The 57,671-nt window shown below is 44.1% G+C and carries 46 protein-coding genes (1 of these 46 running past the window's edge); 40 read left to right on the forward strand and 6 right to left on the reverse strand.

What is annotated here, in order from left to right; translation table 11 throughout:
* The first annotated feature begins 94 nt into the window (after window positions 1–94).
* The 5 genes from ACWNM1_RS07005 (at window position 95) to holA (ending at window position 4,689) form a co-directional block, all read left to right on the forward strand.
* Entirely contained in the window at window positions 95–736 is a 642-nt protein-coding gene (locus ACWNM1_RS07005) for a bifunctional 2-keto-4-hydroxyglutarate aldolase/2-keto-3-deoxy-6-phosphogluconate aldolase (protein ID WP_042130419.1), read from the forward strand.
* Window positions 737–974: 238 nt separating this feature from the next.
* On the forward strand, window positions 975–1,211 hold the full coding sequence (locus ACWNM1_RS07010; RefSeq protein WP_449600459.1) for a hypothetical protein: 237 nt from the start codon (window positions 975–977) through the stop codon (window positions 1,209–1,211).
* A gap of 384 nt (window positions 1,212–1,595) precedes the next feature.
* A complete protein-coding gene (locus ACWNM1_RS07015) occupies window positions 1,596–2,144 on the forward strand; it encodes an RNA polymerase sigma factor (RefSeq protein WP_036677530.1) in 549 nt (182 codons plus the stop codon).
* Entirely contained in the window at window positions 2,141–3,391 is a 1,251-nt protein-coding gene (locus ACWNM1_RS07020) for a zf-HC2 domain-containing protein (protein WP_449600460.1), read from the forward strand. Before ACWNM1_RS07015 ends, ACWNM1_RS07020 begins: the two co-directional genes overlap by 4 nt.
* 278 nt (window positions 3,392–3,669) lie before the next feature.
* On the forward strand, window positions 3,670–4,689 hold the full coding sequence (gene holA, locus ACWNM1_RS07025; protein ID WP_042191027.1) for a DNA polymerase III subunit delta: 1,020 nt from the start codon (window positions 3,670–3,672) through the stop codon (window positions 4,687–4,689).
* A gap of 247 nt (window positions 4,690–4,936) precedes the next feature.
* Here the strand turns inward: holA and rpsT are convergent, their stop codons facing one another.
* Entirely contained in the window at window positions 4,937–5,209 is a 273-nt protein-coding gene (gene rpsT, locus ACWNM1_RS07030; RefSeq protein WP_042130412.1) for a 30S ribosomal protein S20, read from the reverse strand.
* A gap of 373 nt (window positions 5,210–5,582) precedes the next feature.
* Between rpsT and gpr the strand changes: the two genes are divergently transcribed.
* From gpr to dnaJ, 16 genes are all read left to right on the forward strand, one after another.
* Window positions 5,583–6,584, forward strand: coding sequence for a GPR endopeptidase (gene gpr, locus ACWNM1_RS07035; RefSeq protein ID WP_042191024.1), 1,002 nt, complete (start codon window positions 5,583–5,585; stop codon window positions 6,582–6,584).
* Between the two features lie 156 nt (window positions 6,585–6,740).
* Complete coding sequence (locus ACWNM1_RS07040) at window positions 6,741–8,114, forward strand: stage II sporulation protein P (protein ID WP_449600461.1); 1,374 nt, start codon at window positions 6,741–6,743, stop codon at window positions 8,112–8,114.
* A gap of 63 nt (window positions 8,115–8,177) precedes the next feature.
* The gene (locus tag ACWNM1_RS07045; protein WP_449600462.1) at window positions 8,178–8,663 is read left to right on the forward strand and encodes a hypothetical protein; all 486 of its coding nucleotides are present in this window, start codon (window positions 8,178–8,180) and stop codon (window positions 8,661–8,663) included.
* A gap of 134 nt (window positions 8,664–8,797) precedes the next feature.
* Window positions 8,798–10,612, forward strand: coding sequence for a translation elongation factor 4 (gene lepA, locus ACWNM1_RS07050; RefSeq protein ID WP_036677511.1), 1,815 nt, complete (start codon window positions 8,798–8,800; stop codon window positions 10,610–10,612).
* 108 nt (window positions 10,613–10,720) lie between these two features.
* Complete coding sequence (locus tag ACWNM1_RS07055) at window positions 10,721–12,526, forward strand: cache domain-containing sensor histidine kinase (RefSeq protein ID WP_449600463.1); 1,806 nt, start codon at window positions 10,721–10,723, stop codon at window positions 12,524–12,526.
* Window positions 12,511–13,278, forward strand: a complete 768-nt coding sequence (locus ACWNM1_RS07060; RefSeq protein WP_449600464.1) for a response regulator transcription factor — start codon at window positions 12,511–12,513, stop codon at window positions 13,276–13,278. Before ACWNM1_RS07055 ends, ACWNM1_RS07060 begins: the two co-directional genes overlap by 16 nt.
* A gap of 95 nt (window positions 13,279–13,373) precedes the next feature.
* On the forward strand, window positions 13,374–14,678 hold the full coding sequence (locus ACWNM1_RS07065) for an ABC transporter substrate-binding protein (protein ID WP_449600465.1): 1,305 nt from the start codon (window positions 13,374–13,376) through the stop codon (window positions 14,676–14,678).
* A gap of 92 nt (window positions 14,679–14,770) precedes the next feature.
* Window positions 14,771–15,655 (forward strand): carbohydrate ABC transporter permease, encoded by an 885-nt coding sequence (locus ACWNM1_RS07070; protein WP_231573337.1) that lies wholly within the window; start codon window positions 14,771–14,773, stop codon window positions 15,653–15,655.
* 63 nt (window positions 15,656–15,718) lie between these two features.
* The gene (locus ACWNM1_RS07075) at window positions 15,719–16,546 is read left to right on the forward strand and encodes a carbohydrate ABC transporter permease (RefSeq protein WP_076284811.1); all 828 of its coding nucleotides are present in this window, start codon (window positions 15,719–15,721) and stop codon (window positions 16,544–16,546) included.
* 19 nt (window positions 16,547–16,565) lie between these two features.
* Complete coding sequence (locus ACWNM1_RS07080; RefSeq protein ID WP_449600466.1) at window positions 16,566–18,815, forward strand: FAD-dependent oxidoreductase; 2,250 nt, start codon at window positions 16,566–16,568, stop codon at window positions 18,813–18,815.
* 100 nt (window positions 18,816–18,915) lie between these two features.
* Window positions 18,916–20,088: a radical SAM family heme chaperone HemW gene (gene hemW / locus ACWNM1_RS07085; RefSeq protein ID WP_449600467.1), complete on the forward strand. Its 1,173-nt coding sequence runs from the start codon at window positions 18,916–18,918 to the stop codon at window positions 20,086–20,088.
* Between the two features lie 93 nt (window positions 20,089–20,181).
* The gene (locus ACWNM1_RS07090; RefSeq protein WP_449600513.1) at window positions 20,182–20,673 is read left to right on the forward strand and encodes an N-acetyltransferase; all 492 of its coding nucleotides are present in this window, start codon (window positions 20,182–20,184) and stop codon (window positions 20,671–20,673) included.
* Between the two features lie 105 nt (window positions 20,674–20,778).
* Window positions 20,779–21,810, forward strand: a complete 1,032-nt coding sequence (gene hrcA / locus ACWNM1_RS07095; RefSeq protein WP_042191003.1) for a heat-inducible transcriptional repressor HrcA — start codon at window positions 20,779–20,781, stop codon at window positions 21,808–21,810.
* A gap of 62 nt (window positions 21,811–21,872) precedes the next feature.
* Window positions 21,873–22,454, forward strand: a complete 582-nt coding sequence (gene grpE / locus ACWNM1_RS07100; RefSeq protein WP_449600468.1) for a nucleotide exchange factor GrpE — start codon at window positions 21,873–21,875, stop codon at window positions 22,452–22,454.
* A gap of 116 nt (window positions 22,455–22,570) precedes the next feature.
* Window positions 22,571–24,418, forward strand: a complete 1,848-nt coding sequence (dnaK, locus tag ACWNM1_RS07105; RefSeq protein WP_042130388.1) for a molecular chaperone DnaK — start codon at window positions 22,571–22,573, stop codon at window positions 24,416–24,418.
* 257 nt (window positions 24,419–24,675) lie between these two features.
* Entirely contained in the window at window positions 24,676–25,797 is a 1,122-nt protein-coding gene (gene dnaJ, locus ACWNM1_RS07110) for a molecular chaperone DnaJ (RefSeq protein WP_042130386.1), read from the forward strand.
* 84 nt (window positions 25,798–25,881) lie between these two features.
* On the opposite strand, the gene ACWNM1_RS07115 is transcribed toward dnaJ, so the two are convergent.
* Window positions 25,882–30,363: a S8 family serine peptidase gene (locus ACWNM1_RS07115; RefSeq protein ID WP_449600469.1), complete on the reverse strand. Its 4,482-nt coding sequence runs from the start codon at window positions 30,361–30,363 to the stop codon at window positions 25,882–25,884.
* Between the two features lie 284 nt (window positions 30,364–30,647).
* Between ACWNM1_RS07115 and ACWNM1_RS07120 the strand changes: the two genes are divergently transcribed.
* The 11 genes from ACWNM1_RS07120 (at window position 30,648) to mtaB (ending at window position 40,533) form a co-directional block, all read left to right on the forward strand.
* The gene (locus ACWNM1_RS07120; RefSeq protein ID WP_042190997.1) at window positions 30,648–31,007 is read left to right on the forward strand and encodes a hypothetical protein; all 360 of its coding nucleotides are present in this window, start codon (window positions 30,648–30,650) and stop codon (window positions 31,005–31,007) included.
* Window positions 31,008–31,046: 39 nt separating this feature from the next.
* Window positions 31,047–31,226: a YfhD family protein gene (locus tag ACWNM1_RS07125; RefSeq protein WP_449600470.1), complete on the forward strand. Its 180-nt coding sequence runs from the start codon at window positions 31,047–31,049 to the stop codon at window positions 31,224–31,226.
* A 94-nt stretch (window positions 31,227–31,320) separates the two neighbouring features.
* Window positions 31,321–31,695, forward strand: a complete 375-nt coding sequence (locus tag ACWNM1_RS07130) for a hypothetical protein (protein ID WP_449600471.1) — start codon at window positions 31,321–31,323, stop codon at window positions 31,693–31,695.
* A 560-nt stretch (window positions 31,696–32,255) separates the two neighbouring features.
* Complete coding sequence (locus ACWNM1_RS07135; protein ID WP_449600472.1) at window positions 32,256–33,167, forward strand: methyl-accepting chemotaxis protein; 912 nt, start codon at window positions 32,256–32,258, stop codon at window positions 33,165–33,167.
* 197 nt (window positions 33,168–33,364) lie between these two features.
* Window positions 33,365–33,925 carry an RNA polymerase sigma factor gene (locus ACWNM1_RS07140; RefSeq protein WP_076299677.1) on the forward strand — a complete coding sequence of 187 codons (561 nt, stop codon included), beginning with the start codon at window positions 33,365–33,367 and terminating at the stop codon, window positions 33,923–33,925.
* The gene (locus tag ACWNM1_RS07145; protein ID WP_449600473.1) at window positions 33,885–35,561 is read left to right on the forward strand and encodes a DUF4179 domain-containing protein; all 1,677 of its coding nucleotides are present in this window, start codon (window positions 33,885–33,887) and stop codon (window positions 35,559–35,561) included. Before ACWNM1_RS07140 ends, ACWNM1_RS07145 begins: the two co-directional genes overlap by 41 nt.
* Window positions 35,562–35,697: 136 nt before the next feature.
* The gene (locus ACWNM1_RS07150; protein ID WP_449600514.1) at window positions 35,698–36,282 is read left to right on the forward strand and encodes a DNA-3-methyladenine glycosylase I; all 585 of its coding nucleotides are present in this window, start codon (window positions 35,698–35,700) and stop codon (window positions 36,280–36,282) included.
* A gap of 119 nt (window positions 36,283–36,401) precedes the next feature.
* Window positions 36,402–37,457, forward strand: a complete 1,056-nt coding sequence (gene prmA, locus ACWNM1_RS07155; RefSeq protein WP_449600474.1) for a 50S ribosomal protein L11 methyltransferase — start codon at window positions 36,402–36,404, stop codon at window positions 37,455–37,457.
* Between the two features lie 2 nt (window positions 37,458–37,459).
* Window positions 37,460–38,143 carry a site-2 protease family protein gene (locus tag ACWNM1_RS07160; RefSeq protein ID WP_042190984.1) on the forward strand — a complete coding sequence of 228 codons (684 nt, stop codon included), beginning with the start codon at window positions 37,460–37,462 and terminating at the stop codon, window positions 38,141–38,143.
* Between the two features lie 278 nt (window positions 38,144–38,421).
* Window positions 38,422–39,186, forward strand: a complete 765-nt coding sequence (locus ACWNM1_RS07165; protein WP_449600475.1) for an RsmE family RNA methyltransferase — start codon at window positions 38,422–38,424, stop codon at window positions 39,184–39,186.
* A 3-nt stretch (window positions 39,187–39,189) separates the two neighbouring features.
* On the forward strand, window positions 39,190–40,533 hold the full coding sequence (gene mtaB / locus ACWNM1_RS07170; RefSeq protein ID WP_449600476.1) for a tRNA (N(6)-L-threonylcarbamoyladenosine(37)-C(2))-methylthiotransferase MtaB: 1,344 nt from the start codon (window positions 39,190–39,192) through the stop codon (window positions 40,531–40,533).
* Between the two features lie 723 nt (window positions 40,534–41,256).
* On the opposite strand, the gene ACWNM1_RS07175 is transcribed toward mtaB, so the two are convergent.
* Together ACWNM1_RS07175 and ACWNM1_RS07180 are read right to left on the reverse strand one after the other, a co-directional pair.
* Entirely contained in the window at window positions 41,257–41,583 is a 327-nt protein-coding gene (locus tag ACWNM1_RS07175; protein ID WP_449600477.1) for an AzlD domain-containing protein, read from the reverse strand.
* The gene (locus tag ACWNM1_RS07180; RefSeq protein ID WP_449600478.1) at window positions 41,574–42,308 is read right to left on the reverse strand and encodes an AzlC family ABC transporter permease; all 735 of its coding nucleotides are present in this window, start codon (window positions 42,306–42,308) and stop codon (window positions 41,574–41,576) included. Before ACWNM1_RS07180 ends, ACWNM1_RS07175 begins: the two co-directional genes overlap by 10 nt.
* A 211-nt stretch (window positions 42,309–42,519) precedes the next feature.
* On the opposite strand from ACWNM1_RS07180, the gene ACWNM1_RS07185 reads away from it, so the two are divergent.
* From ACWNM1_RS07185 to ACWNM1_RS07200, 4 genes are all read left to right on the forward strand, one after another.
* Window positions 42,520–44,748: a hypothetical protein gene (locus tag ACWNM1_RS07185; protein WP_449600479.1), complete on the forward strand. Its 2,229-nt coding sequence runs from the start codon at window positions 42,520–42,522 to the stop codon at window positions 44,746–44,748.
* A gap of 158 nt (window positions 44,749–44,906) precedes the next feature.
* A complete protein-coding gene (locus tag ACWNM1_RS07190) occupies window positions 44,907–45,467 on the forward strand; it encodes an ECF-type riboflavin transporter substrate-binding protein (RefSeq protein ID WP_449600480.1) in 561 nt (186 codons plus the stop codon).
* A gap of 110 nt (window positions 45,468–45,577) precedes the next feature.
* Window positions 45,578–47,284, forward strand: coding sequence for an ABC transporter ATP-binding protein (locus ACWNM1_RS07195; RefSeq protein WP_449600481.1), 1,707 nt, complete (start codon window positions 45,578–45,580; stop codon window positions 47,282–47,284).
* Entirely contained in the window at window positions 47,281–48,111 is an 831-nt protein-coding gene (locus ACWNM1_RS07200; protein ID WP_449600482.1) for an energy-coupling factor transporter transmembrane component T family protein, read from the forward strand. Before ACWNM1_RS07195 ends, ACWNM1_RS07200 begins: the two co-directional genes overlap by 4 nt.
* Before the next feature lie 52 nt (window positions 48,112–48,163).
* Here the strand turns inward: ACWNM1_RS07200 and ACWNM1_RS07205 are convergent, their stop codons facing one another.
* Window positions 48,164–49,150, reverse strand: coding sequence for a Na/Pi cotransporter family protein (locus ACWNM1_RS07205; RefSeq protein ID WP_339243204.1), 987 nt, complete (start codon window positions 49,148–49,150; stop codon window positions 48,164–48,166).
* Window positions 49,151–49,249: 99 nt separating this feature from the next.
* On the opposite strand from ACWNM1_RS07205, the gene ACWNM1_RS07210 reads away from it, so the two are divergent.
* Window positions 49,250–50,674 (forward strand): class I SAM-dependent rRNA methyltransferase, encoded by a 1,425-nt coding sequence (locus tag ACWNM1_RS07210; protein WP_449600483.1) that lies wholly within the window; start codon window positions 49,250–49,252, stop codon window positions 50,672–50,674.
* 471 nt (window positions 50,675–51,145) lie between these two features.
* Here the strand turns inward: ACWNM1_RS07210 and ACWNM1_RS07215 are convergent, their stop codons facing one another.
* Complete coding sequence (locus ACWNM1_RS07215) at window positions 51,146–51,820, reverse strand: DUF4097 family beta strand repeat-containing protein (protein ID WP_449600484.1); 675 nt, start codon at window positions 51,818–51,820, stop codon at window positions 51,146–51,148.
* A 395-nt stretch (window positions 51,821–52,215) separates the two neighbouring features.
* On the opposite strand from ACWNM1_RS07215, the gene ACWNM1_RS07220 reads away from it, so the two are divergent.
* From ACWNM1_RS07220 to addA, 3 genes are all read left to right on the forward strand, one after another.
* Complete coding sequence (locus ACWNM1_RS07220) at window positions 52,216–53,010, forward strand: MerR family transcriptional regulator (protein ID WP_449600485.1); 795 nt, start codon at window positions 52,216–52,218, stop codon at window positions 53,008–53,010.
* Window positions 53,011–53,631: 621 nt separating this feature from the next.
* Window positions 53,632–57,144, forward strand: coding sequence for a helicase-exonuclease AddAB subunit AddB (gene addB / locus ACWNM1_RS07225; RefSeq protein WP_449600486.1), 3,513 nt, complete (start codon window positions 53,632–53,634; stop codon window positions 57,142–57,144).
* A gap of 2 nt (window positions 57,145–57,146) precedes the next feature.
* Window positions 57,147–57,671: the 5' end (the start) of a helicase-exonuclease AddAB subunit AddA gene (addA, locus tag ACWNM1_RS07230; RefSeq protein ID WP_449600515.1), read on the forward strand. The gene runs 3,600 nt beyond the window's last position; 525 of the gene's 4,125 nt are visible here — the first part of the coding sequence; it begins with the start codon at window positions 57,147–57,149; its stop codon lies beyond the right edge, outside the window.

Genomic DNA, 57,671 nt, shown 5'->3' on the forward strand with positions numbered 1-57,671 from the left:
ATATCGTTTTGATTAGTAAATTTAATAAAAAAGTTTATCTAAATTAGTATTTCATATTCATCTATGATCGTACCAAGAGAAAGGGAGTCTACTGATGAAGAAAATGAAAGTATTGCAGAATGTGGCGTCCGTTGGGGTTGTAGCCGTTATTCGTGCTGATAGTGCTGAGGAAGCTTTTAAAATGTCCGTTGCTTGTATCGAAGGCGGTTTGAATAATATTGAGGTAACTTTTACTACTCCGGATGCGGATGTGGCGATTAAACGATTGGTAGCGGAGTACGGAGATCGCGCAGTGATTGGAGCAGGAACTGTACTTGATCCATTAACGGCGAGAATAGCCATTCTTGCAGGCTCGGAATTTGTGGTCAGTCCCTCTTTTGAAGCAGAGACAGCAAAGATGTGTAATCTTTATGGTATACCGTACATGCCTGGCTGCATGACATTAAATGAAATGAAGGAAGCATTGAAGTTTGGTGTGGATGTGCTTAAGTTGTTCCCTGGCAGTGCGTTTGGTCCGGATTATGTGAAAGCGGTTAAAGGCCCTATGCCGCATGTTAACATTATGCCAACAGGTGGCGTGGATCTGAATAATATGGAAAAATGGATTGCCAACGGTTGTATAGCAGTAGGAATCGGGGGTAATTTGACTGCACCTGCGAAGGATGGTCGATACGATCAAATTACCGATCTTGCGGCACAGTATGTGGCGAAATTTAAAGAGGTAAAAGGTATTTAATTCTGTATGTTTCATAATTTCGAATAGATAGATTTATTGAAGGTTGTATAGCTGACGCATGTCAGCCGTACAACCTTTTTTATATACATATTTTCCGACATTCAGATTTTCTTACATTATATGTATTCATAAAGTATAGAATGAGGACAAAGGCAATAAACTATAAAGTAGAAGAGTTATGATGTTTGTCTGACGTCTACGAATTGGAATGGTTTATTATCGGACCGGGAGTGAGTATATGCCTGCTTATCATGATAGAAAGCTGTATCTTGCAGCTGATGAAGAGGATGCGGAATACGTAGAAATTGCGTCTGCATTCCATGGTTGTAAGGTGACGGAAGGCCAGATCTATAGATTAGAGAGGAATTACAATAACCCTCATATTTTTGAGAATGGAGAGGCGTATGTTGTGGATGATGAAACTAGGGACAACTACGCAGTGTTCATGCTCTGCAAGATTGTGTTATATAAATAGAGTTATGTGCTCGATTCTAAGGTTATTTCTTGTTTACTGACGGCTTCTTTTCCGACAGGAGGATAAGCTGTTTCTTTTGGAAATGGGAGATATTTCTTACCTAAACGCTTGCCGGCCTTATTGGGATGCCGAAGGCGTTTATACTTGTGTCATTTTTGTTATAAAGTTATTCAAAAGAGTATTTGAATGATTGAAGTTTCCCCTGTATGCTTAGTAGGAATTATTGGCTGCGAAAAACTATGAAATGTGCGATAGGACTTTATAAAAGATGGCTTAACATGACGTTCTAAGAAAAGTTTGGTATTCTAAAAATATTAATTACAGGGTTGCAACAAATTCGCAGTCTTGCGCGTCAGTAAGATTGCATAGAGAGGGGGAACCTTCGTGGTGGAGCAGGGACTCATCAGAGCCGCTCAAGCGGGCGATCGCGACGCTCTAATCACCCTATTGCGAGAAATTGAAGGGCATGTATATAAAACCGCCTTCTACATTTTGCATAATGAACAAGATGCGCTGGATGCATCTCAGGAGGCCTTGATCCGGGTTTATACCAAAATCGGTTCATATGAGGAAAAGGCCCAGTTCAAAACGTGGGTTCAGCGAATCGTTACCAATATTTGCATTGATAAATTCAGAAGAACTAAACCTACAGTTTCTATTGATGAGCATGAAATGGTGTTTCAGGATAAACACAATGTGGAACGTGAGGTTCTATCCTCTTATTTAGCTGAGGATATACGTGAAGCGATTGATCAATTGCCCGAGCATCATCGGACAGTCATCGTCCTGCGCTATTTACAAGATTTTTCTTACAACGAGATTGCAGACTGCCTGGATTTGCCTTTGAATACAGTGAAATCATATCTGTTTAGGGCCAGACAGCAGCTGCAGAATAGACTTCAGGAGTACCAGAAAGGTGGTGTATCGGGATGAAATGCGCGGAGGTGATGGAATGGATGCACCGCTATATAGACCAAGACTTGAGCCAAGATGAGATTGTTGAGATGTTCCGTCATATCGATAATTGTCCTTCCTGCGCGGAAGTCTTTGAGCGGCTGACACTTCTCTCCAAAGAATTGGAGCAGTTGCCAGACGTGAAACCCCCGTTTAGTCTGGTTGACTCTATTTTACCTCAGCTTGCAGAATTGGATCGAAGCAGTCGTGAACAAAGCGCTGTGAGAACCGAGGAACCAGTTGTAGTTCCATTTTCACGAGAAAGCTCCCGCGGTAAACCTTCCAAGGGAACCTCTATAGCAGCACGGACAGGCATTGGAGCTATCGCAGCTGCCGTAATATTAGGGATCGCTATTTTTAATATGCCGGATAAAATGCCTGGGGCAGAGGTAGAACAAATGATGCAGGATAGTAGTAAAGCGACCAGCGATAGTGCTAATAATATGGCTATTGAATCGCAAACCTCTACTTCTGCTGAATCATATGAGGCTGCGCCTGCTAATAGCGGAACGGATTCGGGGGCTCTACCAGCTGCTCCTGATGTGAATGAAGATAACGCTGCATTAGATAGAGCGATGGGGCCGGTAGACCCTGCTTCGATGCCGACTTCTCCAACAGAAACTAATGCTGGATCTGGAGGACGGTCGATACCAGAACCAACAAATAATGTGAAGCCCAATCCTACGGAGAAGATTATGACGCCGAAGCCGGATACGGTAACGAAAGTTCAAACTCCGGATACTAGTGCTGGCGGCAATAATCAGTCCAAAGCTGATAAGAAGGATCAATCTGCTTCTATAGATAAAGGGATCGCAGCTGATTCAGCGCCATCTACGGAGGAATCATTAAAGACTTCTGATGACTTCGGAATGGGCGTTATGGGTTTTAACATTTCTAATGATTCTAAAGATTCTAATGTACAGACTTGGACTTCCCCTGATGGGCATTATGCCGTTGAGTTTGCTGGATTACAGCTTGTTATTTATAAGAATTCACCCGAAGGTTCAGTGGAAGATAGGATAGCAGTGACTTCTTATCCATTAGAAGGAAATTGGATTTCTGGAGAATGGTCGGCGGATAGCTCGCAGTTCACGTATGTGACGGAGAAGGATGGTGTGAATACCACTAAGGTGTACACTGTACAGGAAGCAGCAGCTTCTTCAACGCCGGTTACTTCACCTGGGGCGACACCATCGAAGACTCCATCTTCCACGTCAACAAATTAAATTGAGGCTGGAACATTTTTCGAAGTTTCAGAATATACTATAGCAACCGGACAGGAACTAGAAAGTATAGGATTTGAAGAACATCGGTATGACCGTCGGATGGGAAGTTTCTAGGGCTTCTCACTCCGGCGTTTATATAGATGCGCCGCTTAAACGGAGGGGCTTTGGCCATGGCTGCCAGAGTTTCTCCGTTTTTGCATGTGCATTTATGTCGTTTTTTTTGCTACAATAGGAATCTGGGCAAATTGGGCTAGATGAATGGAAAAGGAAGTGGCGGAATGGATGCCAAAACGGCGATAAAAGAAATCAAACAAGGGAAAATCTCACCGCTGTACCTTTTGTACGGCAGTGAAAAATTTCGAATGAATGAATTCGCGGCATTGCTGGAAGACCAGCTGATTGCCAAAGAGGATCGCGATTTTGCGGTTATTCCCTTTGATCTCTCTGAGACGCCGGTGCAGGCTGTGGTAGAAGAAGCTGAGACTGTACCTTTTATGGTAGAACGTAAATTATTGCTGGTGCGGGACGCATCGTTATTTACAGCGGGAAAAGAAAATGCCAAACTTGAGCATCGTATAGATATTTTAAGTGATTATTTGCAGCATCCTGTAGATTTCAGTGTGATCGTCTTTATGGTGAATAGTGACAAGCTGGACGAGCGTAAGAAAATTGTGAAGACTGTTAAAACGGCGGGTACAGTATTAGCTTTCAACCCGCTAGGGGCAGAAGAACTGCTGCGCTGGGTAGAGAAAGGGATTCGTGAGCGAGGGTGTACGATGGCACCTGGCACCGCAGAGATTCTTATCACTAATGCCGGGACAGGTTTGCAGGGCTTATCCGCGGAAATGGACAAGCTATGTTTGTTCGCTGGTAAGGGCGGAACCGTAGACGCAGAAGCAGTAGAAAGTCTGGTACATCGAGGAACGGAACAAAATGTGTTTACGCTTGTAGAGGACATCGCTAATCTTCGTCTAGATAAGGCGCTTGATACGCTGTATGAGCTGTTGAAGCAGCGGGAAGAACCCATTAAGATTGCTGCGCTGGTTGCGCGGCAGTTCCGAATTATTTTGCAGGTGAAGGATTTATCAGCACATAGTTATTCGCAAGGTCAGATTGCCTCTCAGATTGGACTTCATCCTTATGCAGTAAAGCTTGCAGGGGAGCAGGCCCACAAGTTCTCAAGTGAACGTCTGCGGCAAATTTTAAGTGCACTAGCTGATCTGGATTATAAGATGAAGACAGGAGCTATAGATAAAGTGCTTGGTCTGGAGTTGTTTATGTTGCGGCTAGGTACTTGAACTAAGCAGTGGAAAAAGTATATGGAGATGATCCATCTATGAAAAATACCTAATCGGAATGAAAGTAACTTATATAAAAGAGAAAAGTTGATCATTTAAGAAAACTACCTTTCTAAGGTGGTTTTTTTCATTCAACTAACGTCTAAAGGAAACTATTACTTATATTTTTAGTATAGTAGGCACAAAAAAACCCAACCGTATGAAACATAGCGGTCAGGTTCTTCAATTGCTCATTATGAATGTCGTCCTAGGCTTGAGCCTTAAGAGCGTTCAATTTCTTCGCCAAGCGGGATTTTTTGCGGGCAGCCGCATTTTTATGAACCAGACCTTTAGTTACGGCCTTGTCCAGCTTTTTGGAAGCAGCTTGGAAAGCAGCTTGAGCAGTTTCAACTTCCGTACCTGTCAGTGCTACATCAGCAGTTTTCACAGCTGTACGAAGCGCGGATTTTTGGGAAGCGTTCAGTGCACGGCGTTTTTCGTTCGTGTTTACGCGTTTAACCGCGGATTTAATATTTGGCATTGCATTCACCTCCTGTAAGACATTCGAAATCATTATCAAATGATTCACAACTTAAAATAGTTTAGCATGACCGGTAGTAAAAAGCAATACTTAAAGCTTTCAAATTAAACCATTTTAACCTGCATAAACAAGGGCTTTCTCTCGCACACTATCGACAAAAGAGCATAGGCAGAAGCTTGCAATTTGAGTTTTTGTTAGAAGTAACTCAAAGAAGTGTCTGCTCACAAAACTAAGTATCGCTTTCGAAGCAAGTTTTGCTCGAAGTAATTCAATGGAGCGATGCTCACAAAACTAAGTATCGCTTTCGATGTGAGTTTTGTCCGAAGTAACTCAAAGAAGTGTCTACTCACAAAACTTTTAGGAGGCTGGAACAATGGAACCGGATCTGCAGCTATATTCGGTACGCACGGACTTGGCGTTAGAGGCAAAGGAAATGGCTCAAGGGCCACAAAGGACGCCAATCCCTGGTGTAAACGAAGAAGTGGAAGAGTCTGATGGGATAAAAGTTACCCGGCTTGGTGTGGCTAACGCTGCAGGATCACAGGCGATAGGTCGCGCGATTGGGAATTATGTCACGCTTGAGGTACCAGCATTGCGCAATGGAGATACTGGCTTGCAGCAAAAAGTAGCTGAAGTCTTTGCTCGCGAATTCGAGGACTTCCTGACTAGGATTGGGATTGGTAAGGATGCATCTGTACTGATCGTTGGATTGGGAAACTGGAATGTGACTCCAGATTCATTGGGACCGCTAGTGGTGGAGAATGCGCTCATTACTCGGCAATTTTATGAGCTCGTGCCGGATCAGGTCTCTCCAGGCTACCGTAAGGTAAGTGCTATTGCTCCCGGGGTGTTAGGGTTGACGGGTATCGAGTCGAGTGAGGTTGTACAGGGGATCGTGGATCGTACAAAGCCGGATCTTATTATTGCCATTGATGCGCTGGCATCCCGTTCGCTGGAACGGATCAATACGACGATTCAAATTGCCGACATCGGTATCCACCCCGGTTCGGGAATTGGCAATAAACGGCGCGGATTGACGCAGGAAATTCTGGGTGTTCCTTGTATTGCTATCGGTGTTCCTACAGTTTGCTATGCTTCTACCATTGTAAATAATGTACTGGAGATGATGAAGAATCATTTCGGGCAAGGAGCTGGTCACACCAAGGAAATTATGGGGATGCTAGACGATATTTCTGAGCAGGAACGATTGTCACTAGTGAAGGAAGTGCTTGAGCCACTAGGACATGATTTGATCGTTACACCTAAGGAAATCGATGAATTTATTGAAGGCATCGCCAATATTGTAGCCAGTGGTCTGAACGCGGCCCTGCATGATGCGGTCGATCCTGAGAATGTCGGCGCTTATACCCACTAATTGAATCATAGCTAGCACAAGTCCGGCGGGATGCTGATATACAGTATCTCGCCGGACTCTATGTCTATTCTCTCATTTAGGGTTCTACTATTTCTCTTTCACTCATAGATTTGGAGTATAAGAGATTACAGAGGGCTGGAGGAGGACATAAATATAATGAATAAAAAATGGTTTCAGCTTTGGAACATCGGCCGTTTACGTGGAAGAGTGCTGGATGCTTTATCGCTGGGAAGAACGATGCTGCTGTTGGCCGGAGGTTCGCTAGTATTTTTTATGCTGCTTGGCGCTGGTGGATTGGCCGGACAGAAGTTGAACTCTTCACCCATTCCATCTATGAAGGGGCTTGCGGCCTCCCTATCGAGTGGATTTTTCATGGAGCTGTTAGGGATGGAGGTACCCCATTTACCGCAGGGTAAAGAGCCTTCTGCTTTTTCAGGTGAAAAAGTAACTTCCTTTGTATTTCAATTACTGACCAGTGTGAATCCAAGTGATCCGAAGAGTCTAGTTTCTCGTGAAGTGCCAGGCTTGGCAGCGGATGATCCATTTCTTTTGCGAAAAGGCTCGGGTGGCTCAACAGGAGCTCCTGTTGATTATCATCCGGGAACGGATGAACTGGCTGAGGGTGGAGGGGAAGAGGTTGATCCATCGGTTCCAGACGAAGTGGACAAGCCCGAAGATACTCCAGCACAGCAGCCTGAAGCGACGATAGCTCCGTCTCCTGAGCCATCAGGAGCTGCGGGAGGTACGGATAAGAGTGATCCGCAAAGCGAGACAGATAATACCGAGAACACCTCAGTTAAACGGATCCTTATCTATCATTCACATCCTCGGGAGGCCTATAACCCTCTACTAGGAGTAGCGAACGAAAATCCAAGCTCTGCAGTTTCATCTAAAAATGTAATGCTGGTAGGATCATATATTACGAAAAGATTGGAACAACGCGGGATTGGTACAGTTCATGCCAAAGAAGATTTTCTAACAAAAATTGCCGACTATAACTGGAATTTTTCCTATAAATACTCTCGAATGCTGATTAAATCTGCGATGAGCTCAAATCAAGAAATGAGTGAACTTATCGACATTCACCGCGACTCGCAGCGTCATGGCAAAACAACTGCAGTGATTGATGGGAAAAGTTACGCTCAGGTGTATTTTATTATTGGACATGCGAATAAAGATTGGAAGAAGAACGAAGAGTTTGCGAACAAGATTCATCAAACGATTGAAAAGAGTTACCCAGGAATATCTCGCGGAATATGGGGAAAAGCTGCGGGTAAAGGAAACAACGGGGAGTACAACCAAACCCTCTCACCTAATAGTGTCTTGATTGAAGTGGGCGGTATTGATAATACAGCAGAGGAATTAAAGCGTACGGCTGATATTTTGGCAGATGCTATTGCGGATGTGTATTGGAGCAGTCATGACTCGGAGAAGGTAAACGCAGCTGGCAAGGCGACGAATCCCACAACCCAAGAGAGCAAGGGACAAACCAATGCTACAGTACCTCAAAAGTCGAACGGAGCTTCTTAAGCTAAAGACATTTAATTAGAATAAACAGCCTTATTACCAAGTATTTAAAAAGGAGTGGCTTACATGTCTCGTTTCGGTAAAAAACTGGTTATGGTCGGTATTTGGGCAGGGGTCGGCATACTGTTAGGTATGCAGTTCAGTGGCAGCGGAGGGGCAACCGTCTCTAAGCTGCTACCAGGCTGGACCGACCTATCGACTACGCCAACCAGTCAAGTGACGGGCATGCAATCACAGCCGATTAAGAATGGGGTTACACAAGGTGGGCAGACTTATGTGTATGTTCCAATGGTGATCGACCCTATCACAGGTGCATATACGCCTGTATCTCCATTGCCTCAGAATAGCAATTCTGCGCCAACTACAGATCTTCCTCAGCAGGTGGTAGATGGGTACAATACGAAAACTCCGGAGCAGATTCTGATTCCTGAGGAACAAAAGCCGACAGTCGATGTGATAGCGGATAAAACGGCAGGCCTTCTGCAGCAGGCTTCTCAGAAGGGCATACGCTGGGTAGTTTCATTGTTCGATTCAGCGGAAGAATCACAATGATTTCAGGAGAAACAGTTATTTCACGGGTACGTGAATAGCTGTTTCTTCTGTTTTACGTAAGGGCGGGATTGATGGAGTAAGCTTGTACTGTTATAATAAGTGGATTAATATCAGGCTGTCTGTGGGGGTAAGGAATGACTGACGTTCAGAAAAGACAACAACAAATTCGCAATTTCTCGATTATTGCACATATAGACCATGGTAAATCGACACTAGCTGACCGCATTTTGGAATACACGGGGGCACTAACCACGCGTGAAATGCAGGAACAGGTACTCGATCAGATGGATCTGGAGCGCGAACGTGGTATCACAATAAAGCTGCAAGCCGTGCGTTTAACCTATCGTGCAGACGATGGTGTAGAGTATTATCTCAACTTGATTGATACACCGGGACACGTCGATTTCACCTATGAAGTTTCCCGCAGTCTTGCAGCATGTGAAGGCGCACTCTTGGTCGTGGATGCGGCTCAAGGAATTGAAGCGCAGACATTGGCCAATGTGTATTTAGCACTGGATAATAACCTGGAAATCCTACCTGTGCTCAACAAAATTGATTTGCCAAACGCTGACCCTGACCGGGTAAAGCAGGAGATTGAGGATGTTATCGGGCTGGATACCAGTGAAGCGGTTATGGCATCTGCCAAAGCCGGTATCGGGATCAAGGAAATTCTGGAGCAGGTGGTGAAGCAGGTTCCTGCGCCATCCGGTAATTCAGAAGAGCCGCTTAAAGCGTTGATCTTTGACTCACATTACGATCCATACAAAGGCGTTATCGTCTATGTACGCGTAATGGACGGGAAGATCCGTGCGGGATCGAAGATTAAGATGATGGCAACTGAGAAGACCTTCGAGGTTATTGAAGTTGGCGCATTTATGCCGCGTATGACCATTGTCGATGAATTGAACATCGGGGATGTTGGATTTATCGTTGCTGGGATCAAGCATGTTGGAGATACCCGTGTCGGTGATACTGTCACTGACGCAAAGAATCCTACTGCTGAGCCGCTTCCAGGTTACCGTAAGATCAACCCGATGGTATATTGCGGTTTGTATCCGATTGAGACCTCCGATTATAACGATCTTCGTGAGGCACTGGAGAAGCTCCAGCTTAATGATGCTTCGCTAAGCTTTGAGCCGGAAAGCTCGAGCGCGCTTGGATTTGGTTTCCGTTGCGGATTCCTTGGACTCTTGCATATGGAGATCATTCAAGAGCGGATTGAGCGGGAGTTCAATTTGCCGCTAATTACAACAGCACCGAGTGTTATTTATCGAATTATGCTGACCAATGGCGAAATGATTCAAATCGATAACCCGTCACATTATCCGGAAATCGGAACGATTGACTACATTGAAGAGCCATATGTTAAAGCAGCAATTATCGTGCCTAACGACTTTGTAGGTACCGTAATGGAGCTGTGCCAGAACAAACGTGGCGAGTTCGTAAATATGGAGTATCTTGATACTAATCGTGTAACGATTACCTACGAGATTCCACTGTCTGAAATCGTTTATGATTTCTTTGATCAGTTGAAATCAGGTACAAAAGGTTACGCATCCTACGACTATGAAATTTGCGGGTACCGTCGTTCGAATCTGGTCAAGATGGATATCTTGCTTAACAATGAGCAGGTTGATGCTTTGTCCTTTATCGTTCACCGTGACCGTGCATACAACCGCGGACGTATCATTTGTGAGAAACTACGTGGGATTATCCCTCGTCAAATGTTCGAAGTGCCGATTCAAGCCTCTGTGGGTACGAAGGTGGTTGCGCGTGAAACCGTTAAGGCGATGCGCAAAAACGTACTTGCAAAATGTTACGGCGGTGATATTTCGCGTAAGCGGAAGCTGCTAGAGAAACAAAAAGAAGGTAAGAAACGCATGAAGCAAGTAGGTAGCGTAGAGGTACCACAAGAAGCATTCATGGCAGTACTGAAGATCGACGAGTAGAAATTAGGTAGAGCCGGGAGAATATCCCGGCTCTATTTTTTTGAGCAGGAGAAGATTACAATAGGGTGGAAGGATTGTGAGCATATACAAAGTAAGGGGAGTCCTCGTTTGAAACGATTATATTTGAGACTTACACCTAGTACCTTTAAGAATCGGATTTTGCTAGCTTTTTTACTATTGGTATTAACACCCATTGCGGTACTCGTTCTGTATAACTTCAAAGAAACAGAACAAATGCTGCAGGATAACGCGGAAACGAAAAACATGGAGCAGTTGATTGGCATTAAGAATGGTTTTGTCGATCTCATGAGTCTCGTTATGAAAACAGGGTTATTACTCGAACAAGATACGACGATCTTATCGATAATGAAGAATCCTGAGCAATCTGACGAAATCACGAGAAAAAAGCTCGTTGAAAGCAAGTTTGGAGCGATTGAAAATACATTCTTCATGAGTGGAGCGACGGTTTATTATACTTTAATCGACCTTCATGGAAACGCATACACTTCTTTTATGCCGAAGGACACCTTGAGCTATGACGAAATTCAATCAGAGGATTGGGTTCAAGCGTTGAAGCAAGAAGGGTCAAATCGATATATATGGAATCCGAATGACAGGAATAATGTTGTTCGGGAAAGTACAACAAGTAATAAAATGCTTAGTCTTTATGAGGTTATGCGTGACAATGCCTTGAATATTTATGCCTATGCAAGACTGAGTATCGATTATGAGGAGTGGTTCACTAAATCGGCCTTAGGGAGTAGACAGGAAGGGTCCTTTTTTCTGCTCGATGCCTTAGGGAGAGTGATGCTTAATCCGAATAGGGACGAGACCTTTTCTCCTGATACTGCGCAGAGTATTGTGAAGAGTACCAGCCAACAGCAGACAGCGCGTGCTGCATCGATCATCGACCCGAAGGAGAAAAGCTTATACACGTACAGCTACATCGAAGAGTTGAATGGTTATGTCGTTAAAAAGGTACAGCTAGCACAGCTATTTCTTGAGGTGTATAAGCAGAAGCAACGATTTTTTGCTGTATTCGGAGTCATACTACTGCTATTCGTTCTGCTAACTTATTTCATATCATCAACGATTACAGTACCGCTTAAGAAGCTGCAGAAGAAGATGGAAATGACCGCTAAAACGAATCTTAAAATGAAATTACCCGAGCAAGGGCGGGGAGAAATTCTTGCGCTGACCCAGAGCTTCAATATAATGATTAATGATTTAAATGAGCTATTACAGCGTCTTCAGCTTGAAGAAAAACAGAAGCAATTCGTTCGATTTCAGGTGTTGCTCTCGCAGATGAATCCGCATTTTCTCCTTAATACATTGAATACGATAAAGAGCATCGCTTTGGATAAAGATGATGATGAAATTTATGAAATTTGTGTTGCACTAGGCAAAATATTGGAAACGACATTAAATACTGAAGTGGATTTAATCCTGTTAAAGGATGAGATCGTACTGATTGAATCGTACATGGAGATTCAGCGGCAACGCTTCGGACATGGGATTGAAATTCAATATGATATCAACGAGGAGCTACAATACGCATTAATCCCTAAATTCTGTCTTCAGCCCTTAATTGAAAATAGCTTGATTCACGGCTTCGGTCAGTCTGTGAAACAAGGGAGAATTGATATTTCCGCTAAGGTGACTGGACAACAGCTGTATCTGCAGGTTAAAGATAACGGCATGGGGATAGAAAGAGCACAGCTGAATAAGGCTACGCGGAAACGTAAAGGAATCGGTGTTCAGAATATTAGGGAGAGCTTAGAGCTGTTGTTCAAGAATCAACGGACAGGTATGGACATTATGTCATCAGACACAGGAACTGAAGTGACTATCCATTTTCCACTTCTTATTTCAAAACCTTACGATGGAGGTAAGCTCATATGTGGAGAACGTTAATTGTGGATGATGAACAACCTGCGGTTAAAAGTATACGGAAGTTATTCTTAAAGGCTGGAATCCCTTTTGAAATTATAGGTGAGGCGGAGAATGGTGAAGTAGGCTTGCAGATGATTCGTGAGCTTCGACCTGATGTGGTAGTGACGGATATCAATATGCCAGTGATGGATGGGGTGAAACTCCTTCAAGTTGCGCGAGAGGAAGGCTTCGACTGCCGATTTGTCATGTTGACCGCATTGAGTGAATTTGAATACGCCCGGCAAGCGCTCGTATTTGGAGCTTCGGACTACATTCTTAAGCTATCTTTAGATCTCCAAGGTTTGAAGCAGACCATGGGTAAGGTTCATGCCGAGCTGGAGCGAATGGTGAAGATGAAGAAGGCCGATAAATGGTTTCCTGAGAAGCAGCAAACGGGACCGACAGACCATGTGGAGATGAACAAAATTATAGCTTATATTGAAGAGCATTATTCTGAGGACATCTCGCTCAAATCCATGTCAGAGCTGATACGAATGGATGCCAGCTATATAAGTGACTTATTCAAGAAAAAGACAGGGAAAACGTTGACGAATTATATTCAAGAGCGGCGTATTCAGGCTGGGAAAATGCTGCTTGCAGAGACGAAGCTAACGATTAGTGAGATTGGGCAGCAGGTGGGCTTTGAGAATGATAACTATTTTATTAAAATTTTCAAAAAGTGGTCTGGCGTCACACCAAATGAATTCCGCAAAGAACCAAAAAACGTTCTATAGTTTCCCAAATGTAGTTCATCCCCCAGAATCCGCTCTGATGATAAAGTTATAGACGTAGAGCACAACACATAATCCTTCCAAGGGGGAAGATAGCGATGAAGAAAAAATGGTATCCTGTAGTGCTTTCTGTCTTATTAGCAGGTACGATGCTGGCTGGTTGTGGTAGTAGCGGAAGTAATGATGTACAGGGCAGTACGAACGGTCATTCCACAAAGGAGAAAATAAAGCTTACCCTGTGGGGAGCAGTTCCAGCAGAAGCCGGACCTCAAACTGTAATTGATAACTGGAATAAAGAAAATCCAGATATTCAGGTCGAGTATATACGTTATGTAAATGATGATGCTGGAAACTTAAAGCTGGACACAGCGTTGATGACCAATCAAAACGCAGATCTCTATATGAACTACGATCTTCCCCATTTACAGAAGCGTGTAGATGCAGGCGTTGCTTTAGAACTAAGTGCAAAGACAGATTATGATATCGATAGCCAAATAGGTCAGGATGCGGCGTTGTGGAAAATCAATGATAAATACTATGGCATGCCAACGAAGAAGAATATGTCGTTCGTGTGGTTAAACAAAGACATGCTGGATGCAGCAGGCTTACCGATACCTGCAGTGGACTGGACTTGGTCGGATCTTGAGGAGTATGCGAAGAAGTTAACGAAGCCTGATGTGTACGGACTATTGCAGGCAGAATCCTCCTTCACAGCAACGATGGACGGTACGCTTGCTGGAATGGGTGTAAAACAGACGGATGGTACCTCGAATTTTGGTAATGATCTCTGGAAACAGCAATTGGAAATATTGCATAACATGATGTTCGTGGATAAATCTACACCTGAATATGGAGAGCAATTAACGAGTAAAATGCCAGTTGACACAATGTTCCTGCAAGGACAAACTGCAATGCTATCAGCGGGTGAGTTTATTTTCCGAAATGCGAACAATCTGAAGGATTATCCTCATGACTTCAAAACCGCGTTCGCTGCTATTCCAAGAGTGAATAAAGATCAAACCGACTATAAATACCCGGGCGGTGTGGGTGACGTTCTTTCTGTAAGCGCTAAGTCGATAAATCAAGACGCAGCTTGGGAGTTCGCAAAATGGTATGCGGATGGCGGTATGCTGCCAATGGCAAGCGGTGGTCGTATTCCAGCCTCTAAGAGTGTAGACAGTAAGGAAGCGATGAGCCTTCTCTTGAAAGGTGTAGAGGGCAAATATGATACAGATTCAATGAATAATATTGTATTCGGCAAATTCCCATCCTTCCAGCTAAATGTACCCCAGCAAGCTGTTGATGCACGTAAAGAAGAGTATGAAAAATACTTCTTAAATAAGCAAGATATTGATACCACAATGAAAAATATGCAAACCCGTTCGCAACAGTTATTGAAATAAGAAAATATTAGCACACAAAAGAGAAGAAGGAAGATTTCTTCGTTCTTCTCTTTCGTGTACCCATTTTTCAGCATACGAAAGGCGGCGATACCGTGAAGCGGAGAAGCTGGATGGACAGACAAGGCTGGATCGGCATGACCTTTATTCTTCCGAATATGATTGGTATTCTCTTATTCTTTATTATCCCTGCAATCTATTCCTTTGTTCTCATGTTTACGAATTATCAATTTTCAAATCCGAACTGGCAATTTACTGGGCTGGATAATCTCAAACGGTTGTTCCATGACGATAATTTCTATGCCTCGATCAAATATACGGTGATATTCCTGATATCGGTTCCAGTATCGATGGTGCTCGCTTTTATTGTAGCGCTATTTCTAAACCGCAGTGTGTATCTTAAAGGCGTATTACGTGGAATGTTCTTCCTACCGTATATCTCCAGTGGAGTAGCCGTTGCATTTGTCTGGATGCTGCTATTTCAGCCCTCACAGGGACCCATCAATGAAATGCTTCGCTGGATTGGCATAACATCGCCGCCAGGATGGTTTGCGGATACGGAAACCGCAATGTATGCCATTGATATCGTACAAATCTGGCTGATGCTTGGCTACAATATGATCATATATTTAGCTGCATTACAGGAAATTTCGACAGAACAGCTGGAAGCTGCCCGGATCGATGGTGCAAGCACATTCAAAACAACATGGAAAATTGTATGGCCTCTTGTTAGTCCCACAACTTTCTTATTAATGATTACCGGATTAATTATGACGATGAAATCGTTCTCGATTATTCAAGCCATTACGGCTGGAGGTCCTAGCGGAAGTACGACGGTCTTATCACTATTCGTTTATAAAACAGCATTCAGTTATTACGATATGGGATACGCTTCAGCCATTTCATGGTTCTTGTTCGCCGTCATTCTCGTCATTACAGTCATTCAGTGGATCGGCCAAAAGCGCTGGGTTCATTACTAAATGATCCCACAAAGTGAAGCTTTGCGGGGGGCCCCGAAACCATAATTTAAAGGAGCAGGCGGTATGAATGAAAAAGCAGGAAACATGAAGGTGAAACTGCCAGTAACGATCATCATGTTTGTTCTAGGACTATTTATGATTGTGCCTTTCCTATGGATGCTCAGCACATCCTTTCAGACACCTGCCGAGGTGTTTAACAAATGGCTGCCTTCATCTCTCAACTGGAGCAATCATATTCGGGTGTGGACAGGAAGTCATGATTTTGTTCCGTATTATTTAAATTCACTTAAGATTTCAATTATTGGAACTGTGGGGGCTGTGTTTCTATCTGCCCTTGCCGCTTACGGATTTTCACGTACTTCGTTCAAAGGTCGAGATGGACTATTTGTCATATATTTATCCATGATGATGGTTCCACCTCAGGTGCTTTTTGTTCCAAAGTTTATCATGTTTAACTGGGTTGGGATTTACAATACGCATTGGGCGCTGATCTTACCCGCCATGTTCTCGATCTTCGGTGTATTTATGCTTCGGCAGTTCTTTATGAGCATTCCTAAGGAAATTACGGAATCTGCTTTTTTGGATGGGGCGGGGCATTATAAGATATTTTTCCGCTTAATTCTGCCATTAGCGAAGCCAGCAATAGCAACGTTTGCTATTCTCGATTTCTCCTGGCAATGGAATGATTATGAGAATGCGCTTGTATTCTTGCAAAGCCCTAAACTATATACCATTCCGCTTGGATTGCAGAATTTTATTCTTGAGAACAATGTGGACTACAACGGGATGATGGCTGCTTCATCGGCTGCGATTATTCCAATGATTATTATCTTCTTTGTGGGTCAGAAATACATTATTCAAGGGATTTCAAGTTCGGCTGTGAAAGGCTAACTATAGGAGGGATACTGACATGAGAACAGAAACGGTTAAATCCGATGTAACAGTGATCGGGGGTGGACTTGCAGGAATGAACGCGGCGATCGCTGCAGCGCGCCTAGGGTTAAAGGTAGCACTAGTGCAGAATCGTCCTGTACTTGGTGGTAACTCGAGTTCAGAGGTTCGGGTATGGGTATGTGGTGCAACAGGACATGGTGTAAATCGATATGCACGTGAGACAGGCATTATGGGTGAGTTATTCATCGAGAATCAATACCGGAACCCGGAGGGAAATCCATACTTATGGGATCTAACCTTACTCGAAGCCGTGAAGGCAGAGTCGAATATAAGCCTGTTCCTAAATACCGATGTACGCGAAGTGGAAGCGGAAGGTGAGGCAGAGGATCGGACGATTCGCAGTGTGATTGGTTGGATGATGGGATCTGAGCGGTTGATTACGTTCAAGAGTGAGGCGTTCATCGATTGCACGGGCGATGGTTTGGTTGGCTTCCTAGCAGGAGCTGATTTCCGATTAGGACGTGAAGCCTGGCATGAATTTAATGAGGAATGGGCACCTGAAGTGCCTGATAATATTACATTAGGCAGTACATTATTGTTTTATACACAGGATACAGGAAAACCGGTACGTTATGTTGCTCCATCGTTCGCGAAGGATATTACAACAACGTCGATTCCGATCCGTCGGGTCATTCGGAGTGGAGATTCAGGCTGTCACTACTGGTGGATTGAGTGGGGCGGTGAGCTTGATACAGTGGATGAGAATGAACGTATACGTGATGAGCTATCCTCTGTTATTTATGGGATTTGGGATTACATTAAAAACTCAGGTCATTTTGATGCCGAAACTATGACGCTGGAGTGGGTTGGCTCAATTCCGGGTAAACGTGAATACAGACGGTTTGTTGGCGATACGATCTTAACGCAAAATGATATTCTTGCGCAGCGTGAATTTGAAGACCGGATTGGATTCGGAGGATGGTCGATTGATCTGCATCCACCGCAAGGGATGTACGCAGAAGAGAGCGGCTCGAAACATCTGCATGCGGATGGGATTTATCATATTCCATTTAGTTCGCTCTATTCGAAAAATGTGCGAAATCTACTCTTCGCGGGTCGGAATATCAGCGCATCTCATGTGGCTTTTGGAACAACACGCGTCATGGCAACCTGTGCGATCATGGGTGAAGCGGCTGGAACAGGTGCAGCATTATCCGTCATCAAAGGTGTAACCCCTCGTGAAATTCGCAAGCAGCATATGTATGAATTGCAACAGGTGATGTTAAAGCAAGATGCTTCGATTATTGGATTGCGTAACGAAGATCCGCTAGACCTCGCAAGAAATAGTGAGATTCATGCGTCCAGTACGATGAAAGGCATATTACTGGATCGTCCAGCTGAAGCTTATGAGCTTTCTCATGACGTAGGAATTTTGTTTCCGGTTGAAGGAAATATCCTTGGGTTGAAGCTGCTTGTGTCAGCAAGTATTCAGTCAGAGTTGACCGTTGAGCTATGGACGACTGGGCGTGCGGAAAATTACGTTCCAGCAGAGTCTAGACAGGTTGATGTTGTATTAGTACAAGCTGGAGAGCAGCAATGGATTGATGTTCCGGTACAAGAGGAGCAGTGGAGTTCAATCGGCGCATGTAATATCTTCGCTATTATTCGAGCTAATGAGCATATTCAATTGCATATTTCAGAAACTCCAATCACAGGTGTTATTACATTTGAGCGAGGCGTTAAACCTGTAGTTGATTCAGCGCTGGAGGATCATCAGCCAGATCAGCCGGTGATGGAGTGGAGCATGAAACAGCTAGTACGCAGGCATTTCTGTTTTGCGGTAGAAACATCCGCATATGCTGCATCCAAAGTCACTGACGGGTATGTTCGACCTTTTGCTGGGCCACATAGCTGGGTTTCTGAGCCGATGACTGCTGGTAGAACGGAGTGGGTAGAGGCGCGTCTCCCGGATGCTGCTTCAGTCTCTGAAATTCATTTTACCTTTAACGATGATGTTAATGAGGATCTTATCAACTTACATCACCATGAAACGCCATTTCTAGTGATTCCTGAACTAGTAAAGGCTTACGATGTAGAGTTGCTCATTGATGGCGTGTGGCAAGTCATGTTCCGCGTCAAAGACAATCATCGCCGGAAGAACGTACATCGTTTAGAGAAGCCTGTCCTTACGGACGCTGTTCGGATCGTTGTTCATGAAACTAACGGAGGAGAACGTGCAGAACTCGTGGAAATGCGGATATACTAATTCTAAATGATCGCCCTTGGAGGGAAGCCGTCAGGCTTCCCTTTTCTTGTTTTTTAGATTACACTAGTCAAACGATATTTTTATATAAAGGAGACAGCTAATGACCACGAATACTAATGGCCGTCCCCCTGAGGCCGTATACATTCATATTCCTTTTTGTACCAATAAGTGCTTTTATTGTGATTTTAATTCCTACGTTCTCAAGGATCAGCCGGTTATGGATTATCTGGAGGCTTTGGATCGAGAAATGGAGCTGACCGTCAAGAACACTCCTCCGGGTGTTATCAAAACGATCTTTGTTGGCGGTGGTACCCCAACAGTACTGAAGCCGGATGAGATGGCTTATTTTCTAAAATCAGTTCGGACACATTTCCCAAATTGGGATAAAGATATCGAGTTCTCTATGGAAGCAAATCCGGGAACTACGGATATAGATAAGTTGACGGTTATGAAAGAAGGCGGCGTGAATCGGGTGAGCTTTGGTGTTCAGGCGTTTCAGAACGAACTCCTTACGGGCATTGGCCGGATTCATAATGTTGACGATGTATACCGCAGCTTGGAGAATGCTCGTGCAGTTGGTCTTAACAACCTGTCGGTTGACCTTATGTTTGGTTTGCCGAACCAAACTGTAGAGATGCTGGGCGAAAGTATTCGTAAGGCCTTGGAGCTTGATTTACCCCACTATTCTATTTACAGCTTGAAGGTGGAGGAGAACACTCTTTTTCACACCCTATTTAATAAGAACAAACTTCCTCTTCCTAATGAAGAAGATGAGCTGCAAATGTACCTCTTGTTGATGTCATCTATGAAGGAAGCGGGCTATAACCAATACGAAATCAGTAACTTCGCAAAACCAGGTATGGAGAGTCGTCACAATATCACTTACTGGCGTAATGAAGATTATTATGGTCTTGGAGCAGGTGCACATGGATATGTGGGTCGCCAGCGTCATATTAATGTTAAGGGTGTAAATCCTTATGTTGAAGCAACACGTAAAGGCCTGCCTCGATTAGACGCATACCCAATCACTGAAGCAGAAGCGATGGAGGACTTTATGATGGTTGGCTTACGTATGCATGAAGGCGTCTCTAATGAGGCTTTTCAAGCGCAATTTGGGCGTTCGATAGAGGATGTATTTGCGAAATCCTTGCATAAGATGCTGCATGCAGGTCTACTTGAGCACGAAGAGGGGACTTACCGACTCAGCAAGCAAGGGATCCTTTTCGGGAACGATGTTTTCGCAGAATTTGTAGGCGCACTGACAGAAGTTTAATTTTAAAATACCCCTTGAATTGTAATTCACTCTGTTGTATATTTATTCATATTATCAACAGAGGGGTGAATTAAAGTGCTTGCCAAGACGGAAATGATCCGCCATTCGTCTCCAGCAGGAGACGCACAGGTGATTTGCAGAAATGCTGTGATAGAAGATGTTGAACCGTTGTATCTGATGATAGAAGAATACGCACAGCGCGGGATCATGTTGCCCCGTTCCAGGCAGGCGCTGACACGCCAGATCGATCAATTCGTTGTTGCAGAAATTGGAGGCAGATTCGTTGGCTGTGGGTCACTCTTCAGACTCGGGAATGATCTTGTAGAGATTCGCTCGATCGGTCTGAATGACGAAGGTAGGGGCAAAGGTGTAGGCTCAATGATTTTAGAGAAGTTGGTTGAGGAAGCCAGAAACCAGAAAATTCCTAAGGTCATGGCACTAACCTACGCCGTAGATTTCTTTCTTAGAAACGGATTCGAAGTTGTTGAGAAAGAGATTTTTCCCGAAAAGGTATGGACAGATTGCGTGAATTGTAAAAAGCAGCATGCCTGCGATGAAATAGCAGTACTTAAGATGCTGAACTGACTTGACAATGTCAATGTCAGTTTGGTATTTTTGTATTAGTGGTTAGCACTCATCTGAGTCGAGTGCTAACGAATCGGAGCCAATAGCCGGGTAGGAGGGGATAACATGTTAACTGATCGCCAGAGAATGATACTAAATGCAATTGTAGATGATTATATTTCATCGGCAGAACCAGTAGGATCTCGCAGCATTTCTAAACGGGGTGATGTAGGGTACAGCCCTGCAACTATTCGAAATGAAATGGCTGACCTAGAGGATTTAGGTTATCTCGAGCAGCCTCATACATCGGCGGGGAGAATACCTTCCCATAAAGGATACCGATATTATGTGGATCATTTGGTACCGTGGAATTCCGCCGAAACGGCAGAGATGGGCACGATCCGCGCTTTTTTTGCCGAGAAGCTGAATGCGATGGAGCAGGTAATCCAACATGCGGCGATGATTCTTTCCAATATGACGAATTACACTTCCATCCTTCTGGGACCGGAGGTTTTTCATACATCATTGCGTCATTTTCAGTTGTTACCACTAGATGATAAAACCGCTGTAGCGATTATTGTTACAAGTACGGGTCAAGTTGAGAACCGTACGGTGAACATTCCGCCGGAGATATCCGTTTCCGAGATGGAGAAAGTGGTTAACCTACTGAATAGTAAGCTGGTCAATGTACCACTCTATAAGCTGAAGACTCGGCTGTATTCCGAGCTTGGCGAGGAAATGCAGCGTCACATCTCACATTATGAAGAATTAATGCAAGTGCTAGACATTGCGCTGGAAAGTGATCAAGAGCAGCGTATCTATCTTAGTGGAGCGACGAATATGCTTACACAGCCTGAGTTCAAGGATGTTGACAAGGTGAAAAGCATTCTTGATCTGCTGGAAGAGACGCCTACATTGCTCAAAATGCTGGCCCCTACAACTGGCGGCACAGGTATCCAGGTCCGAATAGGGACGGAGAACAATCATGAAGCGTTCGCTAACTGCAGTCTGATCACCGCCACTTATTCTCTTGATGGGCAGGCACTGGGGAGCATTGGTATCCTTGGTCCGACACGAATGGAATATGCAAGAGTGATGGGGATCTTGGGCATTTTATCCCGAGATTTGACAGCGATGCTGGCACACTGGTATAAGTGAACAGAGTCAACATTGATTACGTGAATGATTTTAATGAATGATTTTAAGGAGGTGAAGACAACTTGAAAAAGGAACAAGTTCAAGATGCTAATGAATTCAAAGATGATTTGATAAATGAGGAACCTGAGGCTGATGTAGCTTCGGAAACCGACTCATTTACGGCAGAAGAAATTAGTGAAGGTGCTTCAGACACAGGTTCGGAGGTAAAACGTCTGCAGGATCTCGCTGATGAATATCAAGGACGTGCGCTGCGTGCGCAGGCTGATTTCGATAACTTCCGTCGTCGTACTCAGAAGGAGAAAGAAGAGTTGGCTCAATATGCCACCTCCAAGCTCGTGACTGAATTGCTTTCAGTACTGGACAATTTTGAGCGTGCTTTAGTAACTACTCCTAGCAACCAAGAATCCGAAGCTTTCGTGAAGGGTGTTAATATGATTTTCCGTCAGCTAGATGGGGTATTGAAGTCCGAGGGACTTACGGCTATGGAAACAGTAGGACAGCCTTTTAATCCTGAATACCATCAGGCTATTATGCAGGTGGAGAGCGAGGAGTACGAAGAGGGTATCGTAACGGAAGAGGTCCAAAAGGGATACCTCCTGAAAGATAAAGTCCTTCGTCCTGCTATGGTCAAAGTCAGCATGTAATCTGTATATATAGGACGGGCAGTATCTGTCCACCATCGGTACCAATCGAATTTTTTAAATATTTCATTATTTTATTGAGCGAATGCTCCATATACCTTTAGAGGAGGCAAATTATTGTGAGTAAAGTTATCGGTATTGACTTAGGAACCACGAACTCTTGCGTTGCCGTAATGGAAGGCGGCGAAGCCGTTGTAATTCCAAACCCAGAGGGCGCACGTACAACCCCTTCGGTGGTAGGTTTTAAGAAAGACGGCGAGCGTATCGTCGGTGAAACAGCTAAACGCCAAGCAATTACTAACCCTGATCGTACGATCAGCTCTGTTAAACGTCACATGGGTACTAACCATAAAGAAAGCATCGATGGTAAAGACTATTCCCCACAAGAAATTTCAGCAATGATTCTTCAAAAGCTGAAATCCGATGCAGAAGCATATCTTGGCCAAACTGTTACTCAAGCAGTTATCACAGTTCCTGCTTATTTCAATGACAGCCAACGTCAAGCTACTAAAGATGCAGGTAAAATTGCAGGCTTGGAAGTTTTGCGTATTGTGAATGAGCCAACAGCTGCAGCTTTGGCATATGGTCTGGAGAAATCCGAAGATCAAACTATCCTTGTCTATGACCTTGGTGGCGGTACGTTCGACGTATCTATCCTTGAACTGGGCGATGGATTCTTTGAAGTAAAAGCTACAAGCGGCGACAATAAACTTGGTGGCGATGACTTTGACCAAGTGGTTATGGATTATCTGGTATCCGAATTTAAGAAAGAGCAAGGCATTGATCTGAGCAAAGATAAATCTGCTGTACAACGTTTGAAAGATGCAGCTGAAAAAGCGAAGAAAGAATTGTCGGGCGTACTGACAACTACTATTTCTCTTCCGTTCATCACTGTAGTTGACGGAGTACCTCAGCATTTGGAGATCAACTTGACTCGTGCGAAGTTTGATGAGCTTACTGCTGGTCTAGTAGAACGTACTTTGGGACCAACTCGTCAAGCATTGTCTGATGCTGGCATGACGCCTGCAGACCTTACCAGAATCGTTCTGGTTGGTGGTTCTACACGTATTCCTGCTGTACAAGATGCAATTAAGAAGCTTACAGGTAAAGATCCACACAAAGGTGTGAATCCGGATGAAGTTGTAGCTCTTGGTGCTGCTGTTCAAGCGGGTGTATTGACTGGTGATGTTAAGGACGTTGTATTGCTCGACGTAACTCCGCTTTCCCTCGGTATCGAAACTGCAGGCGGCGTGTTCACGAAGATGATCGAGCGTAACACTACAATTCCTACAAGTAAATCCCAAGTATTCTCGACCTTTGCTGACAACCAACCTAGCGTTGAGATTCACGTGCTACAAGGTGAGCGCCAAATGGCGAATGGCAACAAAACATTGGGACGCTTCATGCTGAACGAGATTCCACCAGCACCACGTGGCGTACCACAAATCGAAGTTTCTTTCGATATTGATGCCAACGGTATCGTGAATGTGTCTGCAACTGATAAAGGCACTAACAAGAGCCAAAAGATCACTATCACTTCTTCCAGCGGTCTGAGCGACGCAGAAGTAGAACAAATGATGAAGGATGCCGAGCTTCACGCTGAGGAAGACCGTAAGCGTAAAGAATTGGTAGAAGCGAAGAACAGCGCTGACCAACTCGTGTATTCCACTGAGAAAGTGATCAAAGATCTTGGTGATAAAGCTGATGCTTCCGAAGTTGAAAAAGCAAACGAAGCTAAAGATAAAGTGAAAGCAGCACTTGAAACTGACAATCTTGAAGAAATCAATGCAGCTACAGAAGCATTGACTGAGATTGTACAACAGTTGTCCATGAAGCTGTACGAACAAGCTGCTCAAGCAGAGCAAGGTGCTGAAGGTGGCGCTGGAGCTGCTGAAGGCGCTCCTAAGAAAGACAATGTAGTTGACGCTGATTATGAGGTTGTTGACGAAGATAAGAATCAAGGGTAACCTTAAACGATAAGTGTATAGGGCGTAACTGATAAATTCTTATATAGTTAAGAAGGGAAGGTCAAAACCGGGTCATCCCGTGTTTTGACTTTCCTTTTGTAATATCAGTTTGCACACTCTTCGCGAATGCGCCTTCTGATATTGTAAGAATAAACATCTGCTGGAACTGGATGGTCAGATCCTGGGGTTTTATCGTATAATGGTTTCTTTGACAGGTAATTAGGAATTTGAGTATGTAATGTACGGAGGTGAAAGCAGTGGCAGATAAACGCGATTATTATGAAGTGCTTGGCCTCAGTAGAGATGCTTCAGACGACGAGGTGAAGAAAGCGTACCGGAAATTGGCGCGCCAGTATCACCCAGACGTGAATAAAGCAGATGACGCTGAAGCTAAGTTTAAAGAAGTAAAAGAAGCTTACGATGTTCTTAGCGACGGACAACAGCGAGCTAGATATGACCAATATGGCCATATTGATCCTAACCAAGGTATGGGCGGCTTCGGAGGCGGCGGTGGCGACTTCGGAGGATTAGGCGATATCTTTGATATGTTCTTTGGCGGCGGCGGACGTCGTGATCCTAACGCACCACAGCGTGGTGGGGATTTGCAGTATACGATGACCATTGAATTCAAGGAAGCGGTATTCGGTAAAGAAACTGATATCACTATTCCACGTACGGAAACTTGCGATACCTGCTACGGCTCCGGGGCTAAACCGGGTACTAAACCAGAGACTTGTTCCACTTGTCATGGTAGTGGGCAACAGGAATTTGTACAGAATACACCACTTGGACAGATGCGTAATCGTCGTCCATGTTCGCATTGCAGTGGTACAGGTAAGATTATTAAGGAAAAATGTACGACTTGTAGCGGACAGGGTAAAGTTAAGAAGCAGCGTAAGATTCATGTACGCATTCCTGCCGGTGTCGATGACGGTGCGCAGCTGCGCATGACTGGCGAAGGCGAGGGCGGCTTACGCGGTGGTCCTGCTGGAGACTTGTATATTGTCATCCGTGTCAAATCGCATGATTTCTTCGTACGTGAGAACGATGATATTATGTGCGAGGTTCCACTTACGTTTGCACAGGCCGCACTTGGCGATGAGATTGAGATTCCTACCTTAACGGAAAAAGTGAAGCTGAAGATTCCTGCGGGAACGCAGACCGGTACTTTCTTCCGCCTTAAAGGTAAAGGTGTTCCACGTCTACGTGGATCTGGCCAAGGTGACCAGCATGTTAGAGTCATTGTTGTGACACCTAGCAAGCTGAATGATGAGCAAAAAGATTTGTTGCGACAGTTCGCCTCTCTAAATGGAGAAAACACACATGAGCATGAGCAATCTTTCTTTGATCGTGTGAAGCGTGCGTTCCGCGGGGACTGATATTTCTAACTTCATTAATCGACTAATTGAATAAAAGCTGTTCCGATGCAGGATATGCATTGGAACAGCTTTTTTATCATTCAACTAGATGTTGTTCGAAGAACGTAGGTCCTCAAGCACACGGCTCAGAATTGTTGCTGCTTGTGCACGAGTCAGTGTACCTTGTGGATTGAAGCTGTCCGCAGTAACACCTTTGAGATAACCTTTGGTTACAGCATAGGCTACAGCGTTGCGTGCCTCCGCAGCGATGTTATCCGCATCCTTAAAGCTTAAAGGTGTCTTGGCTACTGTAAGATCAGCACCAAGAGCCTTAGCGATGATAAGAGCTGCTTCCTCGCGAGTCAGCACATCACGAGATCCACTTTCTTTGATGCGAATACTCCAAGTGTCACCTTTTCCAAGTAGACGGTCGAAGAGTGTTAGAAGCTCTGCCTGATTTAAAGTGTCAGCAGGCTTAAAGCTGCCATCGGCTCCTTTGCCGGCAATGATACCATGTGAAGCAAGGACTTCGATATCGGTTTGAGCCCAGTGTGTGCCAATATCTTTAAAGCTTATTTTTCGGGATGCTGCACTGTAAGAACCGTCACCAGTAACGTTAAACTGTAGAATCCCTTCTTTAGAGATAGAGCCAGGTTGTAGATAGGACCATTTATGATCCTTTGATTCTACATAAGCGGCAGTCTTTCGTGCATCATGAAGACTGCTGGCCTTTAGATTAAGCTGAAGGATGATCGGCTTTCCAGTTGTCCAACCATTTTTGATATTGAGAATGGAAGAACCGATATTTATTGCAGCCGAGCTACCTGCTAAGACTGCTGTGTTACCCGCATCTGTCAGACTAATCGTAAGGGTCAAACCAGTGCTGTTGATGAAATCCGGCAGTGTTGCGGCTGGAATAAGTACATTGAACCCATTACCGTTTAAGCGGAGTGCATTCTCCGATTTCTTTAACTGCTCGGCTTGGGCCGGGGTAAGAGAAATAACAACTTGGCTATATTTATTGAAGCTTACATCGCTAAGATCAAGAACAGAAGTTTTATCTTTTGCATTCTGGATCGAATTGGCTAATGCAGTGTCTAAGATGTTGAACACCGCTGAAGGCTTGCCACCTGCTGGATCTGCAGTCTCTACTAGCTTCCCAGATTTCAATGCGATTCCAGAAGCGGGAGCATTGGTTGCTGTTGGTACATACGAATCAGGTGATGGAGTTGGTGTTGGCTTCGGTGTTTCAGGTGTTTTAACACTTACGCTTACCGTTCTCACACCAGATGGGATTGTTGATGTTGTAGCATCATTCCAGATCTGCACATCATACAGCTCGAGGGAATAGGCTCCTTCTTCTGTAGGTTTGAAGGTTATTTTGCCTAGTGAGCCTGAGCCGTGATAAGCTCCACCTGACAGATTAACACTATACTGTGTCAGTTTACGGCCGTCTTCTAGATCATAGGTTTGTGAGAATTCTGTAAGTGGAACACCAGAGAAATTCTCCTCTTGATACGTAGCCAGTTGTACGCTTGGCTGGATCGCCGGTGCTTCAAGAGAACCATCGTAAATGACAGCGAATGAAGCCCCATAGACGCCATAAACCTCATCTGTCACGGAATACCCAAGATCAACGGTTACTGGTTGTCCCACATCAATGGTGGCTGCTGATAGAGACGGAGTTACATTGAAAATACCATCTCCTGTGCTATAAAGCAGTCGCTGAGCATAATCATCGTCGTCCGCGCCGTTACCTACTTTATCAACCACATAGATTTTGTACTCATTAAGCCCCTCGTTAACAGGAACGTCAATGGAAAAAGCACCGTTATTTGCAATCACACCGCCAAATTTATAAGTATTCCCATCATAATGTTTACCTTCGGCGTACACGGTAAACCAGTTTCCAATAGGTTGTGTATTAGAAATATAATAGGCCATTAGATCATCATCAATAAAACCGCTGATTTGAGCCGCACCAGGATCAGTTGGCGCTTCACGTTCATACTCCTCAAGTGTGATGCCGGAAACTAATGGCTTCTCGGTATCAATTGTGAACTCGGTCTTTTGATTCTCGAGCATTTGCCCATTAGGAAGCACAGGAGTGATGTAGTAATGGCCATCTGCTAAAGTGGACTTGGCGGAGGTCTCCAGGTCTGTTAACGTTCCATCCCAATTTGTAATCTCGTACACGCCACGATAGACCTTTTCATCAATAGAATAAACTTCACCTAAAACTGTCGCAGGAGCATCTATTGGAGAGGCTACGAAATTTATGCCATCCAGTTCTTCATTGACAGAGAAGGTAAAGGTGGTGTCGTCTGAGCGTCCATCACCATTAGGAGAAATCTGTGGACTTTCAAAAGAAAGTTGATTAACAGGCTCTAAATTGAATTTATCCCCAACAAGTGCATTAAAGGGAAGACGAAGAGTTTCTGTATCAGAGGTTAGGAACAGGATACCTTCATATGCTCCCACTTTTGCAGTGTCAGATACCTTCAGTGTGAATTGTGCATAATGATCTACGCCTGAAGTAATGCTTTTTGGTGCAATATTAATGCTAATGTCACCAGGCGCTTCTGTAAGCCATTCGGTGGAAAGAGTATAGGTTGATTCATTCCCATTAAAGTCTTCCACATAGACTGATTTCGTTACACTAGCTCCTTTTGGGAGCAGGCCGAAGGACAAGGAACCTGTGTAATAAGGGATTTCTACAGTCCCAGGAAGGCCGCTAATTAAGCTCTCTCCGACTTTAGCGATGGATTTAGCGTTTACCGATTTCTCCAGATTAATTAAACCTGCACCTTGTTGATACAGTGAGTAAGGATTCCCATCACGGTTAAAGATAGGATCAGCATTGTTCATCAGCAGTGCTTTAATTTCATTTGGCTTAAGATCAGAGTATTCACTCAGTAGCAAAGCCACAGCTCCTACAACATGTGGGGTTGCCATACTGGTGCCGCTTTTTAAGCCATAAGCATGTTCGTAATTCCCATCCCAGCTAGGAATTGTGGAGTTGATATTTACTCCAGGAGCTACAACATCAGGTTTGATTAGATAATCCGGCATCCCCGGACCCATAGAGCTGAAGTTTGCTAACTGATTTACTTCAAGCCCTATATAGTAACTGATGATATCTTTAGCAGCATCCAATTGAGCTTTTATCTTTTTGCCATCTGCTTGAGTAATTCCGTAGGTAGGAATGTAAATCCCGGGCGCACCGAGGGTTGGAGTGATTTCACCAGCAGCATTATTGGCAATTAGGACAAGCTTGGCTCCAGCTGCTTTGGCATTTAGAGATTTATCTCCGAAGCTCAGCACACCTCGATCGACGAGGACTACCTTATCTTTGACGTCCAAATTTGTGTAATCGGAAGGACTGCCAAGACCAGCGTAAACGATCTTACTGCCAGCAATATTATCAACTAAGTCTGGGGAGTAAGTTGCTAATGTCCCTGGAATTTTTTTAACATCGCCAATATCAAAGAATGGGGTATTCACTGGGGTAGTAGAAGCACCTACACTAAGTGCAAGTTGAGATCCAGCAGGTTCGCCTAATGTTCCTACATCCGGTCCAGCGTTACCGGCGGCAACAACAACATTTACGCCCGACTTTATGGCGTTGTCTATCGCGATTGAACTTGCGGAATAGCTTTGGTTGACATCAGAGCCCAGGGAGAGGTTAATGATATCGGCTCCATCAGCGACCGCTTTCTCAATACCCGCGATTACAACCGCTGTTGGACCGGAACCGTAAGGGCCAAGTACGCGATACGCGTACAAATCCACCTCAGGTGCAACATCCAATATTGTACCGGCTACATGAGTGCCATGCGAAGTTTCATATGGGCTACCATTTTTTGGAGGGAAGTTGGCATCAGGAGGTGTTTCTGACGGATCATTATCCTGATCATAGGCATCGTAACCGCCCTTATAATTATCCTTTAATAAAGGGTGATTTTTATCGATGCCGGTATCGACAACGGCTACCTTTACTCCTTCTCCTGTGTAACCTAATGCATGTAGTGTATCCGCGCCTATAAGATTACCACTGTCTGAATAGGAACGTGTAATTGGCAAAGTGGCTACCTCAACACTGTCTGCTAACGCATGTACTTCATCATTTGGATAAACAGCTACAACGCCCGGAAGCTCTAGCAGCTTGTTTACTTGATTGGCTGGCAACGTAATGGAATACCCGTTAAAAATTTCACTGTATTCTAAACCGATGTCGGCATCGATTTTCTGCGCAGAGGAAATAAAGCTTTTATGCTCTGAGATAATTTTACTGCGTTGTAAGGAGACTGAGGATCGTAAAGAAGAAGTTTTAGCCTCATTTTCATACACACTGACTGGTTTATTAGTTAATTCCACGATCACGGATACTGGTGCTGAACCTTTAAGCACACCCGCGTAGTTATGAGGGGTCACACTTTGAGACTGTACATTATTAGCTAGGTTAGTTGATGTTTCAAGGGATGAGTTCGCAAATGCAGCGGATGGAAAAAGGACAGAAACAGCCAGTCCGAAGCTCGCCGCCCCAATACCAAATTTTTGAATAGAGTGTTTAAAGGTACGTTTCAAATAAGTTCATCCTCCCAAATGAATTTTTATATTGCAGTGTGTATCTGTAGTTCTCCTCCTCAGCGTAAAATGTAAAAAATTATGAAAATTAAATTTATTCTACAGCTATAACTCCAAATCGAATATACAACTTTAGCACTATATTGCTGGGAAGCGTCGAGGAAAATGTCGAATTCCCAGTAAATAAGTGGAGTATGAGAAAAAAAGGGCATAAAAGAAGTGAAATGAAGACAATATAAAGGAATGCAACAGATATCTGAATTTCAAGCGAGAGCGGGGATAAGATGTCGGAAAGATCTATTTTGGCTTATTTTAAAAGTCCTGAAGAAGCGGAGGGTGTTGCTCGTAAGCTCCGTGCACTTCGGGCCATTGAAATTTCCGTTGATCGCTTCAGTAGATATGGAGGCACGAGCTTTAGCTCAGGGGTAAACCCAGTGACAGGCAATGTTGCCAGAATGGACTCCATGACTGCTGAGCGTGCACACACAGGCATACTAGCTGCTGCTGATACCAGCGCCAGTGGGATGAGTCATGGCGGAGATGGAGGACCGACGGGTAGAGATATTTTACTTACGGTGATCTTGAATTCGGAGTCCCATGATCAAGCATTACGCTTAATTGAAGAAGCAGGCGGGATGATTTGAATAATAATTTTCTTAATAAGAAGGGAGACGATCGATACTATGGATAGAGAGAACTCGCAAATATTCTCAAAGACCGAGAAGATGAAAATGCTGTACGAGGCGAAGGCAGAGGACGTAGAGTTTTCAGCAGCGGAGGCAGATCTGGAGGATATCGAAGCCCAGGCCCGGGCTCAAGAAGCAGACAAACGTCAGCTGCATGAAATTATGAAAAAAGAATAGATGCTAAAAGCTAAAGCAGATACCTCACATTGTGGGGTATTTTTGCGTTCTGGTGTGTATAATTAAGAGAATAGCCCAAGCAGGGGGGAAGAATATGGACAACGTTATTTTATGGATAGGTTTAGCACTGCTTATCGCATTCTTAACTTTTATGAATCAGAAGCAACTGTACTCTTCAAAAGTAAAACAGGCCTACCATGAGCTACGGGAGCTGACTGAAAAAGTTCGGTTGGATCGATCTGAGGCAAGCGATTTATATCGTTGGGAAGTAGAATTAGCCGAGATGGAGAAACACCCGAACGAACTTAATAAACTGGATGCTGAAATTGGGCTTCGCCAGGCCTTTGTGATGTATTTGGAACGGCATTGTCCTCTGGATGTAAGACTTCCAAGTTTAAAGGAGGCTGCTGCCCATCAGAAGGATTCAGTATGGGGAATCAAAGTGGGAGATTACGGATCCAAGAAATAAGGATCTGTACATATAAGAGGCTAAGTTTGCTGGACCGGTTGGTATGAGCAGTGAGGCTCATGGCTAATTGGAAACTTCAGACGGATGAACATAAGGGATTGCTTCTAAGTTTTAATGGGAACTGGTTCGAACCTTGGCTGGAATTGCAGCTGGGGTTTTTGTGGTTAAAAATAATTACGGAAAAACTCCCTGTATTTTTCTCCAGGCGCCTGAAAATGTGAGCTTTTAGGGAGAATCTCCCTAAAATAACTCTTAAAACTAGAAAAAGGCTTGATTTTTTAAGATTATAGGGAGTATTTCCCTAAAAAAGAGATAAATCTTCGATATTTGTGTATTTATAGGGAGGTTTTCCCTAATTATCATCACTTAAAAGTATTTCAGGGATCAATCTATTAGAAATGAGCAATACTCGCTCGCCATTGGCCTTTTTTAACAACAAAGTTTTATAAATTTAATAAGAATCATGTATTTCTCTCTATGTGATAAGAGCGTATAATTGTTCAGATATACTTCATGATGACGCGACGAGTAACTTATAGATATCCAGGAGGAATTATTATATGGGAATGGTACACTCTCAGGGAGTTACCGATGAGCTTGTTGTCCGATCTTTAGAAAAAAATTTAGCGATTATAAGGTTTGATCTTGATCGACGAGTGGCTTATGTGAATGACGTTTTTGCTAGTTCGATGGGGTATAACAAAGAAGAGATGTATGGGATGCATCATAAAGAGTTTTGCTTTCCTCACTTTGTAAATAGCCCGGGCTATGAGCTGTTCTGGCAGGATCTTTTTTCAGGAAAAAGTGTACAGGATAAGATCGAACGAATGGATGCAAAAGGAAATGCGGTATGGCTGGAAGCTACATATATGCCTGTCTTTGATGAAAATCATGAACAGGTCATTGGCGTATCTAAGATAGCGACTAATATCACGGATCGACAAAATAACATGAGTGTTGTGGTACAGCGGATGCAAGAGATGTCGGACGGCTTAAATCATAGAGCCGAGAAAGGCATTGAACGTAGTCAAGAACTATTGCTGAGTATCGATAAAATAGCCGAAGTATCCATTGAAAATACACAGACTCTAGCTAATCTGGAGACACAAGCGGTATCGATTCAGGGAATTGTACAAACGATTCGTAACATTGCATCGCAAACGCAACTGTTAGCGCTTAACGCAGCAATTGAAGCGGCACATGCCGGGGAGTTTGGGCGTGGTTTTGACGTGGTTGCAAAAGAAGTCAGGAAGCTATCTTCCATGGTGCAGGATTCGATCATTCAAGTGAAAGATAGTGTGGATGCCATTACGCTGGAAATCAATAAGATCTCCAAAGGAACAAACCAGGTGCAAGAAAATATAGAAGCTAGTCAACAGCAGATTCAAATAGCCTTAGATGATTTCAATAATATTTCTTCCTCAGCCCAGGACTTAGATACACAAGCACGAGAGGTTATGAATATCATTTAATTTCTGTATGCTGTTAGCGTGAATATAAAGGAAAGCCAGTTCTCAGATTTATGGGGAGTGGCTTTTTGTGTTGCGAGTATAATTGCTATCTTTCATCTGTTATTACTAGCATCGATAGTTTATGCTCAGAAAAACGAACCTTTTCCAGAGATTGGTTGTCATATAGATATCACGGATAAGAAAGGAGGGAGAAAGATTTGGAGACTAATCGGGAATTATTCGAAGCCTACAACAAGGATGTATATCGGACTTGCTACTATATGGTGCATGACGCGGCGGATGCGGAGGACTTGACGCAGGATGTGTTCATTACCGTATTTCACACGAATCGTGAGAACGTAGAGCATTTGAAGGCTTGGATTATGAAAATAACGGTCAACCATTGCCTGAATCATTTGAAACGGAAGCGTACTTTACAACAAAAAATATCAGACAATCTTTATTTATTTAAGAAGTCTCCTGAAATCCCTGTAGAACGATTGATTGAGCAGCGGGAGACGACAATGGAATGGGCGAAATATTTGAGCCAGCTCCCAGTCAAACTTCGGATGGTAATTACGCTTAGGTACATGCATGATTTCAGCTTGGCTGAAGTATCGGACCTACTATCCATCCCGCTCGGGACGACCAAATCAAGGCTGCATAAAGGGCTAAAGGTATTGCGGAGAATTTTGCTGGAGGCTGGGGTTCAAATTGAACGGAAAGAGGGCGAATCTTATGAAAAAGTTGGAGAATATGCTGGAGCATCAGTTAAATGAGGGTCAAAGTGTAACATATCCTGATTTTGAAAGCATGTGGGAGAGAATTGAACATAAAAATACAACATCTTTTCACGCTCGGATGAGCAGTGGTAGCCAGAAACAGGGGAGAAACTGGAGCAAAATAGCACTTGTTTCATCGTTTTCAGTACTTCTAGCGGCGGCGCCAGTATATGCGGCAGTTCATTATAATTGGGATACAATGCTCCGTGAAAAAGGTGGTATTCAGGCGGCACTGGCACAAAACCTCGGTCAAAAGCTGGATCAATCGGTGACAAAGGACGGAGTGACGCTAAAACTACATACCGCCATCGTGGATGAGAATCGAACGGTCATCTTATTCACATTGGATGTTGGACAACGACAGGACAGTGAAACTTGGCGTGTGACTGAGATGACCCTGAAAGGTACTGAGGGGGGAAATAGTTCTGGAGAGTACAATTATCTGAACTGGGACGAAAAGAACCAAATTTATAACGGTTATTTCGAAAGTGAATGGACACCAGAGAAGGACACCGTGAATGTTCAGCTAGTTACAAATGATATTCAGGCTTTTAGTGTACAATCGTTAGATTTGCCGCTGGATATTCACTCGACGGAGACACAGAGCTTCCCTATTGGACAGGAGGGGATGCGCAGCATAGAGGTGAAGCCGTTTACCCAAGGTCAAGAGAAAATGTTATTCTCTTCATCGATCATTTTTGATCAGCCAGAAGCAAAAGAATGGGCCTATCCAAATATTGTCGGGTACAGAAATGAAACGCTCATAAATTCGCTGCCTGGAGGTACTTTCGGTACACCAGGAGAAAAAGGGGAGTATACAGCGCAGCAATACTTTAAGGCGGAGGATGTTTCCGGTGGTCAAACGACTTATCAGCTGCAATATATGAAGAAAGAAAAAGATGTTAATGGACCACTTTCATTCGATCTTCAATTAAGTAAAAAGCAGATGGAGAGCGGGACGATAAAAACCAGTCTAAATCTGCCGCTCGAGGCAGGTGAGACTGATTACACGCTGGAGAATATGATTGTGTCGCCTACTCAAATTCGAGTCACAGTTAGAAGTAAGGATATAGATAATGGCTTCCCTTATAAAAAGTATGCTCTTGAAGTAGCAGGCAAGACGCTTGAGGGGAATTTATGGAGATCTCCAGAGGGTGAGCCGGAGCTGACAGTGCTTCGTTTCGAACGGCCAGTCGACCTTGAAATTACGAAAGAGACTCCGATTACCTTTGTAGCTAAATATAAGGTGACTCAGCATGGCAGCTATAAAATTACCAATAATAACGATGACAAAATACCGCTTCTTTTAACGAACATCTCTCAAAAGAAACAGACGATTATCCAGCAACTCAACGGGTATCCGGTGAAGTGGACATACTATATGCAGGGATCCGATCTTTATGTAGAAACTGGAAGTGAAGATGCTCGCTTCGGCGGAATTAACCAGACACATATCGGGTTGGGAAAGGAGCGCATTCTAGGTAAACCGCTAACCGTCAATTTCGCGGGGGATGGAAACAACAAGGCCATTGATGTGTATAAGGATTTTAAAGGTACAGAAGCTACTATCTATATGTTCTACTATACAACTGATGATCCGGATAAAGAAACGAGAGTGCAGATCCAGTTATAAGAGTTAGAAGAAGCATAATTAATGGAAATAGAATAATTTTTTTAGGGGATGAACCTTGTGTTCTTCCCTTTTTTTCGTATACAGTGAGTAGACGTTGTAAAGGTTTAGCTATGAATAATTAAAGGAGGGGGAAATGATGGAAGTCACTCGCTGTGCTTGGGTCAATGATGATCCTCTATATATTGCCTATCATGATGAAGAGTGGGGAAAGCCTCTGTATGGTGACCAAAAGCTGTTTGAATTGCTTATGCTGGAAGGGATGCAGGCAGGGCTGAGCTGGTACACGGTACTAAAAAAACGGGCGCGTTTCAGAGAGGTATTTGACGGATTTGATCCGAATAAGATTGTCCATTATGATGAAGCCAAAATGGCAGAGCTAATGAGTGATCCAGGGATTATTAGAAATCGATTGAAAATTGATGCTATCATTCGTAATGCGGGTGTGTATTTGCGAATTTGCGAGGAATATGGCAGCTTTGCAGAGTATCTCTGGAGCTTTTTCGGAGGTGTGCCAACTATTAATCATTGGAAGACTCGTGCAGAAGTACCTGCTTCGACGGCTCAGTCTGATGAGATGAGTAAGGCATTAAAGAAGAAAGGCATGAAGTTTGTGGGTACTACAATATGTTATGCTTTTATGCAGGCATCGGGGATGGTGGATGATCATTCGCTCAACTGCTTTTGTAGGCGTAAAGAGGCGTCGCAGGTCGTTGAGCTGTAGTTTGGCGTTACACCAATAAGAAATGTTATACTATGAAGCGAATGCTTTCGAAGCGAGTTTTGCACGAAGTAAATCAATGAAGCAAATGCTCACAAAACTTTTAGGAGGATTACATAAAGATGTTATGGCATGAAGTGACGATACATACAACAGAAGAAGCACAGGAAATGATTTCGAATTTTTTATATGAAGCTGGTGCGGGTGGAGTTTCTATCGAGGAATCCGGCACACTGAATAAAGAACGGGATACACGTTACGGTGAATTGTACGACCAACCTTTGAATGATATTCCTGAAGGGGAAGCGGTCATAAAAGGGTATTATGCCGATTCCACAGATATGGATGCTGTTATAGAAGAATTGACTCCACGGGTAGCCGAATTGCATGAGTACGGGATTGATCCAGGCAAAGCGTTGATTTCTTGGAAGACTGTGGATGAAGACGAATGGGCGCATGCATGGAAGCAATATTTCAAACCGCTACGCGTATCCAAACGTCTTACCATTAAACCAACCTGGGAGAAATATACGCCTGAGAGTTTAGATGAAGCCATCATTGAGATCGACCCTGGCATGGCATTTGGTACTGGGACTCACCCTACAACAGCTCTGTGCCTCCGTGCACTTGAAAAGAATATTAGCGGCGGTGAAGAAGTTATCGATGTCGGCACCGGTTCAGGAATTTTGGCTGTAGGTGCGATGCTGCTAGGTGCAAAATCCGTATTGGCCTTAGATTTAGATCCGGTGGCTGTGGAAAGTGCACGGGAGAATGTAGCCCTTAACAAGCTTGAATCATCCATAACGGTAAAAGAGAGCGATCTTCTATCGCTGCTGGGCGGGGAAGGCGTAGCTGATACAGCGGCTGGAGAGATGTGGCCATCCGCTAGACCTGGTCACTCACTAGAAGGAGCCGTTCCTGCTAAGCAAGAGCAAGAAGGCAGCCTTGGCGTGACATTGCCTGTACAAATTGTAGTTGCGAATATTTTGGCGGAAATCATCGTATTGTTTACGGATGATGTGTACCGCGCGCTTCAGCCTGGAGGCCTCTACATTACCTCAGGTATATATAAAGATAAAGAAGGACTTGTAGCGAACGCGCTGAAAGCTTCTGGTTTTGAGATTATTGAAATATCCCGTGAGGAAGATTGGGTGGCGTTTACAGCCGGAAAGAGGTAAAGATGGATATATTACAAAATATAATTCGAGTAGATTTAGATCAGCTTCCTTTCCTGCTCATTACAATTTTAATTGCTTTTACAGTACATGAATTCAGTCATGCATATTTCGCGAATAAGTTCGGTGACCCAACGGCAAGATTACTTGGCCGCATGACGCTTAATCCTGCTGTTCATTTCGATTTCTTTGGTATTTTGCTGCTGCTAGTTGCTGGCTTCGGTTGGGCACGTCCGGTTCCGGTAAACCGCGATAACTTTAGTCGTCCTCGTCTCATGGGAGTCATCGTGTCAGCTGCGGGACCAATCAGTAACCTGCTCTTAGGAATTATTGGTGCTATAATATACGGTGCACTTGCGGCAACTGGAGTTCTAGATAATATCTCGAATGATCGCATGCTCGAGGCTGTATACTTATTCTTTGGCACCTTCATTCAATGGAACTTCTTTCTGTTTCTGTTCAATCTTATTCCGCTGCCGCCACTGGATGGCTATCGGATTGTGGAAGATATCGCCCCGCGTTCGATCCGCGGCAAATTACAGCAATTTGAACAATGGGCTGTATTTCTCTTTTTATTGATTCTGTTTATTCCTGGGCTACGGACGTATACGATTGATCCGCTCGCAGGCTGGGCTAGTGAAATGTCGAGAACATTCGTACAGCTATCTCTAAGAATTTTTGGCAGCTAAGGCAAGGGATGAAGTCTGTTCAACCTTTGTAAAACATTGTATTATGTAATTTGATCAAAATTTGATCATTAATTTTCGTCTGACCAAACCTTATATTTCTTGAAGAAACGGGTGACGTCCATATAAGGGCGACTAAGCCGTTTCTTCAAATATAAGAAAGTATAAGTATCAATCTATACTTTATGACTTATATTTTTCGACTAAACGCTTACCGTCCTTATAAGGACGCCGAAGGCGTTTATATTTGTTACTGAATTTATGAACAGGATGATGATGAGATGCAGCGATATTTCGTTACACCGGAGCAGTTTGGTGCGGATACCGTGAGAATTGATGGGGAAGATGCCCGTCATATCGCTAAAGTGATGCGTGGTAAGGCAGGGGACAAGCTCATTGTTAGCGATGGTGTTTCCCGTGAGGCATTAGTAGAGATTGCGCAGATTGAAATTGGGGAAGTCACTGTGAACATTTTGGAGTCCCTGGAGATGACGCATGAACCTCGAATTAAAATTACAGTCGCTCAGAGCTTGCCTAAAGCCGATAAGATGGAAACTGTCATTCAGAAGTGTACAGAGATTGGTGCTGTAGGCTTTGTTCCTTTTCTGTCAGAACGCACAATAGTGCAATACGACGAGCGTAAAGAAAGCAAACGACTGGATCGCTGGCGTAAAATTTGTAAGGAAGCTGCCGAACAGGCTCATCGGAACATCGTTCCATCTGTAGGATCACCGTTGTCCTGGAAGCAGCTTTTGCAGGCTTTTAGTGAGTATGATGCTGTTTATTTCTGTTATGAAAAAGAGGAAGGCTTACAGCTTCGAAGCAGCGTCGCTCCATGGTTAGCATCGCTTTCACCGCAGTCTAGCGTGAAAGTGATGGTTGTGGTAGGTCCTGAAGGAGGTTTTACTCCGGACGAATGCCTCAAGGCAGAAGAAGCCGGGGCAATATCCGTAGGACTAGGACGGCGAATTCTGCGCTGTGAGACAGCGGGCATGGTTGCCGCTGCTTGTATATTATATGAATCTGGAGAAATGGGAGGAGCTTAAGAGATGCCATCCGTAGCGTTTTATACTTTAGGTTGTAAAGTGAATTTCTATGATACCGAAGCCATTTGGCAGCTATTTAAAAATGAAGGTTACGAGCAGGTTGATTTCGAGGGTCCCGCCGATGTATATCTGATTAATACTTGTACAGTAACTAACACAGGTGACAAAAAAAGCCGTCAAATGATCCGACGCGCCGTGCGCCGTAATCCAGAGGCCATCGTAGCCGTAACAGGCTGCTACGCACAAACCTCTCCTGGGGAGATTCTGGATATTCCTGGAGTTGACCTTGTCATCGGTAACCAGGACCGCGATCAGATCATGACACATGTGAAGAATATTGAAGCCTCACGTCAGCCGGTCAATGCTGTGCGTAATATTATGAAGACACGTGAGTTCGAAGAGATGGATGTGCCAGGCTTTGCGGATCGGACGCGTGCTTTTATGAAGATTCAGGATGGTTGTAACAACTTCTGCACCTTCTGCATCATTCCATGGTCGCGTGGACTTTCTCGCAGTCGTGATCCAAAAAGCATCGTAGCTCAAGCGCATCAATTGGTAGAAGCAGGGTATAAGGAGTTTGTACTAACGGGTATTCATACCGGAGGTTACGGCGATGATCTTGATAATTACCGTCTTTCCGATTTGCTGTGGGATCTAGATAAGGTGGATGGTCTAGAGCGGGTTCGTATCAGTTCTATCGAAGCTAGTCAGATCGATGAGAAGCTGCTTGAGGTGCTGAACCGTTCCTCCAAAATGTGCCGTCATTTGCATATCCCGCTGCAAGCCGGTCATAATGATATGCTGAAAGCGATGCGCCGTAAATATACAACAGAAGAGTATTACGCCAAAATGCAATTGATCCGCCAGGCGATGCCAGATGTCGGGATTACCACTGACGTTATCGTTGGATTCCCGGGCGAGACCGATGAGATGTTCCGTGCCGGTTACGATTTCATGAAGGCTGTGAATTACTCGGAGATGCATGTGTTCCCGTATTCCAAGCGGACAGGTACTCCTGCAGCGCGGATGGAGAATCAGATCGATGAGGAGATCAAAAATGTACGCGTGCAGGAGCTGATTGATCTATCCGAAGAAATGCAATTAGCATATGCCCGTAAGTTTGTAGGACAGACGCTTAGTGTGATTCCGGAAAGATCCCCTAAAGGAGCTCCGGGCCGCAATATCCAGCATGGATTCAGCGACAACTATTTGCAGGTCTTCTTTGATGGAGAGGATTCACTTCAAGGAGAACTTTGTGAGGTGAAGATCACCGAAGCTGGTGTGAACGAATGCCGAGGCGAACTGATCGGGGTAAGTCAGAGCGGTCTTAAGCAGGCAGTCCTTTAAGTAATAGACTTTAGTTAAAAGACAGCAAAGGAGCAAATCTCCCCTTAATGGAGAATTGCTCCTTTGCTTGTTTGGCGTTAGCTGAGAAATGCAACCGCATAGCAGAGGAATAGCTGCTACATGTGAGGGGCATAGCTTTCTCCTAATCTTGCGATTTTCTATGGAGATACCAGCATACTTTTTAGCCATTTGAGCATACTTTCGGACTCCAGGGACAATATTCTTGGAAAAGTGGTACATATATTAGCAGTGATTTTGTAAAGAAGCCCAAAACTGCGCCCGTATCGCCCGTATCGCCCATATCGCCCGGAAGGCGCGAAAGGTGTGAAAGGTGTGAAACGTGAGAAAGAGGGGTATAAATCCCCCAGATATCGCCCGGAAGGTGTGAAACGTGAGAAAGAGGGGTATAAATCCCCCAGATATCGCCCGGAAGGCGAGAAAAGTGAGAAAGAGGGGTATAAATCCCCCAGATATCGCTGAGAAGGTGGTGCGGAGCGTCTGAAAGTGAAGCTTTCGCTTACAATCACTATAAATGACTTGTACTAAGTCATCTTTTTAACTCTTTTATGGACGAAACTGGCATGATGAATCCTGATTGTTACGCAGAAATAATGTAGCTATTCCAGATAGCGACTTCATACACGTAGCGCCAAGAAGTGGTCAGATAAGAGCCGGGGGACCAGCAGCCACAGTAACTCATTGCTTTTGGGGTCCCCTGCATGATCAAAAAAACATCCGCAGGATCATAAGAGAAATAACACCCGTAAGTACAGTTCCTAGCAAACTCCGGGTCTTTATAGCGATCCAAAAAGTAGGGATTGCCGCAAAAAGCTCAACGTTATTAGCTATAGGCGGGAATTTTCCATCATTTAAGAGGATCTCCTGACCTATTAGTGCCGCCATAACAGAGATAGGAACATAATTTAACCAGCGCATTCCCCATTCAGGCAATTCGAATCGGCTTAGAATCATTAATGGAACCACCCTTGGAATGAAGGTTACCAAAGCCGCCCCTATAATAATTAAAAATACATCCCATCTCACTTCCATTTTTCAAGCACCATCCCTACTGTTGACGCAATGACCGTTGCAATAATGATACCTACACTACCGGAGAATACGAAGGAGCTAGCTACAGCGATGATTACTGCTAGGATTGCGACAACTAAATCAAGTTTTATTTTATTACGATCAATCATGGAAATAACAAGGATGCCAATGAACATGGCAGGTAAAGCAAACTGTAGACCGAATTGCTCTGGATCAGAAATCCACTGTGCCAAAAAAGCTCCTGCTATATTCGCAATAAACCAATTTAAATAGGCAGTGAGATTAAGGCCGTGCATCCATTTTTCACTGATTTGTTGCTTATTCACTGTTTGATTAATAGCAACTCCAAAGGTCTCATCTGTCAGCAGGGTTCCAACCAGCATGTTTCTCAGTGGGGTAAGATGCCGGAAATAAGGTGAAAGAGCTGCACTAAGCAAAATATGACGAAGATTCACGATAAATATCGTAACGATAATAGCAGCAGGTGAGCTGCTTACAGCTATCATTCCAGCAGCTATAAACTGTGCAGAACCGGCATAAAGCATCAGACTTATCAAGGCAATCTCAGCAATGCTCAGCCCGGCGGTCTTTTGAACAACACCTGCTGCAAGTCCAATACTCAAATAACCGAGTAGTGTAGGAATGCAATCTTTTACCCCTTTAAGGAAGCTATCCTCCTCTTTTGGAGTAGGGATTCTCTCTAGTTGAAAGTTCTCTATACTCATCGTAGCCCCCTTGGTTCAAAAAAAGAATGTAGTAGCTAGCATATTACTTCCTAATATATTGATCAACCCTCCACCTGATTATCTAGTCTGAAAGTCCTGAATTTGGCTTTATGGAGTTATAGGGTAAACACTTGGTGTACAATTGTCGATATAAGTAAAAGAGTGTGGGGATAAACCACCAAACGACATTATAACCTAAGGGAGAGAACAAATGACTGTGTACAGGAAAATGACGAAAATGCTCCTCATCATGATATTGTTAGCTACTGCGGTTTTTCCGGTAAGTGTCTTTGCAGCTGCCGGCGATATCAACTCGATTGAGTTTGAAAGCTCAGCCAAAGTGCAGCTTACGGTTGGACAAACGCCAAAGCAACTGAAGGTATATGCGAATGTGGAAGGGTCCTCCTCCAAAAGAGATGTGACTGGAGCAGTGGTATGGAATTCTTCTAACACTAACGCTGTAAAAGTAGTAAATGGCTTATTGACTCCAATAGATAGCGGAAAGGCTATTATTACAGCTACTTATAATCATGCACTCGCTACTATAGAAGTAGAGGTGTCACATCCGATTAAAGAATTGAAGCTTGAATATAGCTCCGAAGGGAACTATAAATTGGGTGACGAAGAGGATAAACTGTTGGTCAAAGCCAATGCAATTGGTGGCGAAACAGCGACTTCTGCCAAGGATGTAACGGCTGATACCACTTGGAGCAGCTCCAATACAAGCGTATTGACGATTGCAGAAGGTAAAATCACACTGGCGGGTGAAGGTACCTCAACCATTACTGCCAAATACAAGGACTTAACAGCAACCTTTAAAGCTGTAGTCAAATTGCCTTATTCTGAAATTGAGCTTAAAAATGATAAGGGCATCATAATTAAGGAAATTGAAATGCTCGTTGGCGATAATCCGGTGAAAGTAGCTGCGTTTACCAAAGAGACTACAAAGACGACCGCAAATGATATTTCAGAGAAGGCGGAATGGTCTTCTTCTAATACAAGTGTCGCTACTGTAGACAAGGGAGAAATCAAAGTACTGTCCGCAGGAAAAGCTGTAATTACAGTATCTTATCTGGGGATTACACAAACTGTGGATGTATATGTACGTGCTCCTTACGAGGCGTTATTGCTTACTCCATCAGGCGATCAATTCTTGTTTATGGGTGAGAGCTTGAACGTTAAAGCAGAAGTTCGAGATGCTGCGAATTCCACTCCGAATGTATCCAGTAGTGCAGTATGGAGTTCGGACAACCAACTTGCGGCGACGGTTACTGCGGGTACTGATGCTGCAGCGATCACCGCAAAAGCAGTGGGAACATCGGTTATTAAAGCAGAGTACAGAGGGATTAGTAAAAGCTTTAAGTTGACGGTATATCCTACGATTACTGAGTTGGAAGCTGATAAAAAGGAACTGGACATGTACACAGAGGATTCCGTTAGTTTGCCAAAGGTCAACGGAACCAAGCTAGATGGAACGAAGCTGGATTTCAGTCAAGAAATCGAGTGGACTTCTGCCAACGATGAGATCGCCACCATCAAAGATGGCAAGCTCGTTGCTGAAAAGGCTGGTACTGTTAATATTGTCGGCAAAATAAAATCAGAGAATCCTACCTCCTCCAAAGCGGCTATCCGGGAAAAAAGTGTTGTAGTGAGTGTTACAGTTAAAGATAAGGTTCATATCCTGCTCGGACCAGAGGAAAACGTTGTGATTGTTACTGGTGAAGAGAAGGCTGTTCCTGAAGTCAAAGCTGTGATGGAAAATGGGAATGAACTCGATGCTACAGGTACTATGGAATGGGAGATTACCGGTACGAATGCAATTATCAAGACAACCTCTTCCGGTAAGGTAATCAAAGGACTGGTGAAGGGTTCTGCCACTTTAAAGGGAACCTACGCTAATAAGACTATTAGTATTCCGGTTACTATTGAACAAAAGGTTACTAAGATTGTTGTAGAACCGAATGCGATTGAATTGAATATTAAAGGTTCTAAATCCATAAAGGTAACGGCTTACTACTCTAATGGTAAGACGGGGAATATCTCCAGCAGCATGAATTGGGAGTCCTCGAATGAAGCAGTTGCCACGGTTAAAAGTACATCTGTTAAAGCCATAACAGAAGGAACTGCGACGTTATCAGGTTCTTACCAAGGGCTCGCTGCTAGTGTCAAAATTAATGTAGTTCCTAAGCTAATGAAGTTGACTGTCAACGAAAATAGACTGAAGATGGCTCCGGGAGCTGTTCAGAATGCAGTTGTGATTGCGCAGTATGATACGGGGAAGACCGCTATTGTTACTGGAAGTGCGGCGTGGACTAGCTCTAAGCCTTCTGTAGCTAGAGTATCTGCTAGCGGCCAGATTGTAGCTGTGAGCAAAGGAACGGCATCTATTAAAGGAAAGATTGGCACCAAGACAGTGACGGTAACCGTTACTGTGAAATAGATAAAACAAATCATATAATAACTCTATAAGTGGTCTGGGTCTGCAAAGCCAACATTAATGTTGCTTTGCAGATTTTTTTATTTTAATCTATATTAATTCCTACTATTCCGATGTATAATTACTTAAAATAAAAAAGAAGCGTTGGGGGAGATGAAAATATGGCAAAACAAAAGGTGTTATCGATTAAGACGATTGTTGCGATTGGTATCGGTTCTGCTTTATTCGTTATTTTGGGCAGGTTCGGTTCGATTCCATCCGGAATTCCAAACACTAACATTGAAACTACATACGCTTTACTGGCATTGTTCGCATTGTTGTACGGTCCGTTTGCCGGATTACTCATTGGCCTGATCGGACATACACTGAAGGATGCGATTTTTTATGGTTCCCCTTGGTTCAGTTGGGTGATCGCTTCTGGCATTGTTGGGCTCGTTGTTGGTCTGCTTGTGGCTAGAATTGGGATTCATGAGGGGGAGTTCGGACGAAAGGAACTGATTCGTTTTAATCTGGCTCAGATTGTAGCGAACGCAATCGCCTGGTTCTTAGTAGCACCTGTACTGGATATTCTAATCTATGCAGAACCAGTGAATAAAGTATTCACACAAGGACTTATCGCCGGAGCATCCAATATAGTCACTGTAGCAGTGATTGGCTCACTACTCGCAATTGCATATGCAAAGACAAGAACGAAGCAAGGCAGCTTGACCAGAGAAGCCTGAGTAGCATATAATCCAAACCAAAAGCCGGTGGAGATCACCGGCTTTTTTATGGCTGTAAAACATATAATGGAAGTGAAATTCTTCAAACGAAGCTAAGAGGAAGGTCAAGGATGAAAAAAGCAGTGATTGAATTTAAGGATTTTAGTTTTCAATATCGAGCACAGCAGGAGCCTACACTCACAGATATCAACTTAACGATTGCCGAAGGGGAAAAGGTACTTATCGTGGGACCCTCTGGTTCTGGAAAAAGTACACTGGCTCATTGTATAAACGGACTCATCCCATTTGCCTATAAAGGTGAAATGTCTGGGTCATTGCGAATTATGGGTCTGGAGCAGAAAGAACTTAGTATTGCAGCATTGTCGGATCAGGTAGGGACTGTACTACAAGACCCGGATGGACAATTTGTTGGATTAACGGTTGGAGAGGATATTGCCTTCAGTCTGGAGAATCACGCGGTTCAACAGGCCGAAATGATAGAAAAGGTAGTGGCTGCGGCAACAGCCGTGGATATCCACGAATATTTGGAAGCGTCACCTCAGGAATTGTCAGGTGGTCAGAAGCAGAAAACGACCTTAGCTGGTGTTCTGGTTGGTAATGTGGACATCCTGTTGTTTGATGAGCCGCTGGCAAACTTAGATCCATATACCGGCACAAAAGCGATTGAGCTTATTGACCGAGTGCAAAAAGAGACCGGTAAAACGGTTATTATTATCGAGCACAGGCTCGAGGAAGTACTTCACCGTACGGTGGACCGAATTATTGTGATCCATGACGGACGCATTGCGGCGGATATGCCAGCCGCTGAGCTATTAAGCACTCGCTTACTTTCAGAAGTAGGTATTCGGGAACCTCTCTATTTAACGGCTTTAAAGTATGCAGGATGTACGATTGCATCAGATATGAATCCACAACATATAGATGAAATTCGGCTGGACTCTTGCTCCAGCAAGCTTGAGTACTGGTATGTTAACAATAATTCGCAGCAGGATAAACGTGAGAGTCTACCTATCCTTGAGCTACATGATGTTTCATTCGGTTATGAGAAGAGCAGACCAGTACTTCATAAACTCAACCTTCTTATTCATAAAGGAGAAATGGTCTGTATAGCTGGGAGAAATGGTGCTGGGAAATCCACGGTATCTAAGCTTATCTGTGGCTTTTATAAGCCCACTTCCGGTTCGGTACTGATGCACGGAAGGGATATTGCCAAGGATACGATTAAGGAGCGGGCAGAGCGGATCGGTTTCGTGATGCAGAATCCTAATCATATGATTTCTAAGACGCTTTTATATGATGAGGTTGCACTAGGCCTTAAATTACGAGGGGTGTCTGAGGAGATTATTCGTGAGCGAGTGCATCATATTTTGAAAATATGCGGTCTATACGCTTTTCGTAGCTGGCCTATCTCTGCGCTTAGCTACGGACAGAAGAAACGTGTGACTATTGCTTCTATTATGATCTTGGAACCGGAAGTGATCATATTAGATGAGCCGACTGCAGCACAGGATTATAGGCACTACAACGAAATGATGGAATTTCTTTTGACGCTTCGGGAACAGGGAATGACAGTGATTATGATTACGCATGATATGCATCTTATGCTGGAGTATGCCGATAGAGCTGTAGTGTTGTCTGATGGTGTTAAGCTTGCTGATGATAGCCCTGAGCGAGTATTAACCAATATAGAAGTAGTGAGGAATGCTAATTTGAAAGAGACCTCACTATTTACATTGGCTATGAGGGTCCAATTGGATCAGCCAGAAGAGTTCGTAAGAAGATTTATTGCATACGACAGGAGGAGCCGGGGCGGATGAAGGCCACAATGTTAACTTTTACGAAGCAAGATTCACCTATTCACCGTCTTACAGGCGCCACTAAGCTGATTTTATTTATAGTGTGGTCTGTGACAGGGATGATTACATATGACACAAGATGTCTAATAGTGATGTTATTATTTAGTTTGATTGCCTTTAGAGTTTCTAAAGTTCAATTTCAGGATTATGCTTTCGTACTATATTTTATCCTGATCTTCTTTGTGCTTAATCATATAGCTATCTTTATTTTTTCTCCTTTGGAAGGTGTAAAGGTTTATGGTTCACGTCATGATATTGTTCATCTTGTAGGTCGGTATACCGTTACATATGAGCAGCTATTCTATCAATTAAATATTGCCCTTAAGTATGCAGTAGTCATTCCCATGGCACTGTTGTTCCTTCTAACGACAAATCCTAGTGAATTCGCAGCGTCTTTAAACCGGATTGGTGTGAATTATAAAATTGCATATTCTGTATCGCTTGCGCTGCGGTACATTCCGGATATCCAAAGAGATTATGAGAATATATCGTTCTCTGCTCAGGCACGGGGAATAGACATCTCCCGAAAAGAAAAGTTGCCTAAGCGGCTTAAAAATATCATTTCGATTCTAATGCCCTTGATTCTGACTAGCATTGAGCGAATTGAGAATATTAGTACGGCTATGGAGTTACGCGGCTTCGGAACTAAGAGAAAACGAACATGGTACAGCAGTCGTCCGTTCTCAAAAAACGACTATATTGCTTTGATCTTATTCGCTTTGATCGCAATATCTTCGACAGTAATCACTTTTTACGATGGATCGCGGTTTTATAATATTTTCGATTGAAGTATAATAGTACAGTTGTGGAAAGTTTGGGATCAGGCGTTACAGTATATTGTTACGATTGAAGACGTTTCTCCAGTCTTGACCATACAGGCAGGTAACATAATGGCAGTGCGATTAACGAGCATACTACATTAAAAATAGTCTGTGCATGGGCGATTTGTGAGGCGGCTCCTCCGCCAATCCATGCAGCAGTTGCTTGTAGGGGCCCAATAAGAGGTAGGAACAGTAGCGCACCGCTTACATTGAGTACAACATGCGACCAAGCGACAAAGACGCCAGAAGACGAGCCGCCGATGGAAGCGATGACTGCCGTGACGCAGGTACCGACGTTGGCACCGAGCACGATGGCTATGCCGAGCTCTGGCGGCATGGCACCCGAGGCAGCAATGCCCATGGCCATGGCGATAACTGCTGCGCTGCTATGTAACAGGGCAGTTAAGCAGGCACCAGCGGCGAGTCCCCATAGGGCACTTGTGGTAGCATGATTCAAGAACCAAAGGAATAGGCCACTCTCCTGAAGCGTCCCGCCAATGGACTGCATGACTGCGATTCCCCATAGGACTAGGGCGAATCCTGATACAGCCAGGCTGATGAATTGCAGCGGTTCTGATATTTTCCGGCATAGTGCTGCTGCCCGTGATGTATGCGGTAACTCGCCAGCTATAACCGCTGCGGCCCACAGACTCAGCGAGGCAGCCAGCAGTGGCGATGCCATGGAATTGATCTGAAGTCCGATCAACTCTGTGGTCAAAGTGGTGCCGATGTTGCTGCCTAGGATAATGCCAAGTGTACGGGCATAGGTGAGCAGGCCGGCATTCACCATACCGATCGTTAGCACAGTTACAGCCGTGCTGCTCTGAAGCAGGGCTGACAGTACACTGCTTGCGATCAAGCCTTTGATAGGTGTAGAGGTTGCCTTATTCAGGCTTGTAGTTAACAGTGGCCCTGCAAGCTTGGACAACGCTGTTTCCATTAGCTTCATGCCAGCCAGAAAAATGACAAGACCATATATAATAGGGAAAAGCAGATCACGGAACATTGGGCATACTCCTTTGGACGAGGGTTGTACACCAATATATGAAAGTAACGTGTAGGACATGTATAAAATCATTTTTAGAGAAACAGGGAGTTGAAGTCATTGGCATCGGTTATTTTAGAACGCAATCGCAAAAAAAGATTAGAACAGGGCCATCCATGGGTCTACGCAGGTGAAGTTGCATCAGTTGAAGGAAACCCAGAAGCAGGGGGATTAGTAGATGTCCTAAATCATCAAGGCCGTTTTTTGGCCGTGGGCTATTACAATCCAGCATCGCAAATCCGGGTGAGAATTGTATCGCAGGGACCACTGGCGATCATGGATACAGCTTTTTTCGTAGAACGGTTTACGAATTGTCTGCAACATAGAGAACGTTTCCTCCCTGGGGCAGATGCATATCGTTTGGTTTATGGCGAGGCGGACTTTTTGCCAGGGCTTATTGTGGATCGGTTCGGGGATATTCTGGTTGTACAACTCCTTACACTCGGAATGGACAAGCGCCGTACAGAGATTGTTGAAGCACTTGTACAGGTTATGGCACCGCGTGGTATTTATGAACGCAGTGATGTTAGCGTGCGCGAACTGGAAGGGATGGAGCAGACTACAGGTGTGCTGTACGGGGAATGCCCACGTCATGTTACCGTAAGTGAGAATGGCCTTAAGCTGGTAGTAGATATCGAAGAGGGCCAAAAGACAGGCTACTTCTTTGATCAGCGTGAGAATAGAGCATCTATTGCCCCACTCATGAAGGGCTGGGGTGGACGAAGTGGCATTACGCTGCAAGAAATCGAAGCAGAAGATGGCTCGTTACAAACTTTGCCGGTAAACAAGAGTGGTAAACACGTAACCTTCCCTTATTGGGATGGTGCTACAGTGCTGGAATGTTTCTCGCACACAGGCAGCTTCACTCTGCATGCTTGCAAGTATGGTGCGAAAAAAGTAACCTGCCTTGACGTTTCCGCTCATGCCATAGAGAGTGCCAAAGTCAATGTGGAGCTGAATGGTTTTAGTGATCGAGTGGAATTTGTAGTGGATGATGCTTTTGCCTACCTGCGCAATCAGGTAAAAGGTCTGGAGGAACGATCGGAGCGCGCGACGATTGCAAGCGGAACGGAATCAACAGTAGCGTCTACAAATGCTAAATCCGGAGGCAAAACAACCAAAACGGATACCTCCAAGCCGATGACAGCAGGTGGAGGTAAAACTTGGGATGTAGTTATCCTAGATCCTCCAGCGTTTGCGAAAACTAAAAGTGCAGTAGCAGGTGCTTGCCGTGGTTACAAGGATATCAATCTACACGGCATGAAGCTGGTTAACGAAGGCGGATATTTGGTTACTGCAAGTTGTTCTTACCACATGCAGCCGGATCTATTCCTTGAGACGATTGCCGACGCAGCTAAAGATGCAGGTAAAGTATTGAGACTTGTGGAATGGCGTGCCGCAGGCAAAGACCATCCGCAGATTCTAGGCGTTAACGAAGGACACTATCTGAAGTTTGCGATTTTTGAAGTGCGGAGTAAGAAATAAGCTGGCTGTTCACATATAGGTAATGGATTTTAATCCGTAAAAGGAGTCTTCGATCGAGGCCTCTTTTTACGGATTTTTTGCTATGTTCTAAGAAGAGTAGGATTCGGGATTAACAAGGTATGTCCGCTTAGTCCGAAAAGTTGCCAAAACAGCACGAATTTCATGAATAGCGACTCCTGAGTCCGAATGTAATCCAGAAGGTATAAGCCGCTGTAGTGCGGCTTATACTTTATTTTGATGGAAGTCACGATCAAGCTTAATTTTGGGCCTCGGGTACATCATAAGATAATCGATTTACAGGTCGGATCAACAACTTTATCAAGGTGATTTTCCATTACAAGAGGGATATTTTATCGGTTATAGGCCGGTAGAATAGTCGGAAAGGTAGGACCAGAAGTTTCAAAAGTGAAACAGGGGTTATCCCTTTCAATATTGTATCTCACTTCATACGAGCTAATATTTAACTACTGGCTACTCAGAAAATTGTAAGGTAATATCGCCGTTATTTGTATAAGCAGATAATTTTTTCGAACCATTCTCTTTATTGGCAGGCAAATTGCTATCTCCTTTCTTTACCTTGCTTAAGATCGCGAAATCATCATATGACCCTAGAATTGAACCGCTAATATTTCCGTTTTTTGTTTCAAGGGTTATAGCCGTCCCTACATTCAATTTGTCCAGTTGGATATTTCCGTTATTTATGTTTACATCCACTGTCCCTAAAAACACGATTGTCGGTAATACAATACTTTCATTTGATGTTTTTAAAGTCAAATTTTTTAAAGTTGCATCAGGTATCGATACCTGAATAGTTCTGGTTACTTGCGAGCCTTTTCCTCCGATATAGTCGTTCCATTCCTTATTACTGTCACTTACCATTGACAGTTCTTTATCGTCAGATAGATCAATCTTGTAAAAATCTTTCTCACTTTCATAGTAAACAATATGAATTTGTTCATCTTTAGATTGGAGGATATTTATTTTTTTGTCCTTTACATCAATTGTTAAGGTATCAATCTTTTGGGCAGGTATGATGTAATTTTTTTCCTCCATGGAAGTGGAGTCGGAGGAACATCCTGCTAATGAGATCAATAGTGTCACTAATATGCCTATAGTAGTTAGTAATTTTTTTGCAGTACTTTTCATTATAAAACGCTCCTTCGTTAAATCATTTTTCTTTTAAATATAGCCAGTCCTACGAATGCTAATCGTAAGCTGCTATGCAGACAAGTTCCGATATGCAACAAAGCATTAGAGTTGAACATAATGATCTTGAAAAAGTCTATCCAAATATGTTGCAAGGCTTGGATTGGAATAAATACACAAAATGATAGTCAATAAAGTAGGATCTGTCAGCCAACCATACCAATATGACTGCAGACAGCAATACATGTTTGATAATCCTTTGATACATGATTTAGTTCTTCATATTTGCCTTCCTCTCTGGGAATAAATTCATTTTGTATTTCGTTGCGTTTATCAGTCGCATATGTTTTAATCATCATAAACTTTTGTGTTACAAAAAGGTCAAGAGGGTAGATATGAACAACTATTTTACAATTAAGCAAGCAGCAGAGATCGTAGAGATGACCACTGAGACCTTGCGGCACTATGATCGTATTGGATTAGTCAAGCCATACCATAAAGATGAATTGTCGGGATATCGATACTATTCCGAGCAGGAGCTCGTAAAGCTGCAAACCATTGAACTGCTCAAAGCAATGGATCTTACTTTAATGGATATTAAAGATATTTTGCAGCAGAATGATCTCTCTAAAGTAATTGCATTTCTAAAACAAGCAGAAAAAAGAGCAGACGATAAAATTGCTCGTCTGCAGTATGCAAAATCGAAAATTAAACGTGCCTATCTACATTATGAAAATAAGTTCCACGACGGTTATAGTCAAAGTGAAAATTACTTTGTCAGACACATAGAGGAAAGGGTAATTATGCTTTCGAATAAAATGGAAAGCCCTACACTTAAGAATTTATGGGACTATCACAGACATTTCTATCAACAAATTGAAACGTCTCTGCATTCACAATTTCTGTTTGAAGATATGGCAGGAATGTTCACGGCTGAAGGAATAACACGATTATTTGCTGTTTGCTTGAAATATCCGTCTTTAGAGGGTCTGACTGTGCTACCAGAAGGGGACTATCTGTGTGCAATTTGTACCGAAGAGAATAAGAATGCTGTATTACAAAATTTACTTGAAAGGGCAAAGACGGAATACGATGTGTGTCCAGATTTTGTTCTTCATAACATTATTGTGACTGGAATATTGCAGTGGGATTATCAGATACAACTGTTCATTAAAAAACGCTCATGTTAGATTAAATACAAAGGAAAAGGTTAGGAAAAGAAAAATGTTGATTGAAAGTCGCTAATTTAGCGGCTTTTTTTGATTAAGGAATCATGTTTCTTGCCCCTGACTGAGGACAAGAACGTTATACTTCGCCGATTAGATAAATATTTAACTATAGTTCAATGTTATCTATTAGCTATCTGGCAGATTAACGCTATAAGCCTCTTAGGATAATATGCGTTAGTTCAACGACAACAGCGGCAGTCTCAGACTTTATTTATCAAATCTTGGTCCGCCGCTGCTTCTTTTAATGGATCAGTCTAAACGTTATTTTTCAAAAGCAATGATTTTTCAATTCAAAAACTGCGTTAAATCCAAACAGAAAGCATCGAACGTTGCGCACCGGGTATTAACAAACTAGAAATACTAAACAGCAAGTCACCAAAATACGTTAGTTCTGTTTACTTCGTAGCTTTTTTATTGTAAATCATTAGAAAATACTAGCAAACGCATGTTCTGATTTGTGCAGCTATGTTATACTGAGGGGACGAGGAACGACTGAACTTTTTCATTTGAACATTATCAAACGGTGAGTATTTCACCTTGTTTCATATACATTTTCTCCGCTACGGAAGGAGTCTATCATTTATGTCGGTAACCTTTTTACTAGGCCGCTCTGGTAGTGGCAAGACAACAAAAATATGGGAGTCTATTTCTTCTTCATTAGAGAAGGAGCCTCTTGGCGCGCCGATCATTATTCTTGTACCGGAACAAGGTTCCTTTGGAGCAGAACGGGGGCTTTTGACCGTAGGGAATGTGAAGGGAAGCATTCGGGCGCAGACACTGAGCTTTTCTCGGCTTGCCTATCGAGTGAAACAGGAAACTGGAGGCAGCGCTAGTCTGCCGATCAGTGAAGAAGGTAAAAAGATGTTGATTTACAAAATCATCAGTCGCCGTAAAGAGGAACTGAAATTATTTGGTGCCTCTGCCGACAGACCGGGTTTTGTCGAACGGTTGAATCAACTGCATACGGAGATGAAGCGTTGCTGCTTGGCTTCCTCTGATTTAGAGGAGCAGTTATCCGCAATGCGAGGCGCTATTGCAAGAAGTCCTATTCTTGAAGGCAAGCTGGATGATTTACAGCTGGTGTTCAGCGATTTAGAGAAGGAAATGTCACGCCTCTATATCGACGAAGAGGATCGTTTAGCGGAACTAGCTGAGCATATTCCTGATTCCTCTTACATTCGCGGGGCGGAGGTTTGGGTTGATGGGTTCCACGGCTTTACCCCGCAGGAATTCGTAGTGCTTCGTGAATTGATGCAGCAAGCATCGAAGCTGACCGTGTCCCTTACACTTGATCGTTCGTATCCCTATGGAGATCAGTTGAATGAGCTTGAATTGTTTCACCCAACTGCGGTTACTTACATTAAACTGCGTGGAATAGCTGAAGAGCTAGGCATTGATGTGTGGGACGAGCTTCTGGAGCCAGCGGTTCTTCCGCGTTTTGAAGAAAGTCCTGTTCTTGCTCATCTCGAAAGGGGATATGACCGCCGAAAGGTCTGGATGGGTGCAGATGAACTGGCAAATGAAGCGATATCTATAGGCGCAGCAGTTTCTCACAGAGCAGAGGTTGAGGGAGCACTGCGTGAAATGATCAGACTGGCGCGAGATGAAGGTGCGAAATATGGTGAAATGGCCGTATTGATGCGTAATATTGGAGATTACGAGCAACTGATTAAACCGTTGTTCCAAGATTACGGAGTGCCTTTTTTTCTGGACCAGAAGGTAAATGAGCTGCATCATCCATTGGTAGAGTTTGTACGTTCCGCATTGGATGTGGTGCGTCGACGCTGGCGCTTCGAGGATGTATTCCGCTGTGTAAAGACAGAGCTTTTGCTACCGCTGGACGGCAGTATAACGCGTGAGGATATGGACGCCTTAGAGAATTATGTGCTGGCTTGTGGGATTCAAGGGTATCGCTGGACGGATGGCCGTTCATGGAAAGGGATTCCTAGCTTGTCGCTGGAAGGCGGCAGACAGATGGATGAAGAACTGCTTGCTACAATGGAGCGATGCCGTGCTAGTATAACGAGTCCTCTATTTGCTTTTGAGAAACGGATACAGAAGAGTAGAAGCGGCCTTGAATTATGTACCGCAGTGTACAAGCTGCTTGATGAGACGAATGTTGCCCGAAAGCTGGAGAAACTTAGTGTCGGTGCTATGGAGAAGGGGCAACCCGAGAAGGCTAGAGAACATAGTCAGCTGTGGGGTGCAGTGCTTGATCTGCTAGATCAGATCGTCGAGATGATGGGCAACGAGAGACTTGAATTTGATGTGTTCAGCGGAGTCCTAGAGACAGGACTTGCTGAGCTTAAGATGGGACTTGTTCCTCCCGCGCTCGATCAAGTACTGGTTGGTAACATGGATCGGACTCGACCAACGGGAGTTAAATACGCTTTTTTGCTTGGATTTAATGAAGGTGTTGTACCTGCGCAGTTTAAGGAAGATGGAATTCTCTCGGAAGGCGAACGCTCTGTGCTTGAGAACGCCGGTATGGAGCTTGCTCCTGGTGCTTCTCGTAAGCTGCTGGACGAGCGGTTTTTGATCTATAATGCGCTAACGACAGGAAGTCGAAAGCTCTGGATTAGCTACGCCACTGCTGATGATGAGGGCAAGGCGCTTCTTCCCTCTGAGGTAATCCGTCATTTGCATAGAATGTTCCCAAGGGTTCATGAGCACAGCTTGGCAGCACTTCCCCCTGCAGGACTACCAGAAGAAGTCAGAGATTCCATTCACCTTGGTTACATTGGTCATCCAGAACAGAGTCTTCGTGCATTGATTATGCAGCTGCGCCAGTGGCGCCAGGGAACGGAGATACCTGAATTATGGTGGGATGTGTATAACTGGTTCGCTGCTGATGATATTCGTAGTCTCGAATTGAAACGTCTGCTCAGTTCGTTGTTCTATCGTAACGTGGGAACGAAGCTAAAGCGTGGAACAAGCCATAGATTGTACGGTGGATCGACACTGCGAGGCAGTGTGTCCCGGATGGAGAAGTTTGTTGCTTGCTCTTTCTCCCATTTTGCATCTTACGGACTTAGACTAAAGGAACGCCAGCTATATAAGCTGCAAGCACCTGATATTGGACAACTGTTCCATGCTGCGTTAAGTGACATGGCGGTAAGACTGAAAGAAGAGGGCCGTGGCTGGGGAAGCTTGTCTCCAGAGGAATGTCGGCGTGAGGCAAGTGAGACGGTAGAACGTTTATCGCCGATGCTGCAGGGTGAAATTCTGATGAGCTCTAAACGTTACGGATACATCTCACGCAAGCTAAAAAATATTGTTGGACGTGCTTCTGTAATTCTAGGCGAGCATGCCCGCCGAGGCAGCTTTGAGCCGGTAGGGCTGGAGCTGGATTTTGGACCGGATAAGGAGTTGCCTCCTTTAAGAATTACGCTGCCGAATGGCTGTGTGATGGAGGTTGTTGGACGGATTGACCGTGTAGACATGGCCCGTGGAGAGAATGGAATTCTTCTGCGAGTGATTGATTATAAATCGAGTCAGAAAGACCTCAAGCTGCATGAAGTGTACTATGGATTATCGCTACAGATGCTGACCTATCTGGATGTGCTGCTTACGTACTCGGAGCAATGGCTCGGGCAACCGGCGCTTCCAGCAGGGACACTGTATTTCCACGTACATGACCCACTGTTAACCTCATCTAATGGGATGAACAAGGAACAGGCAGAACAAGAATTGCTGAAACGCTTCAAGATGAAAGGACTGCTTACAGCAGACCGCGAGGTAGTATCCCTGATGGATACGACTTTAGACAAAGGGTATTCTTCTATCGTGCCTGTAGCAGTAAAAGCTGATGGCAGTTTTTATAGTAGTGCTTCTGTAGCTACACCAGAGCAATGGGGACACTTATTATCATCTGTTCGGGGAACGATCTCGGAAATCGGGACACGCATTACGGAAGGTGATGTGGCGATTGAGCCGTACCGGATTGGGCAAGAGACAGCCTGCACATTCTGTTCCTTTAGACCCGTCTGCCAGTTCGATGAAGCCGTGGAAGGCAATGGCTACAACAATCTGGGTAAGCCAGGGAAGGACGTTATTTGGGATCTGCTGTCCCGCAAAGGAGGAACTACACCGTGAATATGAAGTCTGAAATAGAAGCGAAACCGGAAGGAAGCATATGGAGTGATGACCAGTGGCGCGCCATCGCTGAGAGCGGTGATGATATCCTCGTTGCCGCGGCGGCAGGTTCCGGTAAGACAGCGGTACTTGTAGAACGGATTATTCGCAAAATCAGCAAGGAAGAGAATGGCTTTAGCGTAGATAGATTGCTAGTAGCTACGTTTACCAAAGCTGCTGCTGCCGAGATGCGCCAGCGGATTAGGGAAGCACTAGATCGGGAGCTGGAGGAGAATGGAGAGAATGACCATTTACGCCGTCAGCTGTCGTTGCTCGGGAAAGCTTCGATTACAACACTACATTCCTTCTGTCTGGAAGTGATCCGGCGTTATTATCAGATTATTCCTATAGATCCTGGTTTCCGTATCCTGAACGAACATGAAGCAGAGATGATGCGGCAGGAGCTGCTTCAAGAGCTACTGGAGGAAAAATACGGTGAAGTAGGTGAAGATGGCGCGGATAGCGTATTTGTACAGCTTGCTGACTGG

It is taken from the genome of Paenibacillus sp. Marseille-Q9583 (assembly GCF_976954365.1).

Coding starts and splice junctions, on each gene's coding strand:
- ACWNM1_RS07195 (WP_449600481.1), top strand. CDS start 45,578: ATGAAAAAAGCAGTGATTGAATTTAAGGATTTTAGTTTTCAATATCGA.
- ACWNM1_RS07165 (WP_449600475.1), top strand. CDS start 38,422: ATGCAGCGATATTTCGTTACACCGGAGCAGTTTGGTGCGGATACCGTG.
- ACWNM1_RS07160 (WP_042190984.1), top strand. CDS start 37,460: ATGGATATATTACAAAATATAATTCGAGTAGATTTAGATCAGCTTCCT.
- ACWNM1_RS07065 (WP_449600465.1), top strand. CDS start 13,374: ATGAAGAAAAAATGGTATCCTGTAGTGCTTTCTGTCTTATTAGCAGGT.
- mtaB (WP_449600476.1), top strand. CDS start 39,190: ATGCCATCCGTAGCGTTTTATACTTTAGGTTGTAAAGTGAATTTCTAT.
- ACWNM1_RS07090 (WP_449600513.1), top strand. CDS start 20,182: ATGATCCGCCATTCGTCTCCAGCAGGAGACGCACAGGTGATTTGCAGA.
- ACWNM1_RS07175 (WP_449600477.1), bottom strand. CDS start 41,583: ATGGAAGTGAGATGGGATGTATTTTTAATTATTATAGGGGCGGCTTTG.
- hemW (WP_449600467.1), top strand. CDS start 18,916: ATGACCACGAATACTAATGGCCGTCCCCCTGAGGCCGTATACATTCAT.
- prmA (WP_449600474.1), top strand. CDS start 36,402: ATGTTATGGCATGAAGTGACGATACATACAACAGAAGAAGCACAGGAA.
- ACWNM1_RS07150 (WP_449600514.1), top strand. CDS start 35,698: ATGGAAGTCACTCGCTGTGCTTGGGTCAATGATGATCCTCTATATATT.
- ACWNM1_RS07215 (WP_449600484.1), bottom strand. CDS start 51,820: ATGAAAAGTACTGCAAAAAAATTACTAACTACTATAGGCATATTAGTG.
- ACWNM1_RS07200 (WP_449600482.1), top strand. CDS start 47,281: ATGAAGGCCACAATGTTAACTTTTACGAAGCAAGATTCACCTATTCAC.
- ACWNM1_RS07130 (WP_449600471.1), top strand. CDS start 31,321: ATGGACAACGTTATTTTATGGATAGGTTTAGCACTGCTTATCGCATTC.
- ACWNM1_RS07080 (WP_449600466.1), top strand. CDS start 16,566: ATGAGAACAGAAACGGTTAAATCCGATGTAACAGTGATCGGGGGTGGA.
- ACWNM1_RS07220 (WP_449600485.1), top strand. CDS start 52,216: ATGAACAACTATTTTACAATTAAGCAAGCAGCAGAGATCGTAGAGATG.
- ACWNM1_RS07185 (WP_449600479.1), top strand. CDS start 42,520: ATGACTGTGTACAGGAAAATGACGAAAATGCTCCTCATCATGATATTG.
- ACWNM1_RS07205 (WP_339243204.1), bottom strand. CDS start 49,150: ATGTTCCGTGATCTGCTTTTCCCTATTATATATGGTCTTGTCATTTTT.
- ACWNM1_RS07135 (WP_449600472.1), top strand. CDS start 32,256: ATGGGAATGGTACACTCTCAGGGAGTTACCGATGAGCTTGTTGTCCGA.
- gpr (WP_042191024.1), top strand. CDS start 5,583: ATGGAACCGGATCTGCAGCTATATTCGGTACGCACGGACTTGGCGTTA.
- ACWNM1_RS07125 (WP_449600470.1), top strand. CDS start 31,047: ATGGATAGAGAGAACTCGCAAATATTCTCAAAGACCGAGAAGATGAAA.
- ACWNM1_RS07190 (WP_449600480.1), top strand. CDS start 44,907: ATGGCAAAACAAAAGGTGTTATCGATTAAGACGATTGTTGCGATTGGT.
- rpsT (WP_042130412.1), bottom strand. CDS start 5,209: ATGCCAAATATTAAATCCGCGGTTAAACGCGTAAACACGAACGAAAAA.
- ACWNM1_RS07145 (WP_449600473.1), top strand. CDS start 33,885: ATGAAAAAGTTGGAGAATATGCTGGAGCATCAGTTAAATGAGGGTCAA.
- ACWNM1_RS07040 (WP_449600461.1), top strand. CDS start 6,741: ATGAATAAAAAATGGTTTCAGCTTTGGAACATCGGCCGTTTACGTGGA.
- ACWNM1_RS07010 (WP_449600459.1), top strand. CDS start 975: ATGCCTGCTTATCATGATAGAAAGCTGTATCTTGCAGCTGATGAAGAG.
- ACWNM1_RS07005 (WP_042130419.1), top strand. CDS start 95: ATGAAGAAAATGAAAGTATTGCAGAATGTGGCGTCCGTTGGGGTTGTA.
- ACWNM1_RS07060 (WP_449600464.1), top strand. CDS start 12,511: ATGTGGAGAACGTTAATTGTGGATGATGAACAACCTGCGGTTAAAAGT.
- addB (WP_449600486.1), top strand. CDS start 53,632: ATGTCGGTAACCTTTTTACTAGGCCGCTCTGGTAGTGGCAAGACAACA.
- ACWNM1_RS07120 (WP_042190997.1), top strand. CDS start 30,648: ATGTCGGAAAGATCTATTTTGGCTTATTTTAAAAGTCCTGAAGAAGCG.
- ACWNM1_RS07045 (WP_449600462.1), top strand. CDS start 8,178: ATGTCTCGTTTCGGTAAAAAACTGGTTATGGTCGGTATTTGGGCAGGG.
- ACWNM1_RS07075 (WP_076284811.1), top strand. CDS start 15,719: ATGAATGAAAAAGCAGGAAACATGAAGGTGAAACTGCCAGTAACGATC.
- hrcA (WP_042191003.1), top strand. CDS start 20,779: ATGTTAACTGATCGCCAGAGAATGATACTAAATGCAATTGTAGATGAT.
- ACWNM1_RS07020 (WP_449600460.1), top strand. CDS start 2,141: ATGAAATGCGCGGAGGTGATGGAATGGATGCACCGCTATATAGACCAA.
- ACWNM1_RS07180 (WP_449600478.1), bottom strand. CDS start 42,308: ATGAGTATAGAGAACTTTCAACTAGAGAGAATCCCTACTCCAAAAGAG.
- holA (WP_042191027.1), top strand. CDS start 3,670: ATGGATGCCAAAACGGCGATAAAAGAAATCAAACAAGGGAAAATCTCA.
- lepA (WP_036677511.1), top strand. CDS start 8,798: ATGACTGACGTTCAGAAAAGACAACAACAAATTCGCAATTTCTCGATT.